The organism is Paraburkholderia sp. LEh10 (assembly GCF_017814945.1).
In the GTDB taxonomy this organism is placed as follows: Bacteria; Pseudomonadota; Gammaproteobacteria; order Burkholderiales; family Burkholderiaceae; genus Paraburkholderia.
Genome location: NZ_JAGIPX010000025.1, coordinates 1 through 57671, shown reverse-complemented (window position 1 = coordinate 57671; position 57671 = coordinate 1). Strand labels below are relative to the sequence as shown.

Annotated in this window: 52 protein-coding genes and 4 pseudogenes (1 of these 56 running past the window's edge); 25 read left to right on the top strand and 31 right to left on the bottom strand. The window is 61.1% G+C overall.

What is annotated here, in order from left to right; all coding sequences use genetic code 11:
- The 4 genes in view from J8I87_RS21345 to J8I87_RS21330 are tightly spaced (at most 18 nt apart) and all read right to left on the bottom strand, a layout consistent with a single transcriptional unit that may run on beyond the window.
- Positions 1–244: the 5' portion of a DUF2955 domain-containing protein gene (locus J8I87_RS21345; RefSeq protein ID WP_209933837.1), read on the bottom strand. Its footprint begins 770 nt before the window's first position; 244 of the gene's 1014 nt are visible here — the first part of the coding sequence; it begins with the start codon at positions 242–244; the stop codon falls past the left edge of the window.
- Positions 245–252: 8 nt separating this feature from the next.
- Positions 253–1383, bottom strand: a complete 1131-nt coding sequence (locus J8I87_RS21340; RefSeq protein ID WP_209933835.1) for an HlyD family secretion protein — start codon at positions 1381–1383, stop codon at positions 253–255.
- A complete protein-coding gene (locus tag J8I87_RS21335) occupies positions 1380–2930 on the bottom strand; it encodes a TolC family protein (RefSeq protein ID WP_313065362.1) in 1551 nt (516 codons plus the stop codon). The genes J8I87_RS21340 and J8I87_RS21335 overlap by 4 nt, the downstream gene beginning before the upstream one ends.
- An 18-nt stretch (positions 2931–2948) precedes the next feature.
- Positions 2949–4052 carry an AI-2E family transporter gene (locus J8I87_RS21330; protein ID WP_209933834.1) on the bottom strand — a complete coding sequence of 368 codons (1104 nt, stop codon included), beginning with the start codon at positions 4050–4052 and terminating at the stop codon, positions 2949–2951.
- A 383-nt stretch (positions 4053–4435) separates the two neighbouring features.
- On the opposite strand from J8I87_RS21330, the pseudogene J8I87_RS46350 reads away from it, so the two are divergent.
- Both J8I87_RS46350 and J8I87_RS21325 read left to right on the top strand, forming a co-directional pair.
- Positions 4436–4628 (top strand): annotated as a pseudogene (locus J8I87_RS46350) (hypothetical protein); the annotation flags it as partial.
- A 139-nt stretch (positions 4629–4767) separates the two neighbouring features.
- Entirely contained in the window at positions 4768–5199 is a 432-nt protein-coding gene (locus tag J8I87_RS21325; protein WP_209933833.1) for a hypothetical protein, read from the top strand.
- Here the strand turns inward: J8I87_RS21325 and J8I87_RS21320 are convergent.
- Positions 5171–5602: a LysR substrate-binding domain-containing protein gene (locus J8I87_RS21320; RefSeq protein ID WP_245254059.1), complete on the bottom strand. Its 432-nt coding sequence runs from the start codon at positions 5600–5602 to the stop codon at positions 5171–5173. The two genes, J8I87_RS21325 and J8I87_RS21320, sit on opposite strands and share 29 nt — an antisense overlap.
- Positions 5592–9056, bottom strand: coding sequence for an adenylate/guanylate cyclase domain-containing protein (locus tag J8I87_RS21315; RefSeq protein ID WP_209933831.1), 3465 nt, complete (start codon positions 9054–9056; stop codon positions 5592–5594). The genes J8I87_RS21320 and J8I87_RS21315 overlap by 11 nt, the downstream gene beginning before the upstream one ends.
- Positions 9057–9265: 209 nt before the next feature.
- Between J8I87_RS21315 and J8I87_RS21310 the strand changes: the two genes are divergently transcribed.
- Positions 9266–11503 (top strand): SulP family inorganic anion transporter, encoded by a 2238-nt coding sequence (locus J8I87_RS21310; protein WP_209933830.1) that lies wholly within the window; start codon positions 9266–9268, stop codon positions 11501–11503.
- A gap of 35 nt (positions 11504–11538) precedes the next feature.
- Here J8I87_RS21310 and J8I87_RS21305 read toward each other — a convergent pair whose 3' ends face one another.
- Positions 11539–12303: a ParA family protein gene (locus J8I87_RS21305; RefSeq protein ID WP_209933828.1), complete on the bottom strand. Its 765-nt coding sequence runs from the start codon at positions 12301–12303 to the stop codon at positions 11539–11541.
- 423 nt (positions 12304–12726) lie between these two features.
- Between J8I87_RS21305 and J8I87_RS21300 the strand changes: the two genes are divergently transcribed.
- From J8I87_RS21300 to J8I87_RS21290, 3 genes are read left to right on the top strand one after another with little or no spacing between them, the layout of a single operon-like run.
- Complete coding sequence (locus J8I87_RS21300; RefSeq protein ID WP_209933827.1) at positions 12727–12942, top strand: hypothetical protein; 216 nt, start codon at positions 12727–12729, stop codon at positions 12940–12942.
- A gap of 52 nt (positions 12943–12994) precedes the next feature.
- Complete coding sequence (glnA, locus tag J8I87_RS21295) at positions 12995–14500, top strand: type I glutamate--ammonia ligase (RefSeq protein ID WP_209933826.1); 1506 nt, start codon at positions 12995–12997, stop codon at positions 14498–14500.
- A 60-nt stretch (positions 14501–14560) separates the two neighbouring features.
- Complete coding sequence (locus J8I87_RS21290; RefSeq protein ID WP_209933825.1) at positions 14561–15376, top strand: alpha/beta hydrolase; 816 nt, start codon at positions 14561–14563, stop codon at positions 15374–15376.
- A 30-nt stretch (positions 15377–15406) separates the two neighbouring features.
- Here the strand turns inward: J8I87_RS21290 and J8I87_RS21285 are convergent, their stop codons facing one another.
- Positions 15407–15709 (bottom strand): hypothetical protein, encoded by a 303-nt coding sequence (locus tag J8I87_RS21285; protein ID WP_209933824.1) that lies wholly within the window; start codon positions 15707–15709, stop codon positions 15407–15409.
- 843 nt (positions 15710–16552) lie between these two features.
- On the opposite strand from J8I87_RS21285, the gene J8I87_RS21280 reads away from it, so the two are divergent.
- Positions 16553–18223, top strand: a complete 1671-nt coding sequence (locus J8I87_RS21280; protein WP_209933822.1) for a metallophosphoesterase family protein — start codon at positions 16553–16555, stop codon at positions 18221–18223.
- Between the two features lie 109 nt (positions 18224–18332).
- On the opposite strand, the gene J8I87_RS21275 is transcribed toward J8I87_RS21280, so the two are convergent.
- The 4 genes from J8I87_RS21275 to J8I87_RS21260 all read right to left on the bottom strand — a co-directional run bounded on the left by J8I87_RS21275 (position 18333) and on the right by J8I87_RS21260 (position 21606).
- Complete coding sequence (locus J8I87_RS21275; protein ID WP_245254058.1) at positions 18333–18647, bottom strand: L-rhamnose mutarotase; 315 nt, start codon at positions 18645–18647, stop codon at positions 18333–18335.
- Between the two features lie 81 nt (positions 18648–18728).
- The gene (locus tag J8I87_RS21270) at positions 18729–19499 is read right to left on the bottom strand and encodes an ATP-binding cassette domain-containing protein (protein WP_209933820.1); all 771 of its coding nucleotides are present in this window, start codon (positions 19497–19499) and stop codon (positions 18729–18731) included.
- Between the two features lie 2 nt (positions 19500–19501).
- Entirely contained in the window at positions 19502–20521 is a 1020-nt protein-coding gene (locus J8I87_RS21265) for an ABC transporter permease subunit (protein WP_209933819.1), read from the bottom strand.
- Between the two features lie 62 nt (positions 20522–20583).
- Entirely contained in the window at positions 20584–21606 is a 1023-nt protein-coding gene (locus J8I87_RS21260; RefSeq protein WP_209933817.1) for an ABC transporter substrate-binding protein, read from the bottom strand.
- Positions 21607–21912: 306 nt separating this feature from the next.
- On the opposite strand from J8I87_RS21260, the gene J8I87_RS21255 reads away from it, so the two are divergent.
- The 7 genes from J8I87_RS21255 (at position 21913) to J8I87_RS21225 (ending at position 30597) form a co-directional block, all read left to right on the top strand.
- Positions 21913–22767, top strand: coding sequence for a phytanoyl-CoA dioxygenase family protein (locus J8I87_RS21255; protein ID WP_209933816.1), 855 nt, complete (start codon positions 21913–21915; stop codon positions 22765–22767).
- 42 nt (positions 22768–22809) lie between these two features.
- Entirely contained in the window at positions 22810–23985 is a 1176-nt protein-coding gene (locus J8I87_RS21250; protein ID WP_209933815.1) for a LacI family DNA-binding transcriptional regulator, read from the top strand.
- Positions 23986–24386: 401 nt separating this feature from the next.
- Complete coding sequence (locus J8I87_RS21245) at positions 24387–25400, top strand: aldo/keto reductase (RefSeq protein ID WP_209933814.1); 1014 nt, start codon at positions 24387–24389, stop codon at positions 25398–25400.
- Positions 25401–25448: 48 nt separating this feature from the next.
- Entirely contained in the window at positions 25449–26978 is a 1530-nt protein-coding gene (locus J8I87_RS21240; RefSeq protein WP_209933813.1) for a UxaA family hydrolase, read from the top strand.
- Between the two features lie 19 nt (positions 26979–26997).
- Entirely contained in the window at positions 26998–28200 is a 1203-nt protein-coding gene (locus tag J8I87_RS21235) for a fumarylacetoacetate hydrolase family protein (RefSeq protein WP_209933812.1), read from the top strand.
- A gap of 825 nt (positions 28201–29025) precedes the next feature.
- A complete protein-coding gene (locus tag J8I87_RS21230) occupies positions 29026–29364 on the top strand; it encodes a septal ring lytic transglycosylase RlpA family protein (RefSeq protein ID WP_209933811.1) in 339 nt (112 codons plus the stop codon).
- A gap of 537 nt (positions 29365–29901) precedes the next feature.
- Positions 29902–30597: a phosphatase PAP2 family protein gene (locus J8I87_RS21225; protein WP_209933809.1), complete on the top strand. Its 696-nt coding sequence runs from the start codon at positions 29902–29904 to the stop codon at positions 30595–30597.
- A gap of 349 nt (positions 30598–30946) precedes the next feature.
- Here the strand turns inward: J8I87_RS21225 and J8I87_RS21220 are convergent, their stop codons facing one another.
- From J8I87_RS21220 to J8I87_RS21195, 6 genes are all read right to left on the bottom strand, one after another.
- Entirely contained in the window at positions 30947–31888 is a 942-nt protein-coding gene (locus J8I87_RS21220; protein WP_209933808.1) for a copper resistance D family protein, read from the bottom strand.
- The gene (copC, locus tag J8I87_RS21215; protein ID WP_209933807.1) at positions 31888–32262 is read right to left on the bottom strand and encodes a copper homeostasis periplasmic binding protein CopC; all 375 of its coding nucleotides are present in this window, start codon (positions 32260–32262) and stop codon (positions 31888–31890) included. The genes J8I87_RS21220 and copC overlap by 1 nt, the downstream gene beginning before the upstream one ends.
- A gap of 67 nt (positions 32263–32329) precedes the next feature.
- A complete protein-coding gene (locus tag J8I87_RS21210; protein WP_209933806.1) occupies positions 32330–32677 on the bottom strand; it encodes a copper-binding protein in 348 nt (115 codons plus the stop codon).
- A gap of 64 nt (positions 32678–32741) precedes the next feature.
- On the bottom strand, positions 32742–34037 hold the full coding sequence (locus tag J8I87_RS21205; protein ID WP_209933804.1) for a copper oxidase: 1296 nt from the start codon (positions 34035–34037) through the stop codon (positions 32742–32744).
- Between the two features lie 2 nt (positions 34038–34039).
- Positions 34040–35545 carry a TolC family protein gene (locus tag J8I87_RS21200; RefSeq protein ID WP_209933803.1) on the bottom strand — a complete coding sequence of 502 codons (1506 nt, stop codon included), beginning with the start codon at positions 35543–35545 and terminating at the stop codon, positions 34040–34042.
- Between the two features lie 377 nt (positions 35546–35922).
- Positions 35923–36315, bottom strand: a complete 393-nt coding sequence (locus J8I87_RS21195) for a hypothetical protein (protein WP_209933802.1) — start codon at positions 36313–36315, stop codon at positions 35923–35925.
- A gap of 256 nt (positions 36316–36571) precedes the next feature.
- Between J8I87_RS21195 and J8I87_RS21190 the strand changes: the two genes are divergently transcribed.
- On the top strand, positions 36572–36760 hold the full coding sequence (locus J8I87_RS21190; protein ID WP_313065353.1) for a heavy-metal-associated domain-containing protein: 189 nt from the start codon (positions 36572–36574) through the stop codon (positions 36758–36760).
- Positions 36761–37022: 262 nt separating this feature from the next.
- Entirely contained in the window at positions 37023–37373 is a 351-nt protein-coding gene (locus J8I87_RS21185; protein WP_245254065.1) for a DUF305 domain-containing protein, read from the top strand.
- Between the two features lie 142 nt (positions 37374–37515).
- Here the strand turns inward: J8I87_RS21185 and J8I87_RS21180 are convergent, their stop codons facing one another.
- From J8I87_RS21180 to J8I87_RS46345, 4 genes are all read right to left on the bottom strand, one after another.
- Positions 37516–38355, bottom strand: coding sequence for a phosphatase PAP2 family protein (locus tag J8I87_RS21180; protein WP_245254056.1), 840 nt, complete (start codon positions 38353–38355; stop codon positions 37516–37518).
- An 89-nt stretch (positions 38356–38444) separates the two neighbouring features.
- Positions 38445–40700, bottom strand: coding sequence for a copper-translocating P-type ATPase (locus J8I87_RS21175; RefSeq protein ID WP_209933800.1), 2256 nt, complete (start codon positions 40698–40700; stop codon positions 38445–38447).
- 20 nt (positions 40701–40720) lie between these two features.
- The gene (locus J8I87_RS21170; RefSeq protein ID WP_209933799.1) at positions 40721–41377 is read right to left on the bottom strand and encodes a methyltransferase family protein; all 657 of its coding nucleotides are present in this window, start codon (positions 41375–41377) and stop codon (positions 40721–40723) included.
- Positions 41361–41834: a DUF2933 domain-containing protein gene (locus J8I87_RS46345; RefSeq protein WP_409518783.1), complete on the bottom strand. Its 474-nt coding sequence runs from the start codon at positions 41832–41834 to the stop codon at positions 41361–41363. Before J8I87_RS46345 ends, J8I87_RS21170 begins: the two co-directional genes overlap by 17 nt.
- Positions 41835–42341: 507 nt before the next feature.
- Here J8I87_RS46345 and J8I87_RS46340 point away from each other — a divergent pair.
- Positions 42342–42490, top strand: a pseudogene (locus J8I87_RS46340) (EamA family transporter); the annotation flags it as partial.
- 81 nt (positions 42491–42571) lie between these two features.
- Here the strand turns inward: J8I87_RS46340 and J8I87_RS21155 are convergent.
- The 8 genes and pseudogenes from J8I87_RS21155 to hyfB form a co-directional block, all read right to left on the bottom strand.
- Positions 42572–43039: pseudogene (locus tag J8I87_RS21155) on the bottom strand (IS21 family transposase); the annotation flags it as partial.
- Positions 43040–43450: 411 nt separating this feature from the next.
- Positions 43451–44008 (bottom strand): hypothetical protein, encoded by a 558-nt coding sequence (locus J8I87_RS21150; protein ID WP_209933796.1) that lies wholly within the window; start codon positions 44006–44008, stop codon positions 43451–43453.
- Between the two features lie 452 nt (positions 44009–44460).
- A complete protein-coding gene (locus J8I87_RS21145) occupies positions 44461–45003 on the bottom strand; it encodes an NADH-quinone oxidoreductase subunit B family protein (RefSeq protein WP_209933795.1) in 543 nt (180 codons plus the stop codon).
- Positions 45003–46565 (bottom strand): NADH-quinone oxidoreductase subunit C, encoded by a 1563-nt coding sequence (locus tag J8I87_RS21140; RefSeq protein WP_209933794.1) that lies wholly within the window; start codon positions 46563–46565, stop codon positions 45003–45005. The genes J8I87_RS21145 and J8I87_RS21140 overlap by 1 nt, the downstream gene beginning before the upstream one ends.
- 3 nt (positions 46566–46568) lie before the next feature.
- A complete protein-coding gene (locus J8I87_RS21135) occupies positions 46569–48029 on the bottom strand; it encodes a hydrogenase 4 subunit F (RefSeq protein ID WP_209933793.1) in 1461 nt (486 codons plus the stop codon).
- Positions 48022–48690, bottom strand: coding sequence for a formate hydrogenlyase (locus tag J8I87_RS21130; RefSeq protein ID WP_209933791.1), 669 nt, complete (start codon positions 48688–48690; stop codon positions 48022–48024). Before J8I87_RS21130 ends, J8I87_RS21135 begins: the two co-directional genes overlap by 8 nt.
- Positions 48691–49641 carry a respiratory chain complex I subunit 1 family protein gene (locus J8I87_RS21125; RefSeq protein WP_209933790.1) on the bottom strand — a complete coding sequence of 317 codons (951 nt, stop codon included), beginning with the start codon at positions 49639–49641 and terminating at the stop codon, positions 48691–48693.
- Positions 49638–51647 carry a hydrogenase 4 subunit B gene (hyfB, locus tag J8I87_RS21120; protein ID WP_209933789.1) on the bottom strand — a complete coding sequence of 670 codons (2010 nt, stop codon included), beginning with the start codon at positions 51645–51647 and terminating at the stop codon, positions 49638–49640. Before hyfB ends, J8I87_RS21125 begins: the two co-directional genes overlap by 4 nt.
- Before the next feature lie 451 nt (positions 51648–52098).
- Between hyfB and J8I87_RS21115 the strand changes: the two genes are divergently transcribed.
- From J8I87_RS21115 to J8I87_RS21085, 7 genes are all read left to right on the top strand, one after another.
- Positions 52099–52869 (top strand): YoaK family protein, encoded by a 771-nt coding sequence (locus J8I87_RS21115; protein WP_209933902.1) that lies wholly within the window; start codon positions 52099–52101, stop codon positions 52867–52869.
- A 175-nt stretch (positions 52870–53044) separates the two neighbouring features.
- Positions 53045–53491 (top strand): hypothetical protein, encoded by a 447-nt coding sequence (locus J8I87_RS21110; RefSeq protein ID WP_209933788.1) that lies wholly within the window; start codon positions 53045–53047, stop codon positions 53489–53491.
- Between the two features lie 55 nt (positions 53492–53546).
- On the top strand, positions 53547–53840 hold the full coding sequence (locus J8I87_RS21105) for an HPr family phosphocarrier protein (RefSeq protein WP_313065347.1): 294 nt from the start codon (positions 53547–53549) through the stop codon (positions 53838–53840).
- Complete coding sequence (locus tag J8I87_RS21100; RefSeq protein ID WP_409518784.1) at positions 53837–54655, top strand: spermidine synthase; 819 nt, start codon at positions 53837–53839, stop codon at positions 54653–54655. The genes J8I87_RS21105 and J8I87_RS21100 overlap by 4 nt, the downstream gene beginning before the upstream one ends.
- A gap of 56 nt (positions 54656–54711) precedes the next feature.
- A complete protein-coding gene (locus J8I87_RS21095; RefSeq protein WP_209933785.1) occupies positions 54712–54939 on the top strand; it encodes a hypothetical protein in 228 nt (75 codons plus the stop codon).
- Positions 54940–55091: 152 nt separating this feature from the next.
- The gene (locus J8I87_RS21090; protein ID WP_209933784.1) at positions 55092–55280 is read left to right on the top strand and encodes a ribbon-helix-helix protein, CopG family; all 189 of its coding nucleotides are present in this window, start codon (positions 55092–55094) and stop codon (positions 55278–55280) included.
- Between the two features lie 1134 nt (positions 55281–56414).
- Positions 56415–56735 carry a hypothetical protein gene (locus tag J8I87_RS21085; protein WP_209933781.1) on the top strand — a complete coding sequence of 107 codons (321 nt, stop codon included), beginning with the start codon at positions 56415–56417 and terminating at the stop codon, positions 56733–56735.
- On the opposite strand, the gene J8I87_RS21080 is transcribed toward J8I87_RS21085, so the two are convergent.
- Positions 56686–57015: a hypothetical protein gene (locus J8I87_RS21080; protein ID WP_245254063.1), complete on the bottom strand. Its 330-nt coding sequence runs from the start codon at positions 57013–57015 to the stop codon at positions 56686–56688. The genes J8I87_RS21085 and J8I87_RS21080 overlap by 50 nt on opposite strands.
- A gap of 348 nt (positions 57016–57363) precedes the next feature.
- On the opposite strand from J8I87_RS21080, the pseudogene J8I87_RS21075 reads away from it, so the two are divergent.
- Positions 57364–57671: pseudogene (locus J8I87_RS21075) on the top strand (hypothetical protein); the annotation flags it as partial.

Genomic DNA, 57671 nt, shown 5'->3' with positions numbered 1-57671 from the left:
CGTAGTGACGAAGCAGCGGAACAAGCAGCAGGCCGCTGCCCGTCGTCAGCGCGACGACCAGCGCGAAAGCGATGCCGGCCTTGAGCGACAGCGGCCGGTTTTGCGTCGCCAGAAGAAAGACGGCGAACACGGGCGCGACGACGGGAATCGGCAGGTCCAGCGCGAAACTGATTGCGACGCACAGCGCCGTGCCCGTGGCAACGCGCAGCGCACGCCGACCCGGAAGCTGAAGCCTGGTTTCCATAGATGTCGTCAGTAAAGGTACGAGACCCAACTCATCGCGCGCAGAAAGACGCGACCCAGCGGATTGAGCGCATTGCGCTGCTCCGGAAACGCCATCACCTCGGCCTGCCCGCCGACACGGATGTTGTGCAGACGCGCCCGCTCACCCTGATCGAACTCGACGATCACCGGAAATCGTTGCGCGGGACGCAGCCAGTCACGGCTGTTCTGCACGGTGGGCAGACTGCCGGGCGGCGTGCTCTGGCCCACGCTCACGCCGTAGCCGATACTGCGAATCCGCCCTTTGAAGACTTCGCCCGGCAAAGCGTCGAGCGCGATGCCCACAGGCGTGCCCGGCTGCAGATGACCCAGATTGTTCTCCGTCATATCGGCGCTGACCCACACGTCGCGGATCGCGATCAGCGTCATCACCGGGTTGCCCGTCGCGGCGAACTGGCCGACTTCGGCGCGCAGATCCGTGATGACACCGCCCGAGCGTGCCCTGATCCGCGTATTGGCCAGATCGAGTTCGGCCTTTTCCAAGGCGGCGGCCGCGCTGCGCAACTGCGCGTTCTCCGACTCGTGGCCGCCCTGCTGCTCGCGTGCGCGCTCCACTTCGGCTCGCGCTGCGGCAACCTGGCTCTGGGCCTGCTCGTGTGTGGCACGCGCCACTTCGAGGCGTCGAAGGGAAACCGTGCCTTCGTCTTCGCGGTAAAGCCGTTCGAGGCGATCGCTGTCCTGGCGCGCCTTGACCTCGTTCGCGATGGCCGCCCGCAATGACGCGAGCGCCGAATCGATGCCGGCCGTGCTCGCGCCGACCTGACGGCGCGTGGACTCCAGGTCGGCCCGCGCGCGATCGGCGGCGATCCGGTACTGCTCGCTATCGACTTCGAAGAGCACGTCGCCTGCGTTGACTTCCTGGTTGTTGTGGACGAGAACGCGCGTGACCCGGCCCGATACCTCAGCGGCGACGGGCACGACATAGGCCTGCACGCGCGCCTGCTGCGTATAAGGGGTGAAGCGGTCGGCGAGCAGATACCAGATCAGGCTGACGACGATCACGCCGACGACCCACTTCACCGCCTTGCCCGACGGATCGGTGGCGGCCGGTTCCGGCGACGCGGCCGGCGCGGCCCTGGAAGGTTCGGGCGTGTCGCTCATCGGGGCGGACTGACGGACGGGGTGGCGGCGGCCGTCGGCGAACTGGCCTCGTTCAGCAGGTCGCCCCAGTCGGTGCGTTGCTGCATCTGCGCGCGGGTCGCGGCATCGAGGAGCGGCTGCTCCGTGTACCAGCCTCCCCCGAGTGCCTTGTACAAAGCGATCAGACTGCCTACGGCATTGCTGCGGTTGACGATGTAGGCGTCCTGCTGTGCGAACAGCGCGCGTTGCGCATCGAGTACGCGCTGGAAGTCGGAATAACCTTCGCGGTAGATCGTGTTGGCGAGCTTGAGGGAGCGCTGCGCGGCCCCTTGGGCGTCATGCAGGATCGTGTCGCGCTGCAACGCGGCGATCAGCGCGGTGGCGGCATCATCGGCCTCGCGCGCCGCTTCGCGCACGGTGTTCTGATAGGCGAGCGTCAACTGTTGCAGCCGGGCGTCCTGCACACGCACGTTGTTGGTGATCCTGCCATGATCGAACACGTTCCACGTGATGCTCGGGCCCGCCACCACGGCCAGCGTGTTCGGCGAGCCGGTGAGCGAACTCGCGCTCCAGACCAGCGAGCCCAGCAGCGACACGGACGGATAGAGATCGGCCTTCGCCACGCCGATGAGCGCCGACTGCGCGGCCATCTGATACTCGGCGGCGCGAACATCGGGGCGACGCAATAGCAGATCGGCGGGGACATCCTGCAGCACGGCATGATCCACCAGCGGCACCACGCCTTCCTTGCCCGCTTGCACGCCGAGTTCGGGCAGCGGGCCAGGCGGGCGCCCCATCAGCACGGACAGCGCATGACGCGAAAGCACGATCTGGCTTTCGAGGTCGGGGATGCTGCTCAGTGTGCCCAGATATTGCGTCTTCGCCTGCTGAAGATCCAGTTCATCCGTCTCGCCGCTCTTGAAGAGCTTTTGCGCAATGTCGTAGCTGCGCTTTTGCAACTGCGCGTTCTCGCGCGCGATGCGCAGCCGCGCCTCAGCCGTGCGCAGCGTGAAATACGTATCGGCGACCTGCGCGTGCAACAGCACCAGTGCCGCATCGCGGTTGGCTTGCGCGGCGAAAAACGAGGCGTCGGCGGACTCGATCGCGCGGCTGAAGCGCCCCCAAAAGTCGAGCTCCCAGCCGATACTGAAGCCCGCGCCGTACTGCCAGTAAGCCCCGGAACGCGTGTTGAAGCCATCCGAGCGCTTGCGCGCCGAGTAGAGCACGTCGGCATTGGCTTGTTGAACCTGAGGGTAGCGTCCCGCGAGCGCGATGCCGAGCTGGGCGCGTGCCTCGAGGACGCGCAGGCCCGCTATCTGCAGGTCGCCGTTGTTCGCATCGGCTTCGGCAATCAGGCGCTCGAGATTCTGGTCGCCGAAAATTTGCCACCATTGGCGCACGTCAGGCTCTGTTGCCTGCTGCGTGACCTGCTCGATCGACGCGCTGCTCCAGTGTTCGCTCCAGCTTTCGCGCTGCGGATGAAAGTCCGGTCCCACACGGATGCACCCGCTCAGGCAACCCGCCCCAAGCAGTATCGCCATCCCGTATGGGCGCGTGAAAGGCGACACGGCGTCGTCCCGTCGGCGTCAAGGCAGCGTCTGTTGCTGGACCGTCTCGGGGCGCGGCTGATCTTTCACCCATCGCCAGAAAAGCTGATAACCGACCGCGAGCATCACAGGACCGATGAACAGCCCGATCACGCCGCCCGTCACCATGCCGCCCAGCGCGCCGATCAGCACCACGGGCATCGGCACGGCGACGCCTCTGCCCAGCAGCAATGGCTTCAGTACGTTATCGGCGAGACCCGCGACGAACACATAGATCGAGAAGATGACTGTCGCCGTGGTCACGCCCTGGGTGACGATCACGAAGACGATCACGGGAACGGTAATGAGCGTCGCGGGCAATTGCATGATGCCGATCAGCAGCACGGCGAGCGCAAGCAGGCCCGCGCCCGGAATGCCCATGACGATGAACGCGATGCCGATCAGCAACATCTGGATAAACGCGATACCGACCACGCCTTGCGCCACGGCGCGAATGGTGGCCGTGCACAGATCGGTGATCTGGGCGCCGTTCTCAGGTCCGGAGATGCGCGAGGCGATCAGCACCGCGCTGTGGTGGCCTTTCTCGCCATGCGCCATCAGGATGCCAGCCACGATCAGCGCGACGAAGAATACGAGCAATCCCGCACCGAGGCCCGTCACCGTTCCGAGCAGCGCGAGACTGGCCTCCTTGAGTTGGGGTGCGTACTTCTGCGCAAGGCCCGTGAGGTCCGTCGAGGCCTGCAGCCAGATGTCGTACACACGCCGACCAACCAGCGGCCAGCTGGACACCGATTCCGCGGGCGGCGGAATGCGGAAGCTGCCGCTTTTGAAAATGGCCATCGCATGCTCGATCGATTCGGCGATCGCGACACCCAGCAGATAGGTCGGCACGAGGATGACGGCAAACGCGACGAGGACGATCAGCGTGGCGATCAGGCCATCCTTGTTGGCGAATGGACGCCGCAGCATCACTTGAAGCGGATACAGCGTGATCGCAAGGATCAATGCCCAGACCATCAGGTTGAGGAACGGGACGAAGATCCGGAAACAGAAAATGGCGAGCACGGCGACAAGTCCGGCACGGATCAGTACGTCGAGCAGTTCTCTGGACAACACCCGTTGCGTAATCGGTGTGAGCAGCATAACTATTCTCCCGGCAAATCACTTCGAGGATCTGCCGGCGGCAGACCCAGCGCTTGCCGATAACAGTGGTAGCCAGAACAGAACCCTGCCACTGCGCCCGTTCGAATTCTGGATGCATTCGACCTGTCGGCCGGCCCGGCGACTCGTTCGTGCCGAATGCGACTCATTGTCAGGGTGATGTGGGCAGCCCCCGTCCATGGAATTGCGATCCATCGGACGAAACCAGCCCGCACTTGAAGCCGACGTAGACCCAATTTTGGATCTGGCCTGAAATTAATCAATTGGACTTTGGTCCCATATGCGCTCGCGCCATTCTGCCGAACGGGTCAAATGGAATCTTCCCCGCCCCAATCTTGATAGCGATTGAAGAACGCACTGTGTGCCGCCCGATCGTCCGCCAGCAGGTCATGAGCCGGTGCACTCGTATTGAGCGGCTAGTGGTTCGACATCGCGACTGGCGACCTGTACGCGTGTGAGGGCTCAGGCCGCTCATTCGGAGTCGTCGATCGCGCGATGGCGGAGCGGATCATCGCGCGCCTCGCCGCACGGGCGCGGCAATTGATCCAAGCCGTATAACGGCGCTTTGGGTTCCATGCGCGACGCGTAATATCACTGAGATATCCCGCTGCTATTTCAGTGCCTTTCACATCGAGAAAGTATTTTTGAACGCCACTATGCTATAACCGCAATGTGAACCAATGATCTCGAATACGATATGGCGTTTTATTATGTCGAACCCGAAGTCGCTGGCGGCCTCGGCAAGAATACCGTTCTGGATTCAAGCGTTCATCCGCCAGCCGTCCTCGAACTGCATTACCGAATTATCAATTGGCTTGGTGATGTGCTATTGGAGGGCTTTCCGGCGCTCGTCATCACTCGCGAAGCGGCCCATGCATTGAATGCGTTGCCCGCCAGCGGCATGTCATGTCGCGACGTCGAAATAACGGTTAGCGAGTCGTTTGGAGAAATCTATCCGGAGCGTGTATTGCCGGAATTTCTCTGGCTATGCATATCCGGTATCGCGGGTAAAGACGACTTGGGCATTGCCGATGATTCGCGACTCGTCGTATCGGAGCGGGCTTTGAATGCACTGAAAACATTCGGCTTGAATAACGCGCTCATTGAAAATTACGGCCCTTCAGCGTAACCGGACGGAAGCCGCCTGCAGATATTCGCTGGAAGGCCTGCATGAGCGGCTGTGTATCGCCCGTTCGCCGCAGCAATAACACTTGCGATTCGAGTGCCGGCTCGGTCAGTTCCCTGAACACGACCCGCTCGCTGTGAATTTCGCGCAGCGTCTGCGGCACGCGCGCGACGCCCATGCCGGACTCCACCATCGATACGACCGTTTGCCACATACGCGCCTCATGCCCGGACAGCGGACTGAGGCCCGCGCTCACGCATTGCGCGATGATCAGATCGTGATAGTGCGGCGACACCGCGCGCGGAAACAGAATGAACGGGTCCTGCGCGAGCGCGCGCCGATGCGCTCGCGCAAACCGCTCTTGCCAATCGCTGACACCTGCGCCCGGCAACTGTTCACAGCGCATCGCCGCACTGCGCGAGCAACGCATCGACGGCTTTCAGCGCACCGCCGAACCCCGCGTTCGCGAGCGCAGCGCGCACGCGCCGCAACTCAGCTGCGGCGGCTTCATCCGACGAATCGCGCAGCAACGCGGCCATCGCGCGCCCGCGCGCCGCGAACAGTTGCACCCAAGGCAACGGCTCGGCCCGCGTGAAGTCTTCGAGCGCCGCGACGTAACGTATCGCGCGATCGGGATCGCGGGCCGACAGCATCGCGTCGATGGCGTCGCGGTAGAACCACAGGTGGTTGTGCGCGACAGCGCCGCGCGTCAACAGATCGGCGCCCTCGGCAAGCAGCGCCGCCCGCTCGGCGTCGTCATCGACTGCGCGGCTGAGCGCGCTCAGCGTCTTCGGCGCGCTGAACTGCATGCCGACCTCACGGCACATCGCCAGCGACTCGCGCAACACGCGCACCGCTTCTTCCCGCTGCCCGCTTTCGAGCAGCAAACGCCCCTGCACTTCGACGTTCTGCGCCTCGAAGCGGCGCGCGCCCAGCAGGCGGATCAGCCGCATTTCCTGATCGAGGTGCAGTTGCATCGCGCGCGCATCGCCCGCTTCGTAGCTCGCGAAGACGCCGAGCGTCTCGCATAGCATCTGCGCACGCGGCTGCCCGACGAGCGCCGCCTCCCGCGAAGCGGCACCCGTGTCGTCGCGGGCCTCGCGCACCTCGTTCAGATAGATGCGGCTGAAGCCCTTCATCGAACGATTGGCCACTTCGATCTGGCCAAAACCATGCTCGCGGCTCAATTCGACGCAGCGGCTGAAGTGCTCGAAGGCCGTTCGCATGCGTCCTTGCGCGTAAGCCGCATCGGCGATGCCGCCGAGCGCGCGCGCCTCCGCTTCCGGCAAGCCCAGACGTCTTGCATACGCGAGCCCGCGCTCGTGCTCGCTGCGGCAAGCGTCGATGCGGCCAAGCGGAAAGAGAATGTTGCCGCGCAAATGATGAAGCCGCGCGAGGTCGTTCAACCGGTCCTCGCGCTCCGCCGTCTGCTGCGCGGCATCGAGCAGCGCGAGCGCCTCGCTCAACCCTTCGTTCACGCGCAGGCCTTCAGCGAGGCCGAGTTGCGCGACGCACCGGCCCGCGTCGTCGGGCGCGGCATCGGCGGCGAGCCGGTAGGTGGCGATCGACGCCTCGATGTCGCCGAGATCGCGCTGCAACTCGCCCTTGAAGCACATCAGCGCGTGGCGCTCGGGCGCCGTGCGCGCAATCGCGAGGCCCCGCTCGGTGAAGCGCAGCGCCGACTCCGTGAAATGCGACGCATGTTGCGCGACGGCTGCATCGAGGCACGCCTGCGGCGCGCGCTCGTCCTCGGCGCGATCGAGATGCTGCGCGCGCAGCACGGGATCGGTGCCCGCGAACCATTCGGCGGCGCGGCGGTGCAACTCGCGCCGCCGCGCCCGCAGCAGCGTCGAGTACGCGCTTTCCTGAATCAGCGCATGGGCGAACAGATAATCCTCGCCCTCCGGCAAGACGAGCGCATTGGCGACCAGCGTCCCGCAGTCGTAGCCGGGCTCGTCGATCAGCCGCCTGAGCAGCGCGATGCCAAAGCGCTGGCCGATCACGGACGCCGCCTGGAAAGCGAGCCGGTCGCACGGCGCGAGCCGGTCCATGCGCGCGAGCACGAGGCTCTGGATCGACGCCGGCACGGCCTCGCTGCTGCCTTCCTCGGCGTTGTGGAGCAGTTGTTCGAGAAAGAGCGGATTGCCGTCGGCGCGCTCGATGCAGGCGAGCGCGACACGCTGCGTCGCATCGATGAAATTGCCCGCCAGCGTCAACGCTTCGTCACGCCGCAGCGGACCGAGATCGATCGTCGCGAGCGGCGTGTCGCGCAGGCGCGCGCGCCATGCGGCATCGAGCGGATCACCGTCGACGCGCGAAGTCATTACGAGCAGCCCGGCGCCGCCCGCGATGCCTGACGCGAACGCCGCCAGATAGCCGAGCACCTGCAGGTCGGCCCAATGCAGGTCTTCGACGACGATCATGATCGCGCCGCGCCGGCAGGCGTCGGCCGTCAACGCGGCGACGACGGCCTGCGTGCCGCGCTTGCGCGCCGTGTGATCCATTGCGTCGTACAAGGTCCGCCATTCGCCCGTCTGCGGCAGATCGAGCAGGTCGTGCAGGAACACGCGCTGCTCGTCCTTGACGACGCCTGCCGCGACGAGACGGGCAATCGCCGCCTGCCGCTCGCCGCTGTCCGCCGCAGCCGCCAGACCGAGCAGGCTGTCGAGCACCGTGCGCACCGGGTCCTGCCCTTTGCCGACGCCGAAGTCGAGCACGAGTCCGCGATGGACGGCAAAGCCCTGCGTCTGCGCGTAGCGGCGCATCTCCTCGACAAGACGCGTCTTGCCGATGCCCGCGTCGCCGCGCACGTAGACGACGTGCCCGGCGCGCTGTTCGACGCATGCACGGGCGATCCCATGAAACTGTTCGAGTTCGCCCTTGCGTCCGACGAAACGGCTGCGGCTCGCGCGGCCCGGTTCGCGCGCGAGGCTGCGCAGACGCCACACACGTGCGGGCGCATCGATGCCCTTGAAGCGCATGTCGCCCATCGGCTCGCATTCGGCGCCGTCGCCGAGCGCGCGCCGCACGCCATCGGACAGCAGCGTCTGGCCGGCCGCGGCGGCCGCCACCAGCCGCGCGGCGAGATTCACGGAGTCGCCGTGCACGGTGTAGTCCTGCGCGTCGGCGCGGCCGACGGCGCCCGCCACCACCTCGCCGCTCGCAATGCCGATATGCGCCTGCAATGGCCGCGCGCTTTTCGCGCCGAGCTGGGCGAGTGCGTCGTGGATGTCGAGCGCGGCGCGCGCCGCGCGCAGCGGATCGGTTTCGTGCGCGCGCGGCGCGCCGAACAGCGCCATCACGGCGTCGCCGATGTGCTTGTCGATCGTGCCGCCGTACGCGAGCACGATGCCGTCGACGAGCGCCGTAAAGCGGCCGATCAGCTCGCGCAGCTCTTCGGGATCGAGCGTTTGCGACAGTGCGGTGAAGCCGCACAGGTCGGCGAACAGGACGGTGACTTGACGGCGTTCGTCGGCGGGCACGGCGGCGAACGCGGCTGCGGGCGGGCGTGGCGCGCTAGCGGCGGGCGGTTGCGCGCCGCGCGAAGCCGCTGCCGCCGTGTCCGGCTCGACGGGCGCAAGCGGTTCGACGGGCGCAATAGGTGGCTCAATCGGCTTAATGGGCGTAATGGGCTTGACGCGCGAAACGGGCGCATCGGACCCATCGGGCGCATCGGCCGCAAGCGCCGCGATCGCGGCAAGCAGCCGCTTGCGATGCCCGAGCGAGCGCACGCCGAGCTCCTTCAGATCGCCGTCGCTCAGCTCGGGCAGCACCGCGGCGTCGATGTCGTTGTCGGCGAACGCTTGCGCGTATTGCTCGAGCCCCAGTCCGCCCAGCCATTGTTCGATATCGATCGTCATCGCTGAAGGCCGTTCTCCGAAGCACTGCCCGTTGCACAGCAACCCAGGCGGCGCTGCGCCCAGTCTAGTGCAAGTGCTGCGCGTCCGTCACGCGGGCGCCGCCTCCCCGTCCGACAGGTTTGACAGGGCCGAGAACAGCGGCGGATACTGATCCGCGCGGTCTAATCGCCCGGCGTACGGCGGTTTTCCGCGTGTACCGGGAGAGCGCCGTGAAGCCAGGTGCCACAGGTTCTGCCTCCGAATCCGCCACCCGCCTGCGCGCATCGGGCCTGCTCGGGGGGCTGCTCGGCGATCTGACGGCAGGCGCCGTCTCGACGCTCGTCATGCTCTGCTACGCGATGAGCCTCGGCACGATGATCTTCAGCGCCGACCTCGCCCGCTACGCCGAGCTCGGCGTCCCCACTGCCCTTGTCAGCTGCATCGTCACGGCGCTGGTCATCGCGCTGACCAGCTCGATGCGCGTGAACATCGGCGGGCCCGACAGCAACGCGACGGCGTTCCTAGCGGGTGTCGCGGCGGGCGTCGCGAGCAGCGTGCGCGCGGACGGCGGATCGCCGCAAACCCTGTTGCTGACCGTGCTGATCGCCATTGCGCTGTGCTCGGTGCTGACGGGCATCGTGCTGTATGCGATCGGCTCGTCAAGGCGCAGCCGCTCGTTGCAGTTCCTGCCGTATCCCGTCGTCGGCGGGTTTCTGGCGGGCACGGGCTATCTGCTGCTGGCGGGCGCGTTTCGCGTGATGACGGGCGAGTCGCCGCGCTGGCAAAGCCTCGCGCTGCTCGCGCATCTGCACTGGCTCGCATGGACGCCCGCGCTCTTCGTCGGCCTGCTGACGACGCTCCTCACGCGTGGCCGCCAGCACATCGCCGCGCTGCCGCTCGTGCTGGTGTGCGGCGTCGTGCTGTTCTACCTGCTGCTGCATCTGGCCGGGCTGTCGATCGACGACGCCCGCAACATGGGCCTGCTGCTGCCGCGCGTCAAGCTGCACCTGATTCCCGACCTGCGGGTGCCCGCGCCGCTCGCGCACAGCGCCGTCGACTGGCCCGCGATCACCGCGCATCTGCCGGAAACGCTGGTCGTCACGTCCGCGTCGGCGATCACGATCCTGATGAACGCGACGGCCATCGGCGCGGTGACGGGTGAAGACGTCGACCTGAATCGCGAGATGCGGGCCGCGGGTCTCGCCAATATCGCGAGCGGGCTGCTGGGCGGGATGGTCGGCTATCAGTCGTACAACCGCTCGATGCTCAACGCGCGCGCCGGCGCGACGAGCCGCATGGCTGCCGTGTTTGCGGCGCTCGCGTGCCTCGTCGCGCTGACGGCGTTTCCCGATCTGGTGGCGCTCTTTCCCGTGCCCGTGCTGGTCGGGCTGCAACTGTTCCTGGGGCTGCGCCTGCTGCTTCAATGGCTGGTCGGCGCGTATGCAAGGCTGAACTGGTATGAATACGCGCTCGTGCCCGGCATTCTGGCCGTCGTCGTGTTTTACGGCGTGGTCGCGGGGGTGCTCGCGGGTATCGTCGCGGCGTGCGTGATGTTCGCGCTGCTGTATGGCCGTGTCAGTTGCGTGCGCATGGAGTTCGATGCGACGACGCGCACCTCGACCGTCGAGCGCAGCATCGAGGACACCGCGCGGCTGCGAGAACGCGGCGCGCAGGTCTGCGGAATGTGCCTGCAGGGCTTCCTGTTCTTCGGCACCGCGAACTCGCTGTTGCAGCGCGTGCGGGAGCGGCTGAACATGCATGACAAACCGCCCGCGCGCTACATCGTGCTCGACTTCGCGGCGACCAACGGGATGGACGCATCGGTGTCGATTGCCTTCGTCAAGCTCAGGCAGCTATGCGCTTCGTCGGGTGCGGACCTCGTGCTGACGGCGCTGCCCGCGCGCTCGCGCAGCCTGCTCGTGAAAACGGGCACGCTCAATCTGCGGATTCACGAATTCGCGACGCTCGATGCGGGTCTCGAATGGATCGAGGACACGCTGCTCGAAGCGAATACAAGCTCGCGCGATGTGAACGAACAGGACTTCCATGCGACGCTCGCGCCGCATTTCACGGCATCCGCGCTGCAGAAGCTGTCGGCCTGCCTCGACGTGCGCGACCTCGACGCGGGCGCGCCGCTATTCTTGCGCGGCGAGCCCGGCGACGCGCTCTATATCGTCGAACGCGGGCGCGTGGCCGTTTCGCTGCCGCTGCCCGATGGCCGGCTGGTGCGGCTGCGCTCGTTCGGCCCGGGCACGGTGGTCGGCGAAATGGCCGTCTATACGCAGACGCCGCGCAGCGCCGACGTGATCGCCGAGGCGCCCACGCGCGTGCGCCGCCTCGCGCTGCCGACGCTGCTCGCGCTCGAACGGGAAGACCCCGTCACCGCGCAGCAGTTTCACCGCTTTCTGATCAAGGCGATCGCCGCGCGCCTCGCCACGGCTGACGAAGCGCTGCGCGCGGCATATTGATCGCAGTAACCGCGCGGCCCGGCTTGCGCGCAATGCTAGCCCGCCAGTTCCCGATGCAACGCCAGATACTCCTGCGACAGCTTGTGGCGAGGATCGAGATGAATGACGGGCGTTGCGTGCTGATGCGATTCGCGGATCTTGACGGATGATGACAGCCTCGAACCGAGCACGGGCAGCCCTTCGTTCACCAGTTCGTCGACGAGTTGCTGCGGCAGGCTCGCGCGCGGCTGAAACTGGTTGATCACGATGCCTTCGACATGCAGCGCATCGTTGTGATCCTGCTGGATCTCCTTCACGTTATCGAGCAGCGTATAGAGCGCGCGGCGCGAGAAGTCGTCGCAGTCGAACGGAATCAGACAGCGCTCGACGGCGATCAGCGCCGAACGTGTGTAGAAATTCAGCGCGGGCGGCGTGTCGATATAGATCGCGTCGTACATGTCGAGCTCGTTGAGCGCGTCGCGCAGCTTGTAGATCTTGTAGCGCGATTCGAGCTTGCCGTGCAGCGCATCGAGATCGGCATGGGCGGGCATGATGTCGAGATTCTCGAACGGCGTCGGATGAATGAACGACGTCACGTCCACCGGCTTGAAGCTGAACGTCAACGCCGTTTCGAAGAAACTCGCGACGGTCGGGCTGACTTCGTTCGCCCGCGCGCCCAGCAGGTACTGGCTCGAATTTCCTTGCGCATCGAGATCGATGACGAGCGTACGCAAGCCTTCGCTGGCGCTGATGGCGGCCAGATTGCACACGATGGTCGATTTGCCGACACCACCTTTCTGATTGAATACGACGCGCCGCATGTGTCCCCCTCTTCTGGTCCCATGTAACCTGGTTACCGTCAATCCGACTGAAAAACCAGCAGCATACATCAGCCAGATTACCGGGCGACGCGCGGCCATGCATCATGTGTTGCGCGACCGTCGGCGTGCCCCGTTTCAGTGCGCTTTCTTTTCGGCCTCTGCGTGCGTTCGTACGACGCGATTTCATCGCCTAGAATCGATTCAGGCGCATGGCGACCTGCCGCCACGGACGATTCTTTCCCGCCTCCCGCCGCGCACGACGCCGGGCGATGGCATGGCAGGCATCCGCGATGCTGGCTCTGCCTGCGACCTGAGCCGGAGCGGGCGCGATCCCCGGCAGGCAGGCGGCCATGGTTCTGCGGCGGCTGGCCGCTATCCGGCTGCGCCATCTATTGCGCGCGAATTTCTACTCTGGAGGTCACGATGAAAGCAAGCGAAAAAGGCGACCTGCACGCCTTCGTACAAACAGCGGAACAGGCAGGCGACTATGTCTGGGTCATCGCACTCGTCGATTTCGACGCGCGCGAATTGAAACGCGCGATCGTATCCGACGAGACATACACGACCCGCGCCGCCGCGAAGGATGCAGGCGACGCCCGCCTGAAAGCGCTCGAACAGGACCGTCACGCACCCGCGTAGCCGTCCCCGCCCAATGGCGAAGACCGGCCAGGCGCCGCGCAAGGAGCATCCCATGGCCAGCAAGAAGGACAAGTCTGGATCGCCTGTTGGCGTGTCGGTCGAAGCGGGCAGCTATCGGGTCACACGGCCCGATGGCGCTGCCGCCGTCATCGATCTGATCAGACAGCATGAGATTCAGATCATCGATCTGAAGTTCACCGATCTGCCGGGACTCTGGCAGCACTTCTCGATTACCCTGCCCGAAGTCCACGACGATCTGTTCGAAGCCGGCATCGGCTTCGACGGCTCGTCGATTCGCGGCTTCCAGGAGATTCACGAATCCGACATGCTGCTGCGGCCCGATCCGTCGACGGCATTCGTCGATCCCGTTTGCGACAATCCGACGCTGTCGATGATCTGCGACGTCGTGGACCCGGTGCTCAGACAGCCGTATTCGCGTGACCCGCGCTACGTCGCGAAGAAGGCGGAGAACTATCTGCGTCAGACGGGCATCGCGACGACCTGCTTTTTCGGCCCGGAGCTGGAGTTCTTCATCTTCGATTCGATCCGCTTCGGGCAGGACCAGCACAGCGGCTATTACTACGTCGAATCGGCGGAAGGCGACTGGAACACGGGCCGCGACGAAGGCGCATACGGCGGCGGCAACCTCGGCTACAAGCCGCGCTACAAGGAAGGCTACTTTCCCGCGCCGCCGCATGACACGCTGCAGGACATCCGCAGCGACATCGTGCTGACGCTGCAGCAGGTGGGCGTGCAGATCGAAGTGCATCACCACGAAGTCGCGACGGCGGGACAGAACGAGATCGACATGCGTTTTGCGACGCTCACGCGCATGGCCGACAACGTGATGATCTACAAGTACGTCTGCAAGAACATTGCGCGGCGCTACGGCAAGGTGGCGACGTTCATGCCGAAGCCGCTGTTCGCCGACAACGCCAGCGGCATGCATTGCCACCAGAGCCTGTGGCGCGACGACACAAACCTCTTCTACGACGCGCATGGCTGGGCGCTGACGTCAGAGCTATGCCGCTGGTATATCGGCGGACTGCTGCAGCACGCACCCGCGCTGATGGCCTTCTGCGCGCCGACGACGAACTCGTACAAGCGCCTCGTGCCCGGCTATGAAGCGCCCGTCAATCTCGCGATGTCGCAGCGCAACCGCTCGGCGGCCGCGCGCATTCCGATGTACTCGGATTCGCCGAATGCACGGCGCGTGGAGTTCCGCTGCCCCGACCCATCGGCGAACGCCTACCTCGCGTTTGCCGCGATGCTGATGGCGGGGCTCGACGGCATCGAGAACAAGATGGACCCAGGCGAGCCGCTCGACCGCAATATCTACGACCTGCCGCCCGAGGAAGCGCGCAAGGTCCGGCAGGTGCCGGGTTCGCTCGACGCATCGCTCGCCGCGCTCGAGACCGATCACGCGTTTCTGCGCAAGGGCGATGTCTTCACCGACGATGTGATCGAAACGTGGCTCACGTACAAGCGCGCGCATGATCTCGACAGCATCCGGCTGCGGCCGCATCCGTGGGAGTTTTATCTGTATTTCGACGTGTAGCGCGCAATGGGAGCGGCCAGCGACGCACATTCGACGCACATTCGACGCATTAGGCATCGCATGTCCCTGCTCGCCTTCTGCATTCGCATTACGCTCGCCGCCTACGTGATCGCACTCGTCGCGCTTTATTTCATGCAGGACCGCATGCTGCTGCCTTCGGCGCTTCACATGCGCGCGCCGCCGACGGGACACCACGCGGGCTTCGACGTTGCGCCGTGGCAAGCCAACGGCCACTACGCGGGCTATGTCGTCACACCCGCCGCCCGGATGCCGCGCGGCACCTTCATCGTTTTTCACGGCAACGCGGAAACCGCCGAGAACAAGCTGCCCGTCGCCGAGGTGTTCATGCGCGCGGGTTATCGCGTCGTGATGGCCGAGTATCCGGGTCAAGGAAACCGTCCTGGCGAGCGCACGATGAAGGCCGCGTTGTCGGCATCGCGAGAAGCGCTCGATGCCGCCTGCGCGCAATGGGGCGCGCCCGTCTGGCTGGTGGGAGAATCGCTGGGCGCGGGCATGGCTGCGCAGATCGTTCGAGGCAATGAATCGAAGGTGGCGGGCGCGGTGCTCATCACGCCATGGGATTCGCTCGCCAGCGTCGCCGCGGGAAAGCTGCCGCTATTTCCCGTGCGCTGGATGCTGCACGACCCGTTCGATTCCATCGCCGCGCTCGCGCGCTATCGCGGGCCCCTTGTCGTGATCGGCGCGCAGCAGGACGCGCTGATCCCCGTCGCACACGCGCAACGCCTCGCGAGCGCTCGTGCGGGCACGCATCTGATGCTGCTGCCGGACGCGAACCACGACACCTGGTTCGATGCGATGACAACCGGGCGCTGGCAACAGGTGCTTGACTGGTTAGTTGCGAACCAGCCGGGCTGAACGTCGCGCACGTTGCGCGCAACGACGTCATCAATCGCTACGTCTTGCCAGCAGCTCATTGCGGATCAACGCGTGCAGGTCTTCAGCGCTTGGCTGCGTACCCCAACGGCTCGCGCCCGCCACCGACGCAATCGCAAACCACGAGTGCGGCGGGAACCACTCCTGCACCAGCACGCCATCGTGTCGCAGACACAGTTGTCCCGTCAGTTCGCTGTATTCGGCGGACATCGTCTTGCCGTTCGCCTGCACGGTCACGCACGTGCCCTTCGACGAAGGCTGCGCCTCGACGCTGACGCCGTCCTCCTCATGCAGAGGTTCGTATGATGCAGCCATAATCAACAGCGTCCTGCAAGCGTGCTTCTATGGAAACGTCCGTACATCGTCCATGCGAATGTTGCTTTCATCTGGCACCCCCAGCTTCGGATATGGGAAGGGACTATATGCAAATCGCAGTCGTGAAGTGTGTGCGTATGTAAGCAAACGTGAACTACGTCGCGCCGTGCCCGATGCGACGGGGCAAAGTGTAACGTCGGTGCTTATTTCACTTGCAGCGTATGCGCCGTTACAACAGTTCTGAACAGGCACGCCGCAACGTTCCCGTGATGAAAACGGTGCGCGCACGATCGTCTATTCAGATATCGGGGTAATGCATTCCTGCGCGGACCATGCTCTTTTTCATCGAACGATGACGCTCTCGCGAGCCCGCCTTGCTCTGCCCATGCGCCGCGATGCGTTGTCACAGCGAGGTAACACAGTTGGGAATATCGTGTTGCCCGGAATGAGCTTTCCTCCGCGTTCCTTACCAGCGCCGACGCGCCCGCCGCGCTGCGTTTTTCTGCGTCGTGCTCCATCCAACGCGAGATCGAAACATGTCGAAGAAGAACACCCACGCGTTATCCGCGAATCGTCGCACCGGCTATTGTTGACTTGGTTTTTTATCCAAATTGCCAGTGGTGATGTTGCTGTGTGGTCCTTCGAACGCTATGGGAAAGTGGGGGCAACCGGTGGGCAAAGTTCGGGAAACCGAGCGCCCTATTCGGTTATCCGACCTTGTCCACCGGTTGCCCGCACGCGGTTGCCGCAAGGCAACTTTTCCACAGCAATCCCGTCCCCAGAGTTCGGGCGCATACAGCCATCTCGCCAATCCATGCATTGCCACCGGGAAACAATACGTCCATGGTCACGAAAACCTCGCAAGACTCCGCGTCGTTGGCATCACGCCGTGGCTTTCTCAAACTGGCTGGCGCTTCGGGCATCACCACAGCGGCGAACGCAATAAGTCTGTCGGCCAGGGCCGCATCATCAGTGCGCGACGGCACGCCCGAACAGATCCACCTCACGTGGGGTACGGATCCAGCAAGCGAAATCATCGTAAGTTGGGCGTCGCTCACGCAGGCCATCAAACCACGGGTTCGTCTTCGGACACACGAAGGTCTTGAGCATCTGGTACACGCGGTGCAGCGCACTTATACCGACGGCCTGAGCGGCGAGATCGTCTGCACCTACCACGCTCGTTTAAGTGACTTACGTCCCGACACGACATATCAGTACGAAGTCACGGCCGACAATGATAGCAATGCCAGCCAGCCGTTCAGCGCGATGTTTCGCACTGCTGCGCGCGGCCGTCACAAATTCCGCTTCACGAGCTATGGCGATCTCGCGACGCCCAACGTAGGTTGGGTTTTGTCTTCGCTGCAAAGCCGTTACGCCGTTCAAGCCGTCGAACGCTTCGAGCCACTCTTTCATCTACTCAACGGCGACCTATGCTATGCGAACTTGAACCCTACGCAACAGCCGGAGGTTTGGCGGGACTTTGGCAATAATGTGCAGGCATCCGCAACGAATCGTCCGTGGATGCCCTGCCCTGGCAATCACGAGATCGAATTCAACAACGGCAAGCAAGGCTTTGACTCCTACCTTACGCGCTACATGCTGCCCGACAACGGCACACGTTTTGCAGGGCATTGGTATAGTTTCCGCGTGAGCTCTGTGTTGTTCATCTCGCTCGATGCGGACGACGTTATTTACCAGGATTCGGCCGCCTTCGTTGCTGGACCATCGGCGCTGACGCCGGCCGCGAGCACCGGCAATTCCCCGATCGAACCGGGAACCTCATTCTATGTGCGCGGCTACAGCCAAGGAGAGCAGACGCGCTGGCTCGAACGCACGCTGCGCGAAGCCTCGCGTGACGGAGGCGTCGAATGGATTGTGGTGCAGATGCACCAGGACGCGCTCAGTTCGTCGAAGACGGGCAACGGCTCTGACAAGGGCATCCGCGAGGCGTGGCTGCCGCTGTTTGACCAATACGGCGTCGATCTCGTGCTGTGCGGCCACGATCACGACTATGAGCGCAGCCATCCTGTGCGTGGCTGCAATCATTACGCCGGCCGGGATGCGGCTACCGGCGACCGCGTCGATACCCTTCAACCACGGCCTGTGGTGACGTCGCATCGCGCCAATGATCCCGTCGACACGTCACGCGGCACCGTGCACCTGATTCTCGGCGGCGGCGGCACTAGCGCACCACTCGATGTCTACGGCATTGATACGGGTACGGGCCTGCCGCAGGCAATGGTCTTCACTAAGCCCAACCGCCCCGTCGCAAGCGCGACAGGAGGCACATTCGTCCGGCCCGCGCCTGACGCAGTCGAAGACGCGATCTGGTCCGCCCGGCGGGATACCGAGACGGGCTATGGCATCGCAGTGTTCGATGTTGATCCGGGCGAACGCGGCGGCCGTACATCTATCACGATGAACTATTATCATGCGCCCGGTGCGGATCAGAAAGCGACTGCGGATTACGAACTGTTTGAGACTATTGTATTTGAGAAGCCCTGCCGTGATTGATTGTTCGATCGGTCACGGTTTGAACGCGATCGAGCGCAACCTGTCATCTTCGCACTGGCTGCGCTCGGCAGAATCACTCACTTTTTCCTTTCGTCAGGTCCGGAGCAACCTAGTCAATGTGAAACACGTTATCCATCATTGCCCAATGCTCGCCCTGTTTTCGCGACTCAAGGGGCACTTGACATGGGTCGGTCAATTTCCACCACCTTTGCGTTTCGGGATCGGCCGCGATCGCAGCCATATCCGCCTCGAAGTCTGCCCCGACGTATTCCCAGTATCCGAAAAGAAGATTTTCCGGCTCCTTGAGAAATATCGAGTAATTGGTGACATTTGAACGCTGGAGCCGCTCGACAATCGCTGGCCACGGAGCCGCGTGCAGCGCCTTGTACTCGTCGATCTTCTCGGGCTTGATGTGGATGACCATTCCCATTCGTTGCATTAAGTGTTCTCCGTGTTTCGCTTGCGCACCCGAGAGGCGATCTGTCGGATGTGCAATTTTTCATGCTTAGGCTGCAGCCTTCGTAGCGGCGTATTCGTCGCCAACCATCATCTTGACTACTGATTCGCCGTCGGTTTCGCTCACCCGCTTTTCGCCCACGGCCTCGCCGCGTCGAAGAACAAAGATGCGATCCGACACACTGAAAATGTCGAGCAGATTGTGCGAGATCAGAATGACCGAGACGCCTTTTTTCTTCAGCCCAAGGATCAGTTCCATCACCTTTCGCTGCTCTGGCACGCCCAAAGCGGCCGTGGGCTCGTCCATGATCAGGACCCGCGCATTCCAGTAAATTGCACGTCCGATTGCGATAGCCTGACGCTGCCCGCCAGAGAGCATCTTGACCGGACCGTGGATTTTCTTCTCGGGAATGATGATGTCGAGTTGGTCCAACACCTCGCGCGCGACGCCAGCCATGCGCGGGCGGTCGATGGTACTGATGCCGAAGCGACGGTTCACCGGCTCACGTCCCAGAAAGATGTTGCTGCCCACGTCGAGGTTGTCAGCAAGCGCAAGATCCTGGTAGATCGTTTCAATGCCTCTCGCACGAGCGTCGTGAGGGTCACGCATGTCGAGAGGTTGACCATCGAAAAGCACCTCGCCTTCGCTCGGTTGATAAACGCCCGAGATGATCTTGATCAGCGTCGACTTGCCGGCGCCGTTGTCACCACACAATGCGACGACCTCGCCGGGGTACACCTTCATCGACACTTTCTTGAGCGCCTCGACGCCTCCGAAGCGAATTGATACGTTACGCACTTCAAGTAGCGGCTGGTTCATGATTAGACTCCGAGACGTTCCTTGTACTGGTCGATCAGCACCGACACGATGATGACAACGCCAACCGCAATGAACTGCCAGAACGCATCGACGTTAATGAATACGAGACCAAACTCGATCACAGCGATGATCAGAGCGCCGATCAACGTGCCGATCAGGTTGCCGGTACCGCCAAACAGGCTTGCGCCTCCGATGACGACTGCGGCGATGGAGTTGAGCAGCATCGGTTCGCCAGCCGTGGCCGATCCGGCAGAGAATCGAGCCGTATAGACGATGCCGCCGACTGCAGCGAACGCTGCCGCGAGCATGTAGATCACGATCTTGTGGCGACGTACGTTAATGCCTGCTCTGGCGGCAGACTGCTCATTACCACCTACCGCATAGGTATATTGGCCAAAGCGGGTGCGCGACAGGATGAAGTGCATGGCGGCCAGCAGTACCACCGTGACAATGACGGGATTCCACCCGGAGCCGAGCCATTGCAGTCCCGGGTTATCCACCGAGACAGTCATGCCGCTGCCTGCAGCGAGGAAGCCGGCACCACGGGCAATACCGTACATCCCGAGCGTCCCGATAAATGCGGGAACACGATATCGCGCAACGAGCGTACCGTTGATAGCGCCTGGAATGACTGATACAGCAATAGTCAGCGGCACGGAGAGGCCAAGCGCCCACGGCGATGAACCTCCGAGCAAAGTGAACTGGGCTGCGCACACCGCCGCAAGGCCCATGACAAACCCCACGGACAGATCAATGCCGGCAGTGATGATCACGAACGTCTGACCAATCGCGAGAAGCATCGGTGCACTTGCCGCAAGTGCTATCGACTGCAGGTTATAGGCATTGAAAACGAAGGAGCGCTGCTGAATTACCTGCGACCAGATTTCAAAGAAGAGGCACAACACCGCCAGAAATAGCCAGGGCCAAAAACGGCCGATCAGGGCCTTGTAGTCGATCGTCCTGGGAGCCCGCGATATGCCAGTCGCTCGTGGCTGACCGGAAAGTGAGGTGGCTTTTTGCATTGCAATGTCTCCAGATAGCTCCGCAAATCACAACGGCGGTTTCGAGCCGCCGCCGGCACAAATCAGTTGGAGTAGATGTATTGCTTGACGTCAGCGTTGTCGATGTTGGACTTGTCCATCACGACGAAACCTGTGCTTTTCTCCGTCGGAACCGGCTTGCCGCGGATTGCGTCGACTGCATATTTGACGCCGTAGTAACCCATGTCGGCTGGGCGTTGGGCAATCGCATAGTCGACCAGGCCACTCTTGATATCCTTATCGATACCCGGGACGGCATCGAAAACGATCAGCTTGACCTTGCCGCTTTTTCCGGCCATGTGGATCGCCTGCGCCACGCCTTTGCCGGAGAAGGTATTGGTGCCGAATACGCCGGATAGACCCGGCTCACGCGCCATCGCACCCGATACATCCGAAACAGCCTTGTTCGCGTCGTCTTCGCTATACAGCGTCGGCAGCACCTTGATGTTCGGATGCTTCTTCATTTCTTCCTGGAAGCCCTGCACCCGCGCATCGGTACTCGAGACGCCCGGTTTGAGGCTTTCGCAGAAGACGATGCCCTTTTCGCCGATCGCCTTGGCGAGCGTTCGTGCGGCAATACGTCCGCCTTCCTTGTTGTCAGACGCTACGAACGAAAGCGGGAAGTCCGCGTTTCCGCTGCCCGTCTGATACCGCCCGGTGCCGATATACGTATCCACAGTGATGACCTTGATTCCCGCATTCTTTGCTTCCGTCAGCGGCTCAATCAGTTGCTGCGCGTCGACGGGAGAAACCAGGATCGCATCGGGACGCTTGGCAATGAATGCCTTGAGGATCGGCACCTGCTCCGTCGTGTTCCAGCTTTTCGGAAGCTGGAAAAGCAGCTGGGCCTTGTCCTCCGCCGCCGCCTTCTGGGCACCGTGGTACATCGTGAAATAGAACGGATCGACCACCCCGGGCAACAGGGCCACGACCGGATGATCCTTGTCCGCGTGCGCTGCAGGTGCGGCCAGCGCCGAGAGCATAAGCGCGCCCACGACTGCACTGATCACACGACGGCGTGTGCGCACGGGGCGCGTTGTGCACAGCGGCTTCTTCAAGCTGTTCATGTCTGTCTCCTGTCTCTTTCCGGGTTTGAAAACTCAAGTGCCTGCGGGCTCGCGGCGAAACGTTTAGCGAAACGTTTCGTTGAATCTAAGACCTCTTTTCCGCAAAGTCAATTAACCTCGGGTAAACATGGGCAAATGAGATTCGAAATGCCCTAGATGGCCGTTTAATCTGCGGCTACTTGGTGGAAACCCGGATGTATCTATCGATCCATGCTTGCTATAAATCCCCTCAGCGAAACGTTTCGCTAATCGTTTCGCCCGCTAACGAAATTGACGGAGACAGAACTCATGTACACGAGACAGGCGATGCATGAACTGGGTATCAGCGACAAGTTGGCCAGCGCGCAACTGAAGGAACTCGACGAAAAAGGATTTTTCGTCGTCGAAGATGTGCTGAGCCCGGACGAGTGCCGCTCGATGGCCCGCGAATTTGAGCGGCTCCATGAAGCCGAGCGCCTCACGGGTGGACATGAAGTTCACGTCGAGCCCGGTGCGCGGCGCGTGTCGAACATCTTCAACAAGACGTCAGTGTTCGACAGGTGCCTCGAACTGCAGCCGGTGCTGGCCACAGCCCACAAGCTGCTGGGGGAGATCAAGGTGCATGGCGCCAATCTCCGCGATCCGGTGAAGGGGTTCGGTCACCAGCAATTGCACGTCGACGTGCCGAAGTGCTTCGAAGATGACTGGTGGGTGGTGAATGCGGTCATCCTGTTTGACGACATGACGCTGGACAATGGCCCGACGCGGGTGGTGCCCGGTTCGCACAAATGGGCACCGATTAACGTGCCTGTTGTAAACCAGGGCGACTGGGAACCCGGCCCCATTTCCGAAGAAGACCGCAAACGGATTCCCGCTGATCTGGACGCACCGTACCCGGGCGAGGTCTATCTGACTGGTCGGGCTGGCACCGTCTTCATCATGAACGCGTCGGGCTGGCACAGCGGCACACTCAAAAAGAACGACGCATACCGTCGGGTACTGCATCTCACGTATACTCGGCGTGACCTCCCGCAGCAGCTCGTCCAGATCGACCATCTCACCCCGGAAATGTACGAGCGGATGTCACCTGCACAGCGCTTTCTGCTCGAAATCGAGCCGCCCCGCACGCCGGACGGCATCTTGCGGCAGCCGAAGCGCGAGCATGCGGGATGGTGGAACTGAACGGGTAGGAAGCTCGGGGCACAACTGCGTGGCAGGAAAATCATGGCAACAATGAAGGATGTCGCACGTCTTGCGGACGTAAGTCTGGCTACCGTCTCGGCGGTCCTGTCGGGATCGACCTACGTGAGTCCAGACCTCACGGAGCGCGTGCGCGTCGCTGTCAAGGCGTTGGGTTACGCTCCGAACACAGTCGCGAGCAGCCTGAAAAAAGGCACCACCAAGCTATTGGGCCTGGTCGTCCCGGACATCACAAATCCATTCTTCACCGAGTTCGTGCATTCCATTCAGAAGCGCGCTCACGCCCAAGGCTACTCCCTTCTGTTATTTGACAGCGATCGGGATCTTGAACAGGAGCGTGCCTATCTGCGCATGCTCCGCGCCCATCTGGCCGTCGGCACGATCCTCTGTGCGTCGGCACCCGAAGAAGCCTACGACAAGGTTCGTTCGGAGATCGGAATCATGCCCGTTGTAACGGTTGACCACGTGGTCTGCCCCAACGAATGGGATTCAGTTGCTCTCGATAACGTTGCCGCAGCACGCCTTGCAGTACAGCACATTCTGGAATTTGGCCATCGGCGCGTCGCAATCATCTCCGGTCCGCAGAACCTGCTGCCCGGTCGAGATCGCTTGCGCGGCTTCACCCAGGCGATCGCAGCCGCGAATCTGCCGGTCAATCCCGACTACGTGCGACAGGGCGCATTCGGTGAGCAAGACGCCCATACCGCAGCGCTTGAGCTAATGAGTCTCCCTGAGCCGCCGTCAGCTATCTTCGTAGCCAATAACCAGATGCTGATTGGCACGATGCGGGCATTGGCGGAAAAGCGTTTCACGTGTCCTACGGACGTATCAGTCACCGCGATCGACGATTTCCCATGGGCGAACGCTTTCTCTCCCGCGCTGACCACAGTACGGCAGCCCGTTGACGCGATGGCCGAAGCGGCGCTCAACATGCTGCTCGAGCGCATCAGGGGAGACGAGCGAAGCCCTCGGCATATGGTCTTTCCGCCGGAACTGGTCGTGCGTCAATCGTGCAGCAGTCCGGCGGCGGTCGGCAAGACGGAAAGCCAGCGGATTGCAAGCGCGACGGCACGCGACAGTTCCGGCAAAAAGTCGCGCGTGAAGAAAACGGATATAGCGGGAACGGAAGAAAACATCGATCTTCCGACGGCTGCCCGCATCACATTGCGGCCTGGCACTCTAGGCAAAACTGACGGCTGACATTGATCATCGCATTACACATGCGATGATCAACATTATTAGGATTCCAGATTGACAACGTCGTCATTAATTCTCGTCGTCAATGCGGGTCAGGCACGACCTGGCGTTCGATGCGCTGGTGTACGTGCGTCATCTACCACATCTCGCCAGGTAAGAACGTTGTGTGCAAGTTCTCCGGCATGGCGACAGAGGCGCCTCCGGGTTATGCCGCCTTGTCCTCCTTTGGAAAACCGGGCGGCGATCTTTGTAGAAACAGCCCACTCATTTTACCGGCTGCGAGATCACGCCTGCGCGGGTGAGACTGGAATCAGCGGGCAGCGTGTTATCCGCAGCCCGCCGGTTAATGATCAAGAGCACTTGCATTGCGCTCGGCGCGGCGAATCGATTGCGAAGGAGACAAAATGGAAATCCAGAAACGACTGTTCCGGCCAGCAAATGGTGGTACTTTTCCCAGCCCGATCGGCTTCGGAGGCGCGCCTTTGGGCAACCTCTTTTCAGTCGTGCCCGACCAGCTTGCTGAGGATACGATACGGGCCGCGTGGGAAAATGGAGTCAGATATTTCGACACGGCACCTTTCTATGGCACCGGCCTGTCGGAGCGGCGCCTGGGGCAGATACTCCGCGACATGCCGCGTGATGACTTCATTCTGTCGACGAAAGTCGGCAGGCGGCTCATCCGTGATGAGTCAGTGCCGTCGATGCAGCATGGCTACGTCAATGGCCTGCCTTTTCGCGTCGAATACGACTACTCGTTCGACGGTGCGTACCGATCCATTGAGGATAGCTTGAAGCGCTTGGGCGTTGACCGGATCGACGTGATTTTCATCCACGATATAGCCGAAGACACGCACGGCCCCGATTGGGAGAGGCAGTACCGCACCGCTATCAACGGGGCAGCCCGGGCGCTATCCGACATGCGCGCACAAGGCATGATTCAGTCGTGGGGCCTGGGCGTCAACCGGGTTGAACCGTGTGTCAGTGCTCTGGCTGACTCGGACCCCGACATCTTCCTGCTCGCGGGGCGTTACACCTTGCTGGATACAACGGCCCTGAAGAGCCTGATTCCTGCGTGTATCCAGTGCGACGCGAAGCTGGTGATCGGCGGCCCCTATAACTCCGGCCTTCTTGCTGGAGGCACGACGTTCGAATACAACACCGCACCGGGAGAAATGGTCGAGAAGGCATCCCGGATGGCAGCGCGCTGCGCTGAGTTTGGCGTGAGCCTCAAGGCCGCAGCATTGCAATTCTGCAGCGCCCCTGAGCCTGTTTGCGCGGTAATCGCAGGGGCACGAAATTCTGACGAGGTTCATGAGAATGTGAAACAGATGTCCGTGCGCATCCCACCAGGCCTTTGGCAGGCGTTGAAACACGATGGCCTGATTCCGGAGCACGCGCCCGAACCCACGCCGCGATAGACGCCTCGGCGCGCCCCTCACTACACGAATCAGACGATCGGAGACAGTATGGAAACTTCAACAGCGGACGCAGATGTCACCGTGCGACTGCATCCTGATGACGATGTGATCATCGCGCGACAGCAGCTTGTGGGTGGCACAAAGGTGGACGGTGGCCGCGTAACCGTCCGGGGGCTGGTCGCCCCTGGCCACAAGGTCGCCTCACGTGCCATCCAGCAAGGCGAGCCGGTTCGACGGTACGGGCAGATCATCGGCTTTGCCTCGTGCGACATCGCTTGCGGTGACCACGTCCACACGCATAACCTGTCGATGGGCAGCTTCGACCGTGACTATGCGTTTGGAAAAGACGCGAAGCCAGCGCCCGTCGCGAGCCGCGCAAGCTTCATGGGCATCGTCCGTCCTGATGGACGCGTCGCGACGCGCAACTACATCGGCATTCTCACGTCCGTGAACTGCTCTGCGACGGTTGCACGTGCCATTGCGGATCACTTCAAACCCGCATTGCTACGCGACTATCCGAACGTGGATGGAGTCGTTGCACTCACGCATGGCCAGGGTTGCGCGATCGACTCACAAGGCGAAGGCCTGGCACTGATCCGTCGAACACTCGGTGGATACGCACGACATCCTAATTTTGCGGCTGTGCTCATCGTCGGACTCGGGTGCGAGACCAATCAGATTGGTGGCCTACTCGAAAGTCAGGGGCTGGAGGCGGGCAACGCGCTGAAGGTCATGACCATTCAGGCCACGGGAGGCACGTCACGCACAGTGGCGGCTGGCATCGAGGCGGTGCAGACGATGCTGCCGGAGGCCAATCGAGTGAAGCGGGAGGCAGTCGACGCAAGCAATCTCGTGGTCGGTTTGCAGTGCGGCGGGTCCGACGGCTATTCGGGTATCTCGGCGAATCCAGCGCTTGGTGCTGCAGTCGACCGTCTTGTTGCCCACGGCGGCATTGCCATTCTGTCCGAGACACCGGAAATATACGGCGCCGAGCACCTGCTCACCCGCCGCGCTATTTCACGCGAGGTCGGAGAAAAGCTGATCGAGCGCATTCACTGGTGGGAAGAATATTGTGCGCGCATGGGCGCAGACCTGAACAACAACCCGTCGGCGGGTAATAAGGCAGGTGGCCTGACGACGATCCTCGAGAAGTCGCTGGGCGCTGTCGCCAAGGGCGGTACGACGAACCTGGTTGACGTGTATCGCTATGCAGAGCCGGTATCCGCACACGGTCTGGTCTTCATGGACACCCCGGGCTATGACCCCGTCTCGGCAACGGGCCAGGTAGCAGGCGGAGCCAACCTGATCTGCTTTACAACGGGGCGCGGCTCCGCGTACGGCTGCGCCCCTTCGCCCTCGTTGAAACTGAGCACCAATAGCGAACTATGGCGCAGACAGCAAGAGGATATCGACCTGAACTGCGGAGAGATCCTCGACGGAACGAAGAGCGTCGACGAAATGGGCCAGCAGATTTTCGAACTCATGCTGGCAGCCGCATCGGGTACGCGATCAAAGAGCGAACTTCACGGCTACGGACAAAATGAGTTCGTACCCTGGCAGATCGGCGCGATCACCTGACCTTCACACAGAGAACATCATGAATACATCAACCCAGTCCAACTGGCTGCCGTCTGATCTGGATTCAGCGCTCCTCGTGGGCCGCTTATGGCGACATACCGAAGCGGGCGAAGGCCCATGCGTGATCGCTGTCCGTAAGGGAGAAGTCTTCGATATCACTGCGTCCGCACCGACGATGGCGGACCTGCTCGATCGCGACGACCGCGTGCAAATCGCCAGTGAGGGGCGGGGGGAAGCTCTGGGGCCTGTCAAAGAACTCCTGATGCAGACCCACGCGGCCCATGCCTCCGGCAAACAATATATCCTCGCACCATGTGACCTGCAGGCTGTCAAGGCATGTGGGGTCACCTTCGCCGTCAGTCTCATTGAACGCGTGATCGAGGAAGAGGCCGGAGGCGACCGCGACAAAGCGGCTAGTGTGCGAGAAAACATCACCGCACTGATCGGCACCGACCTGTCAAAAATCCGCCCGGGCTCTGATGCCGCGGCAAGACTGAAGGAAGAGCTGTTACGCCGTGGCGCGTGGTCGCAATACATGGAAGTCGGCCTTGGTCCGGACGCCGAGGTCTTCACCAAGTCGCAACCTATGTCGGCCGTCGGCTTCGGCGCCCCCATCGGACTATTGCCTTCGTCGGCCTGGAACAACCCGGAGCCTGAAATCGTTTTGGCCGTCGACAGTAACGGCGAGCCGGTCGGCGCCACGCTTGGTAACGACGTAAACCTGCGCGATATCGAAGGACGCTCCGCGTTACTGCTTGGTAAGTGCAAGGACAACAACGCCTCCTGCGCGATCGGCCCATTCATCCGCCTCTTCGATGGCGACTTCACTCTCGACACCGTTCGACAGACGAGCGTGTCTCTGCGCGTGGAAGGCGCTGATGATGGTTTCGTGCTGGAAGGTGTGAGTCACATGAGTCAGATCAGCCGCGACCCGGCAGATCTCGTCGCGCAAACCCATGGCGATCACCACCAGTATCCAGATGGATTCATGCTCTTTCTCGGCACGATGTTTTCGCCAATCATGGATCGTGATGCCCCGGGATCGGGCTTTACCCACCACCTCGGTGACCTCGTGACAATCTCGGCTCCGCCCCTTGGTGCGCTAGTCAACACCGTCGGTTTATGCACGGAAATCGCTCCGTGGACCTTCGGTGTTCGTGCGCTGTATCGCAATCTCAGCAGCCGAGGACTAACAGGTCGAGACATCTTACGTCTGTCCTGACCAGGGTATCCACACTGGATGCGCCCGCGCGGCTTCGTCACCACCAGCATTACAGCGGAAAGAAGCGGATCGAAATCGCGCACGAACACATCATCCTTCTCATTCAACCCGACGACCAGAGCACAGTCAGGCCGGCTGTGGAAATAAACGTCCCAAACACTGGCGTCGGTCGGAAAGGTCTGTGTGAACGGACATTCGCGACTGTTTAGTGAGTGCTTCTTTTGTGGCCGAGAGTACCAATTGGATAAAGGTTCTATAAAGCCGACGTTGAGGTCCGCCACGTCGGCTTTCCCGAGATTAGTTTGAACGCGAACTGACGGCCGGTATCATCCGTTCGCGAACACTGCAGCGTCGAGATCAAAACGTCTCTTCGGGCCAACAAGCGATCATCCGATTCGAGCGCAAAAACATCGCAGCCCAAGCATCGACATGAGGCAACGTATAATCCAACAACGGGGCAACGGACTCCCGCGCCGGAACGGAATCATGGCGCTGACTTCCTTCTGGCTTTCCACAATGCGGGAATAGAGTGGTCAACTCAACGGCGTTGCGCCATAAACTCGGGGCAAAATGCGTGTAACCCGTCGCGCGTCGCTTGTCACCTAAAGTATGGTTAAGATGCGACATAACCCTGCCACGCCGCCAACGCAAACTTTTGGAGACCGTTAGAATCACGTCTCAATTACTGGCGGATGCTCTATGGTGTTATCACTTCGCTATTTGGGAGTCTTGGGAATCTGCGCTTTGTTCACTGCTTGCGGACAGATTCCGTCCGAGCATGCTATGTGCAGAGCTGATTCCTGTCGCCTTCGGAACGAGCACGAGATGTTGCAATCCGGTGAGGCGTCATGGTATTCGGTAACGTTCCAGGGGCATCTGACCGCAAACGGAGAACGCTACGATGGTGTCACCTTGACTGCCGCCCATCGAACATTACCGCTCGGCAGCTATGTGCGCGTCAGATCGTTGGCTACCGGAAAGTCGGTTGTCGTTCGCATCAACGATCGTGGACCATACATCAAAGGCCGGATTATCGATCTCTCTTACGCTGCGGCGAAAGCCCTGGGTTTGCCAGACGCGCGGTCGATGCGCGTGCAGATTGAACGTGTGGAGAAGACACAGACGGGATCGGACGAGAGCGGAACGTTGACGACAGAGCCGTGAAGTTCTGGACGGTGCTTCTGAGCAATGCTGAGAGCACGTACTCTATCCAGTCCCGGTAGCTCATTTCGCGCTCATGGCAAACGCAGACTGTCGCAACCAAGCGAACTTCCACACGCCAATTCGCAAACTGATCAAAGGGCTGGGCCTGACCAGTTACGTTCGGACACACTTCGTTGCGAATCAGAATACGTGCGCCATCTAAAATCCGCGCACGGAGAAAAAACATGGTCAAACTTTTGAGTGTTGTTTCGCTCGCGGTTAGCTTGTCAGGCTGCATTGTCGTTCCACCATACAGCTACGCGCCTGCGCCGGCCTATGGATATGGGCCGGCGTACTACGCGCCACCTTCCGTCGATGTCGGCATCGGCTTCGGCGGTTACGGGCACGGCTGGCGGAGATAGCCCGTTGCGGCACTACCGGCTCCGTTGACGAACGCGTCGCTCGAACCGAATACAGGCACGATAGTCTTTAAGACGGTTCGTATTCATCGCCCTGACCGGGCCACCTACTCGAGAACCGAAAGAGATTGGTGCGGCAATGAACAGTTTCGATACAGCAGTCCAGATCTTCCTGACGCACAACGCTTTCCACTCGCCGGCAGTGAATCACGCGATAAGGGTGATAGCGGGCCAGGTCATATTCAAAGGCCTCGTCCTTATACCCGTGTTGTGTTGGATGTGGTTCAAACCGGGGCCGCGTGGTGAATGGAAGCGTGAGATGATCATCGCGACGGTCATAAGTGGTCTTCTATCGCTTGCGAGCGGCAGGCTTCTCGCATATTGCTTGCCGTTCCGGCAGCGGCCGCTCTACAGCCCGGAAATGCACCTGGACTTTCCCTCTGTCGGCCTGCATGATGCCGTCGTGCGCACGTGGAGTTCCTTTCCTAGCGATCACGCGATGCTATGGATGTCGATAGCGACGGGCATCTTTCTTGTCTCACGACGCGTCGGCACGCTCGCGCTGTTGTACACAGCTATCTTCATATGCCTGCCGCGGGTGTACCTTGGGTTGCATTATCCGACTGATGTTCTCGCGGGAGCGGCCATCGGCGTAGCCATCACGTGTATCGCAACGCGGGATTTTGTCAGATCACGTCTTGCAGGACCGATCCTGCGATGGATGAACGGTTATCCAGGGCCTGCTTATATGCTGGCGTTTCTTTTGTCTTTTGAACTGATTACCCAGTTCAATGAACTATTCCTGTTCTTCAGGGCGGGTTGGAAGGCGTTATAAACACGCGGGGGTTTCCCCTTCTGTCGCAAGCATGCCCGGCCTGTCTGACAAGCCGATGAAATCGACGCAGTCGCCTGGCAACGCCTCGTATCTATTTCACCTGCGAGCATATGTGGGCTTTCGCACACATGCCGCGCCAATCGTAGGCACCGTGAAAACTATATCCCCTGGATGAGCCTGTTATGAACTTCCAAGTACTGGAATTGCATGGACAAGCATAAGCATGGAGAAGACGACAAAGTGAAGACCGGCCAGTGTTTCTTCGCGCGAAAAACGGGTCGAGTTCCTCGGGCAGTCGGGGCTGGGCGCGCGCGACGTTCGGACGTTGTCTTTACTCTCCGATCGCAGTTCATGTGGTCCCTGGCAGGGGACTGGATGCAAGAACTGCTGCGGCGACCAGCACACCGGCCAGTACGACAGACTCGGCATGCAAAACAGCGGCAAACCGTTTCAACGGATGGACAGTGGCTTCCCGTTGGGCACCCCTTAGCGAGGCGAGAAGTCGCGGCATCTCGAAGAACCGGTTGTGTCCACCGAGCGCTGCGGCGATGAGCACCAGCACAAACTTGAGCAGCAGCACTTGCCCATATGACGACGTCACCAGGCTCTCCGGTGAATTCACTCCGCGCCAGCCGCTGTATGCGCCGGTGATAAAGAGAATAACCAGCGCGAGCGTGGCGGTATAAGACAGCGACTGAACGAATACCACACTGTTCGCACGCTCTGTGACGGGCGCATTGAACATGCGCGGCACAACGATATACGTTGTCACGAGAACGAGTCCGGCCCATACGCTGATAGCGAGCATGTGCAACCAGTCGACCCAAACCGGAAAGCTCAGCACGCCCGCATCGACAGGATGGCCCGCGTGACTGCGTGACATTGCGACGCTCGCGAGCCCGAGCCAGATTGCCGGCTTGAAGCGTATCGGATGTCCAGACTGCGCGAGCGACAGAATGAGCACTACCAGCGACGCTGCTGCGCCTGCCAGCCATGCGTGACCAAAGCTGGTTTCCATCAGCATCGAGCGAACGGCGGGTCCTGCGTCCACGAGCGAGGATTCGCTCATCAGCGCGCAGTGAATCCAGAACGCGACGGCACTGGAGACGATCGCAGTGAACGAACCCATGCGCAAGGTAAGAAGCAAATGCCAGCTGACCCTGGTCTGCCATCGCGATGTACTGCGAGACAACCATGTGTCACTTAGCAATGCGCCCACAAGCACGGTGAAACTGATGTTCTGGAGCGCCACAAATGCCAGCCGCAAAACGCCGAGGAAACCGTCGTTCATCACTTCACCGCAAAAGTGTAGGTGCCTTTCGTCTTGTGAGCGTCATGTGTCATGACGGCCCATTGCACTGTGTAGGAGCCAGATGCAAGCTTCGGAACCGCGACCATCAGCACGCGCGGGTTCGAAGAGTCGACCTTGGCTTTTTCGTTGGTCGCGGGCGCACCGGATGCATCTACGACCTTGATCATGCTGAACGAAGACTCCAGGTCCTCGTTAAAAGTGAGGCGGAGCGACTCTGGCGATACATCGACTGTGCTGCCAGCCGATGGCGTTGCGCTTTCCAGTTTACCGTGGGCGAATGCGAGCATAGGCGAAAGCACAAGCGTGGCGGCTGCCGCTGCACGAGCAATAGAGTTACGCATCAATACGTTCATGATTGTTACCTCCCTTGTTTGAATCGGGGCGCTCTCGTTGCAACATGTCTGGCGCCCCAGCGGATACTCATTGCTTTTGCAGCTTCGTCACCGTGAGGGAGCCGTCAATCTCCTCTGCGACGAAATCAATCATGTCGCCGGCCTTTACCTGGGACAGCATGGCCGGGTCCTTGACCTTGAACACCATCGTCATCGCTTCCATATCGAGGTTTTCGAGCGGACCGTGCTTGATGGTCAGCTTTCCAGCGGTGGCATCCACTTTCTTGACCTCGCCGTGCGACATGCTGCTCTTCGCGCTCGTGCCCTGTTGTGCACCGCTTGCCATATTCATGTTGCCCATGTCACCGGCCGCATAGGTGCTTGCAGAAAAGGCCACCGCACACCCCATCACAATCGAAACAATCGCGTTCTTCATCACGCTCTCTCCCACAGTTGAAATAACAAATCCCGGCTGGAATCATGTCCAGCCTTCTACGAACTCAGCTACCCGGCAGTTCACCCGTGTACTCGTACGCAACGGTTCCCTTCGGGTGTTTGAACCAGCCCGGGTCGCGGTAATCGTTGCGGCCGAGTCCCTCCCGCACTTTCACGACGGTGAACATGCCGCCCATTTCCAGCGCGCCAAATGGCCCGGTACCCGTCATCATCGGCAGCGTGTTGTCCGGTAGCGGCATCTCCATCTCCCCCATCGAGCCGCCGGAACTGCCCATCGCCATGTAGTCCGGCACAAGTTTGTTGATACGTTTCGCCAAGTCCTTCTGCGGTACGCCAATCAGGTTCGGAACCTGATGCCCCATCGCATTCATCGTGTGATGCGACTTGTGACAGTGAAACGCCCAGTCACCGGGCCGGTTTGCCGTGAACTCGATGGCGCGCATCTGACCGACTGCGACGTCGGCGGTCACTTCCGGCCAGCGAGCGGAAGGAGGAATCCATCCGCCGTCGGTTCCTGCGACCTCGAAGCTGTATCCGTGAAGATGAATGGGGTGATTGGTCATCGTCAGATTGCCGAAGCGAATGCGCACCCGGTCTCCTGCGCGTACGGGCAACGGGTCGACGCCAGGAAAGACCCGTGCATTCCACGTCCACATGTTGAAGTCCGTCATTTCGTTGACGCGCGGCGTGAAGCTGCCCGGGTCGATGTCGTAGGCGGACATCAGGAACACGAAGTCGCGGTCCACCTGCATGACGCTGCGGTCTTTCGGGTGCACGATGAACGTGCCCATCATCCCCATGGCCATCTGCACCATCTCGTCGGCATGCGGGTGATACATAAACGTGCCGTGTTTCTCGAGCTGGAACTCATAGACGAACGTCTTGCCGGGCGGGATGTGCGGCTGCGTAAGACCGCCCACGCCGTCCATCCCGGATGGCACCAGCATCCCGTGCCAGTGAACCGTGGTGTGTTCCGGCAGTTTGTTGGTCACGAAGATACGGACCTTGTCACCTTCGACAGCCTCGATGGTCGGGCCAGGTGCCTGGCCGTTATAGCCCCAAAGGTTTGCCTTCATGCCTGGCGCCATTTCGCGAACGACCGGCTCGGCGATGAGGTGAAACTCCTTCCAGCCGTTCTTCATCCGCCAGGGCAGCGTCCATCCGTTCAGCGTGGCCACCGGCGTATAGGGGCGACCATTGGGCGGCACAAGCGGCGGCTGGGTCGCCGTTTTTTCCATGATTGCCGCTTCTGGAAGTGCAGCCGCACCCGCCTTGCTGACCAACGCCGCGCCGAGGAGCGCCGCCCCTGAGCCGCCGAGAAAATTTCGACGTGAAATCATGTTCACTTACCTTCTGAATTCGTCGGCGACGCGGGCTGCGTCCCGGGAGCGGGCAACGGCGAGTCCTGCATCGGAGCCGGTGCTGGTTGTGCGGCAGGAGTCGGCGCTTCAGCGCTGCGCGGTACGTCGGGCGTTTGCGCCATGGCAAGCGGCGGAAGCCGGCCACCCAGCGACTGTTGAAGGTCCGTCTCCGCAAGCCAGTACTCTTTCAGTGCGTCGATGTATCCGTTGACGGCCGCAACCTGGTCGCGCGAATCGGCGAGCAGTTCGAATACGCTTGTCAGCATGCCGTTGTAGCGCAGCAGCATTTCATCCGAGATGGTCTTGCGCACAGGCACGACTTCATCGCGGTAGTGCCTGGCAACGTCGTAGCTCGTCACGTAGGCGGAGTACGACTCGCGAACCTCGGAACGTGCATCAATCGCCGTCTGCGCGAGCCGGTTCGCCGACTGCATGTAGATGGCTTCGGCCCGTGCGACTTTCGCGCTGCCCCAATCGAAGATGGGAATGTCGACGCTGATTTCGTACCCGTGCTCGTGCCCCTTGTCGGTCTCGAAGTTGTCGAGATAGCCGACATCCAGCGCATTGATGAACCGGGTCGCCTTGCTCAGACCCAGCGAAGTTGCAACGCCTTGTGTTCTCAGTTTCGCCGCCTGAATATCCAGGCGGTTTTGCATCGCAAAGCTCTCGACGTCATTCAGTTGAGGCCTGTCCTTCGGCACGTCAGGCAGACGGTCCGGCAGCTTGTACTGGGTTCCTGCGCCCCACAAGCCCATCGTGCGTGTAAGCTTCTCTCGGGCTACGACCGACTGCTGCCGGGCCTTGGCCAGTTGTGCGACCGACTCGGCGTAGAAAGCCTGCTCGCGCGCATAGTCGAGCTTGCTGAAATTGCCGGCCTGACGCATGCGCAACGCGAGTTCTGCCCCAGCTTCCGCCGAGTCCTTGACCTGGGCGGCGTAAAGAGCGGACTGCTCCGTAGCTACGGCGTTGACGTATGCTTTTCTGGCATCAGCAGCGACGATGAGCATCGCGTTGGCCGTCTCAAGCTTCGTCTGCTCAAACCGGCGGCTCTCAATGCGGGTCGCCACCGGCAGAGTGAGCACACCCAGCACGCCCATCGAGAAGGTCCGGCTGATGCTGATGCCATCGCTCCAGTGCGTCCGGCTGAAGCTAAAACCCGGATTGGGCAGACGGCCCGCCTGCACGAGGTCAGCCTCGGAGATGCCGAGTTCGGCGTACGACGCCTGTAGTCCCCGGTTGTTCAGCAGCGCGACCTGAACCGCATCGTCCATACCAAGCGGCTTCGACAGCAGTTCCTGAGTGCGCTTGAAAACGGCGTCGCGGTCTTCGTCCGTTTTGACGTAGACCGCATCCTTGCCAAGCCGCTCAGACGCGGTCGTCAATACGGTGTTGAATCCCCCGTCCCTGGAGAACGTCGTGCAGCCGGCAAGGAGTGTTGTCGCGATAGCGATGCATGCCACGCGGTTAGGAGCGAGGTATCGAATCATTTCGACTCCCCTCCGTGCTCGTGCCCGCTCTTCCCCTCTTGTTGGGAACCGGCTTGCTGACTGTGTTTCGTTCCGGTCTTGCCTTGGCCCGGCGCGACAGCGCGATTTAGCTGTTGCCAGCCGGGTGTTTCCCCGTCCTGCCAGGACTTGTAACCGTCAAACGCAGACTGCACAGTGACAGCCGGAACCGATGCCCCGGCATCTGTCGGGTCGGGCACAGCAGTCGTGGCGTGCGCGAGCAACGGCAACACTGCACCCGCGCCGATAAGCGCCGCAGATATTGTTCGCATGAATTTTTCTCGTCGTGAACCATCCGGAGGCCATGACGGGCTCCAGAAAGACTTTCCGGTCGCAGCCAGCGGCCGCGATTGCGTGGATTAGACGAGAATGGACCGGGGAGGACGTTCGATGCCGCCGGTCAGGAACAAGGCGACGCCGGCGTCTGCAGGCAGGGGGACAGAGAAATGGGTCAGGTCAGCCGCAGCGGAACCCGCAGACACGGCGGGTAGCGCTGCACCGACACAGCAGGATGCGCAGGTGAGGCACGCGTGAGCGTGGTGGCCGCCGTTATGGTCATGGCCATCGTGGTCATCAACGTCCGCGACGACCTCGTCTTCGTCCATCGACCCAGATTGGCCGAGCTGGTGAGTGACAGATTCGTCACCGGCCGCTTCCGAAGGAGCACAAACCATCGAGACGGCCGCAAACGACTGAACCGGAAGGCTCAGTGCAAGCAACACGACGAGAAAGAGTTTGCGCCAATAGGACATGGGTGCAAAGTCTAGCACGGTGTCAAGGCCACTGTAAGCGCGCGAACGTGTCAGTGTGTAACGGTAAAGAGGTGGAGTTGCGGTAGTTTCACTCGCGCGCGTGAGGTTGGCGGGCCAGATGAATCGATCTTTGCGAAGGCATCCACGGCGTTGCGATGTTGGACCGGCAATTTCGCCCCCGTTGACCTTCCCACCATGGGAAGGTGCATTCTGTAGAGGTTGCCAGTTACAAGGAGCCGGAAAAACGGAATTCAACGTGCCCGACATGTCATGCGGCGGATGTGCCAGCGCCGTAAGCAGGGCGATAACAAACCTGGACCCGGCTGCCAAAGTCGAAATTGATGTCGCGGCAAAAACGGGGAAGGTCGGGTCAGCGCTGAAGCAGGGGCAGATTGCCTCTGCAATTGAGGCGGCCGGTATCCATCCGACGGCAACCACGTCTTAAGCGCGGGGAGATGGTGGCATGCGGACTGTATTAGCAGCGCTGGTTTTCGTGTTGACGGTTCAGGCACCCGCGTGGGCGGAAAACGTCATCGTTCTGAATTCAGCCTGACAACAGTCCCTGATTTATAGGACCGCAAGTCAGAGAGGTCGTGATTTGCATTCACAGTGCACTGGGTCAAGCCCTGTCGCAACAACATTGAAACAAGGAGGTGAACATGCAAACGAGAATCCCAAATTGTTCGTTGGCCGTCTGCGCTGCATTGATGTTCGGTCTCACGACTGGCCTCGCAAGTGCCCAGCAAGGCGCGTCCATGCCGGGCATGGATATGAGCAGCGCTTCTGACGCCGGAGCATCTGGCTCAACGTCGGCATTTAAGGCCGCAGACCAGAAAATGATGCAGCAGATGCAGGCGCCGTCCTATACCGGTGATGCCGACAAGGACTTCGTCACGCACATGATTCCCCATCATCAGGGCGCTATCGACATGGCCGAGGTTGAACTCAAGTACGGTAAGGACCCTGAGATGAAAAAGCTGGCACGAAGTATCGTGAAAGCGCAGAAAGAAGAAATTGCCTTGATGCGGCAATGGCAGGCCAAACACGGCAGCAAGTAGGCAACCTGCCCGGAGGCAGACTGGGGCCCGCTTATCAGCATGTAGTCCGGTTCAAGGGGGACGCTGCTCATCCGCATGACACCCTTCCGGTGCTGCGGCACGCTTCGAAGTGAGCGGAGCATTCGAATGGCGATACCCTTTGCTACATGGCATAGTGGATAAAGTCAAAGCTGTGACGCAAGTAAATGTGCACCACGGCGTTCGCTAGAAAAGTGGAAAGCGCGACGACCCACAGTGCGGTGGAGCCCTGCCTGTCGCGGTCACGGAGATGATGGGTGACTGACAGAAACGCAATCCAGGCGGTACCGACACTGAGGCCCGCCAGGACGTCAGAAAACCAATGGACACCAAGGTATATGCGGGAAAAAGAAATCAACGCTATTACCAAGCCGCTTGTCATCGCAATCCTGAGTTGCACCTGCCTCTGTCTGCCTCGGCACACGAGGTAAGTGAGGAAGCCATAAACGACGATACTCAATGTGGCGTGGCTGCTGGGGAAGTAAAAACTCTCAATGCCATCGTAGATGGATACTGGCCGTAACCGCTGAACGGCGAATTTGAGGGTTTTGACGAATATCTCCGCCGTCACCACAGCCGCAATCCAATAGCCTGCGGTGCGCCATTCGCGCCGAAACAGCAGCACAACAAGCACGGCCAGAGACACGGGTAGCGTAACGGCCGCATCGCCAAGCTCCGAAGCGGCCACCATAATGTGGTCTACAAAAGGAAAGCGAAGTCTCTGCAGTCCGTCGTGAAGCACCCGGTCGACGGTGACCAAGGGGTCCTTGCTGATGATGTCTTCGAGGATTCCGAGAAACAGCCAGAGACCGCCAAGGACCAGAACAATGGCCAACAACAACTTCGGAAAGCCGGTGCGGCGAAGGACAAATCGCCAACCCGGTCGGTCGCTGTCGTCAGCTTCGGGCTCCATGTGGGAAGACCGTCGCAGCAATTTGCCGAACAGAATGCTCAGCAGCTCCATCGGAAACCCTCGAATCGGCAAAGAATTGGATAGACAGGCGCACTGCTAGCACCTGGCTCGCAACTCCGCGCCCCGTCCTGGATAGCGATTCACGTCCGAATTCCTCGCAGCCGCAGTGCGTTCCCGATGACAGACACTGAACTCAGCGCCATCGCCGCACTGGCGATAATCGGGCTCAGGAGAATACCGAGCCACGGATAGAGGACCCCTGCCGCAATGGGGATGCCGATGGCGTTATAGGCGAACGCAAAGAACAGGTTCTGGCGGATGTTCTTCATCGTCGCCATGCTTAGCGAGCGAGCCCGCGCGATGCCCCGAAGGTCACCTTTCACGAGCACGACGCGAGCGCTGTTCATTGCGACGTCAGTGCCCGTCCCCATCGCGATGCCCACATTGGCCTGAGCGAGCGCGGGGGCATCGTTCACGCCGTCGCCTGCCATGGCCACGACGCACCCCGACTTTTGCAGTTCCTGGACGTGCATGTATTTGTCTTCTGGCAGAACACCCGCCTTGACGTCATCGAGGGCCAGCGACGCGGCGACCGCGCGAGCCGTGACCTCATTGTCACCCGTCAGCATCACAATCCGTACACCGGTTTCCTTCAACTGCCGCACGGCCTCCGGTGTCGTGCCTTTAACAGGGTCAGCAACGCCGATATAGCCTGCCAGCGAGCCGTCAATCGCGAGATACATGACGGTTTGCCCGGCCTCGCGCAGGCGGTCCGTGTCGCGCTCCACGGAGCCACAATCAACGCCCAGGTCCGCCATCAACCGGGCGTTACCCAGGGAGGCCGCATGTCCACCGATTTTTCCTGTTACCCCTTTGCCCGGCACGGAGTCAAAGGTGTCGACGTGTGAGGTCGCGGCTCCCGCTTCTTTCGCGAATGTCGTGATTGCCTGCGCGAGCGGGTGCTCGCTTGCGCCTTCCAGGCTGGCGGCATAGCCGAGAATCTGCGACTCCTTTGCAGGTCTGACCGCGACCACATTCTGAACGCGCGGTCTTCCCTCTGTCAGCGTACCCGTCTTGTCGACGACGACGGTGTCCACCTTCTCCATCAGCTCGAGAGCTTCCGCATCCTTGATGAGCACGCCCTCTTGGGCACCCCGGCCAACACCAACGATGATAGACACGGGCGTGGCGAGCCCGAGTGCACAGGGACACGCAATGATGAGCACGCTAATGGCGACGACCAGAGCGTTTGCGAGCGCAGGAGTAGGTCCTGCAACAGCCCACACCAGAAACGCAGCGACTGCGATGCCAATGACCGCCAGCACAAACCAGCCCGACACCTGGTCGGCGAGCTTCTGGATAGGTGCACGCGAACGGCCTGCGTCCGCGACCATTTGCACGATGCGTGCGAGCAGCGTGTCGGAGCCGACCTTCTCCGCGCGCATCAGGAACGTTCCAGTCTGGTTGACCGTTGCACCCGTCACCTTGCTCCCTGCAACCTTTTCCGAAGGAATGGATTCGCCCGTGATCATCGATTCATCGACGCTCGAGCGACCTTCCGTTACTTCACCGTCTACGGGAATCTTTGAACCGGGTTTGACGCGCAAGATGTCGCCCACGACGACAGCTTCGAGAGGCACAGTATCCTCCACCCCATTGGGCGCGATGCGAACCGCCGTGTGCGGGGCGAGTTTCAGCAGGTCACGTATCGCGCTTGACGTGCGCGAGCGCGCGCGAAGTTCGAGTACCTGCCCAAGCAGAACGAGGGTCACGATGACGGCAGCGGCCTCGAAATATAAGGGCAGCTCCTGCCCGTGGCGGAATGCCTGAGGTAAGGCATCAGGGAAAAACAGTGCGAACACACTGAACACATACGCAGCCGCGACTCCCAGCGCGATGAGGCTGAACATGTTCAGTCGCCGGGTCGCGAACGATTTCCATCCGCGCTCAAGAAAAGGCCAGCCGCCCAACAATACGACGGGTGTGGCAAGCAACGCCTGTACGCATTGGGACCACGATGCCGTCATCCAGTGCGGGACACTTGAGAAAAGCCCATCGGTTGCCGAATCGATGTCGAACGGCAGAACCATCTTGCCCATTGTCATCATCAACAGCGGAATCGACAGAACAAGCCCAACCCAGAATCGCCGTGTCATCGACTCCAGTTCGATGTTTCGCTCCTGCGTCCCGGCCGGAAGCACCGGCTCAAGCGCCATACCGCAGATGGGACAGGAGCCGGGGGCAGTTGCACGTACTTGTGGATGCATTGGGCACGTGTAGATAACGCCGGTATCCGGCGCAGGGACGTCCGCCACGTCCGCGGCCCCGTGTTTGTGGTTGATGCCCCCGCTCGCCCGTTGCGAGTCCCCGTGAACATGCGTATGTGATGAGGCCATCGTGTGCGTCCCGACTCAGCTTAATGAACCTTGACCGTGCCGTCCCCGTGCAGTCGTGGAATAAAGCGCGGCGTGTGTGATGCGTACTCTCGCCAGGCGTCCCCGAAGCGCGCTTCCGAGTCGCGTTCTTCCTGTATTGCGAGCCTGAAGTACATGAACACCAGTATCGGAAACATCAGCAGCGTGACAAGCGTCGGCCATTGCAGCAAGAAGCCAAACATGATGACGACAAACGCAACGTATTGCGGATGCCGGATTTTTGCGTATGCACCCGTTGTAGCGAGCTGTCCGGCGCGCTGTGCCTCGTACAGAACGTGCCACGCGGTCGACAGCAAATAGAATCCGCCGAAAATAAAAACAATGCTCAAAATGTGCGGAAGCGCGAAATGCGGGTCGCCGTGTCGGCCCGTCATCGTCCACCAGATGTGTCCCGAGTCGTGTGAGAACAGATTGGTTTGCGGAAAGCGTGTCTGTAACCATCCCGATAAGAGATAGATGGTGAGCGGAAACCCGTACATCTCCGCGAAGAGCGCGACGACAAACGCAGAAAATCCGCCGAACGTGCGCCAGTCGCGTCCGGTTGCCGGCTTGAAGAAGCTGAAGGCGAAGATGATGAAGACCAGCGAGTTGATGACGACCAGACTCCAGAGTCCGTAACCGTTACCGATGCTGCTCATGGTCGCCTCCGTGTTCCGATGAACGTTCTTCATTCGCTGGGCTGCGATTGCCATGCCCGTGCCCATGCCCACGTCCGTGATGCATGAAAAGATGCATCAGCGGGCACGAAAGCAGCAAAAGATACGGCAGCACGCCAAGGAAATGCGCTCTGTGCTCGGAAAAGAGCAGGAACAACGCGATAGCCGCGAACACCAGCAGCGCTATCGCCGACCGCGACTTCCAGAAGGGGCGCGAGCCGTGCGTGATTTCGTCCATGGCCAACTCCGGTTGAAGGTTGAACCTGCGTGCCTGCATCTGCTTCGTCTGCTGATCGCATTCGCCTCTTTCAATGTATCGCCGTGCAGGTCGCATTCGTTGATTTAGCTCAAGCGGATTTTCTGGCTGAGACGACCTCTCAGAAGGCACCGACACGGCGCATCGCCAGGCGACGCCCTTGAAGGGCTTGACGTAGGTCAAGCCACGGCGTGGCCGCCAACTTGGGATGTCTTGCAGCCTCGCCCTCGTGATCCGATCGCGACAGACGCGTACTCACGGTAGTCGGCTGGCGCCGCACCATGCTGAAGCGATCTCCGGACAAAATAAGGAGGCCGCCGGGCCACGAAATAGCCGGATGTCGCCGGGTTCACCTCGGCGGCATTCCTCGCCTTCGATAACGTGTTGCAAGGATTCTGTTCCTGTCGAACTCGTTGAAATGAGTGACCGGAAAGCGAGAGCCGAAAGACCATGCGGGGCGGTCAGGCGAAATACGGGAGGAACGCCGTCCTCGAAAACCGAGAGGATCAGTTGGCCGGATTTCGTGAGAATGGGCCTGGTATCGGCGTCGTAGTCGTGATGATCGTGATCGTCATGGCTGTGACCGTGTTGATGTCCGTGGCCGTGACCATGCCCATGACTGTGACGTTGGTGATCGCCATTCAGCAGCCACGCGCTGGCGATATTGACCCGCTGTCTGCTGGAACGCTTATGAACGCTCGTATGAACGCCGCCTTTACCGCGCTGCTTGCCGCCGCGCTGTTTGCGCAACCACGCCACTCGCCAAGATCGTCCTTGGGACGCTGTCGCCCCTTCACCGTGGCGGGACTTTTTTTACCTCGGCAGCGGCATCGGTCTCGCACTGACACTGCTGATTCAACATGTCCGCCGTAGCGCGCGGGAGAGAAAGGACGAAGGCCGGATCATCCCAGATGGCCGAAGTGGTCGACCTTGTTTGATCCTGCCGTCACTCGCAGTTCGGCCATGTCGGTAAAGTCGGACAGGCCGCGTGCGCAGGGCTCATGCAGCTGCGGGAAGAAGACTTCCTTCGGTGGGCCGGACCTCGCCCTCCCTCCAGTGCCGCACGCGTCGCTCGAGTGTGCGGCGTGTGCTGTCGGGATACTCCCCGGGATGATCGCCCTGCAGCTTGCGCAGGATCGTGACCGCCTGAAGTTGCGGCGCGTTCTCGAGCATCGGAACGACTTCATTATCCCAGACGTCGGCGAAGGGATCGGGACGGGAGCGCCAGTAACGACGCGGTTTCTGTGATGGCAGTACGGTATCCCGTTCTATGCGCCGGGCGCTGCGGACACTGATGCCGCCTTGGCGGCGGCGATCTCCTGCGAGTGATGTTTGCGTTTGGACATGTAGAGGCGAACCTGTTGGTCGGTAATGCGGGTTCCAGACATGTAGCTGATCGCTTTCTTATTCGATCAGCCATCGTAGAGCCCAGCCGACTCGGCGCCGTCGGCGGGGAGAACTCTACGGCGGCTACGCCGCCTCCGACTTTTCCCCGCCGGCCAAAACCTGCCCCGCTACATCGGCCAAAATGATTGGCGGCCTCCAACGGCCACAGCCCGGGTTCCGCAAGCCAACCCTGTTGATCCGGTGGGCGGCCGGAATGCCCGATGCACACGAGCATTGCATGTGAATCCCAGCTGACGGTCACGACGATCCGCGGCGCCCGCTCGCCCGCTCGCGGATCTCGCTCTGGCAGTACGTATCGGATCAGGCGGGGCATCGTTCGGCAAGCGTCTTCTGCGCGAACGCCGTCCAAAAAGCGCCTCCCGGAGCTGATTGTTCGAATCTGGCTGGATTCTTTATTCCGGCGACGAGTCGACGCTGTTTTCCGGTCCTGACTGCTCTTCTTCCGGAAACGGCCCGACGCTCTCCGCGGGCGGCGGCGGGATGCTCTTGACCGCGACGGGAGGCTCAACGTTCTGCACGGCGGCCGGCCGGGTGCTCCGGACCGCGATGGGCGCCTCAACGACTGGCGCAGGCATAGTGTGCCGGTCGGTGGTGAGGCCCGTGCCGACGTTCGAAGTCGTGGTGTTTGCACTCTTGAGGACGCCGCGCGTATCGAACAGGAACACGGCTGCCGACGAACGCGTGTCGGCACCACCCACCAGCGACCCGATAAACGGAATATAACTCTCGGGGTGCGGCCTCGACGTCACGTACGTGTAGACGAGCAGCATCGATCCGTCGTCCAGCGCGGTCTGCACTGATGCCGGCCCAAGCGCGGCTGTCACTTCCTGAAGCGTCGTCACGCCACGCCTGAAGGTCGCCATCTGTTCAGGCCTCACTTCGACTCCGGCGGACATGCAGCCGGCAAGCAGCACCCCGCTCAGCAGCCCCGGTATCAGTCCACGTTTCATGTTGCCCCCACCCCGTATCCCTAATTCTAGGACGTCGTTGTGCGGCCGCTGAAAGGGCATAGTCTGGTGGAAACCCTCATCAGGGATCCGGCCGAAGTGCAGAGCGCCTTTCGCCTGACTATTCCAGAGTATCTGCAGCAGGCTCGCATGCTGGTGCCGATGCCGAGGTGGCGTACACCTTGTGCCGGAGCGCACGATCCGCCTTTTTTCCCTTCGTTGGGACGGCTGCGCCTGACGTCTTCATCGCGGGTGCGGCCGGGGCGCTGGCTGCAGTACCGTCCTGCACCCAGGAGTTCATCGACAGCGCAACGATAGATGCGCCGACAGCGAGCGTGTGTGGTGAGATTGTTTTCAGGAAAGTCTCCTCCGGCAAGCGTGACAAGTTGCGGCCATGTCTCGCGCACCGGTGCCTTGCATGCTGCTTAATGGTCCAATTCTTGTCCCCCAAACAGTCATGGCGCTAACGCTCCGCGTTTCGCACGCAGTGCCGTGAGGATGCCTCGTAACAGGTCGATCGGAGGTGGCGGACAGCCAGGAACGGTGACGTCTACCTGAAGCATCTTCGACAGTGGACCGCAGGCGGCGTAGCTATCCCTGAAGACACCGCCCGTGCAGGCACAGTCGCCCGCAGCGACCACGAGCTTTGGATGGGGTGTGGCCTCCCAGGCCCGCCGCACGGCTTCCCTCATGTTCAGTGCGAGCGGACCGGTCACCAGCAACATGTCGGCATGACGGGGGCTCGCAACGAACCTGACACCGAGACCTTCGATGTTGTAGTACGGGTTGTTCAGTGCGTGGATTTCAAGTTCGCACCCGTTGCAGGAGCCGGCATCGATCTGCCTGATGCACAAGGCACGGCCGAGCACCTCGAGAATCTCCTGCTGGACCTGCTCATGCTGGACCTGCTCATGCTCGGTCCGCCATTCGTCGCTGACGGCCGGGGGCGGCTCTGTCGGAATATCGGTCAACGCAATGCGTTTGAGAAGTTGCCACATTACAGGTCGTGTCCGGCGTAGTTCAGATTGAACGACTTGTTGATCAGCGGAAAATCAGGAACGATATTGCCGATGATCGCATGCTCCAGCGCAGGCCAGATTTGCCACGAGGGATCGTGGCAGTGGCACCGTGTGATGGTCCCGTTCTCGCCAGTCTCAAGCGCAACGAATACATCTCCACGCCAGCCTTCGATCCAACCGACGCCGCACGATGGCGGAAGACTGGTTTCAACTGGCGTGACAATCTCGCCGCCGGGCAGACCGCCAATGAACTCGCGAATCAGTCTGAGTGATTCGTAGACTTCGTTGAAACGTACAGCAACGCGTGCCGCCACATCACCCCGGTCATCGCAGATTATTTGCGGCCGGACCTCGTGATACGGCGCGTACGGGTGATTGACGCGTACGTCGATGGCCAGGCCGCTCGCCCGCGCCGCCATGCCGCACACACTGAAGTGCGTCGCGACGCTCTCCGTCAGCTTGCCTGCACCCGTAAAGCGGTCCTGCAGTCCGGACTGTTCCTCATAGATACGCTGCATCGTCCGGACCTCTGCTTCGATCCGGTCGCACTGACTCTCGACATTCCCGATGAATTCCGCAGTCAGATCGCGCGCGACGCCTCCGGGCACCATCTGATCCATCGACAGCCTGTGTCCGAACACCTTGCCGTTCAGACGCAGCCAGTCTTCCTTCAAGCGGGAAAACTGCGCGAGACCATACGCAAATCCGGCATCGTTGCCGAGCGCACCCAGATCACCCAGGTGATTAGCAACGCGCTCACGCTCGAGCAATACTGCCCGCAGCCACTGTGCGCGAGGCGGAACAAAGACGTTCAACGCGCGTTCGACCGCCATGCAGTACGCCCATGAGAACGCCACCGTCGTGTCACCTGCAATTCGTCCCGCCAAACGATGACCCTGCAGCAACGGCGTCTGCTCGAACAGACGCTCGATACCGCGATGCGTATAACCAAGCCGCTCCTCCAGCCGGAGTACCTTCTCGCCGACAACCGAGAACCGGAAATGCCCCGGCTCAATGATGCCCGCATGGATCGGTCCCACCGCGATTTCATGAACACCGTCGCCGGCGACCTGCACGAACGGGTAGTCCTCTTCGTGCGATTCGAAGCGCTCGTTTCCAGACGACAGTTTCTGCAGCGGAAAATAGTCGGCCGGCCAGTTGCCGTGATTCAGCCATGGTCGCGCGTCTTCGGCGCCCGTCGCGCGAACTCCGAGCAGATCGTAGACAGCCCGCTGCATGCGCGATGCACATGGAAAAATCGCCGACAGGTCCGGATAGCACGCTTCGTCTTCCTTTGTGCCGGTAACGGGCAGTTGCACCCATAGCAGGCCATCCTCCAGTGCATAGGCCGCTGATGCAACGAATCTGCCCGATCCCCCTTCCGAGCACCACAGCGAGATCAGTCGACCGCCCTTCTCGCGTATCGTGCCGGCGATGTGGACCCAGGCCGCCGCATCGACTCGCGCGAGAAACGTGGTGGCCTTGCCCGTGAACAATGACAGCTGCACCACATCGGCGAGTCCAAGTTCGTTGATCTTCATGGGTTACCCGACGATCATTGCCGCTGCCTGCCGGTACCACGTGGCAAGGTACGGCGGAATGTAAAGCCCCAGCATCAGACCGAGGCCCAGATGGACGAAGACAGGAAGCAGCGCTGGCGAATGTTCGAGCGCTGTCGCCGTCGTCTCGCCGAAAACCATGTGCTGCACGCGCGCGAAAATGATCCCGAAAGCCACGGCAAGCGCCAGCAGCAGGAACGGCGTTGCCCACGGCAATTCGCTGATTGCAGTCGTCAAGATCAGGAACTCGCTCGCGAAGACGCCGAACGGCGGCATACCGAGGATTGCGAGTGTCCCAAGCATCATGCCCCATCCAACGGTCGGGCTCACGCGCAACAGCCCGCGAATGTCGTCGATCATCTGCGTGCGGGCTTTCTGCGCAGCATGCCCGACGGCGAAGAAGATGGCCGACTTCACGAGCGAATGAACGGTCATGTGCAGCAGACCTGCGAACGTTGCAATGGGTCCGCCGAGTCCAAACGCGAATGTCATCAAACCCATGTGCTCGATCGACGAATACGAGAACAGACGCTTGACGTCCTTCTGGCGCAACAGGGAAAAGGTTGCGACCAGCACCGACACCAGTCCGAACCCGACCAGCAGCCGCCCCGGCAGACCGTTCTGCAGTGCCCCATCGGCCAGCACCTTGCAGCGGAGCACCGCATACAGCGCCACGTTCAGCAGCAGACCCGAGAGCACGGCGGAAATGGGCGTAGGTCCTTCGGCGTGTGCGTCCGGCAACCAGTTGTGCATCGGCACAAGGCCGACCTTCGTGCCGTAGCCGATCAGCAGGAACACAAACGCGAGCGACATGATGGTGGGATCGAGCTGGCCCTTGACGGCACTCAGGCTGCTCCAGAGCAGCGCATCGCCGCCGCTGAGCTGCCGGCTCGCCGCGAGATAAAGGAGGATCGTGCCAAAGAGCGCCTGTGCAATGCCAACGCCGCACAGAATGAAGTATTTCCAGGCCGCTTCGAGACTGGCCGCCGTGCGATAGACGCTCACCAGCAGCACCGTCGCGAGCGTCGCGGCTTCCATCGCGACCCACAGGATGCCGACGTTGTTGGCGAGCAGCGCCACCAGCATCGCGAACACGAACAGCTGGTACATGCTGTGGTAAAGCCGCATGCGCGCCGCCGTCATCTTGCCGCGACCCTGTTCGATTCGCATGTACGGCTTCGAAAACACCGAGGTCGTCCAGCCGACGAACGCCGTGAGTGCAACGAGAAAGACATTGAGCGGATCGACGAAAAAGAGCTTGCCGAGCGCAAAAGCCGGCCCATGCGCCACCGCCTGCGCGGCGACACACGTCGCCGCGGCGAAAGTCAGAAAGCTGAACCCGACATTGAGGTTCGGCGCCAGGCGGTGCTGCCCGACCAGCGCCAGGCACCCGCCACCGATGAGCGGAATCCCAAACACCACCAGCAGAGCCCAGGTCTCAGTCATCTTTGAGTTTTTCCAGGTGGTGGATGTCCAGGCTGTCGAACTGCTCGCGAATCTGAAACATAAAGACGCCGAGGATCAGGATGCCGACCAGCACGTCGAGTCCGATACCCAGTTCGACGATCATCGGCATACCGTTCGTCGCGGCCGCAGCCGCGAAGAAAAGCCCGTTTTCCATCGACAGGAAACCGATGACCTGCGGTACCGCCTTTGAACGCGTGATCATCATCATGAACGACAGCAGGACACAGGCGAGCGCGATGCCGAGGGTGCCACGCGCAACCGAAGACGCAAGCTGGCTGATTGGCGCCGCCAGATTGAACGCCACGATGACGAGTACGATCCCGATCAGCAGGGTCGTCGGTATGTTGAGCAGCGTCTCGACGTCTGTTTTCACATTGAGGCGCTGCACCAGCCTGTAGAGAATCCACGGGATCAGGCCGACCTTGAGCACCAGGGTCAGTATCCCCGACACGTAAAGATGGACGTCCTGCGTGACGAACCCCAGCACGAGGTTGGCCGCGACGAGCGCGATACCTTGCACTGTGTAGAGGTGAATCAGTGACAAGATCCGGCGCTGGCTGAGCATTGCAAACGACACCATCAGCAGGACGGCGGCCAGAAGGTTGATGATCTGCGTGGCGAGACCGTGAAGACCGTGCATTCACGCCCCCAGCAGAAAATGGACAAGCATGCCGATGACGGCGAGCAGGAAGGCTGTGGCGAGAAACTCCGGCACCCGGAAAATGCGCATCTTCGCGTTGGTTGTCTCCACCACGGCGAGCAGCGCCCCGCCCACGACGAGCTTGACGAGCAGCACCGGTATTGCGAGCAGCAGCGCGACGGGATTGCCCGCTTGCGCAATGCCCCACGGCACGAACAGCGCCAGCCCGATGCACGAATAGGCGAACAGCTTGAGGCTCGCCGCCCATTCCAGCAGCGCAAGATGCCGGCCGGAGTACTCCAGGATCAGCGCCTCGTGGATCATCGTCAGTTCGAGATGCGTGGTCGGGTTATCGACGGGCAGACGTGCGTTCTCCGCGAGCGACACCATGGTGAACGCGATGCCCGCGAATGCGAGGCTCGGATAGATCGCGAGCTCCCGGTGGCTCAGCGTCTCGACGATTCGCGTCAGCAGCGTGGACTGCGTGATAAGCGACGCGGAAAACAGCACCATCAGCAGGGCCGGTTCGGCAAGAAAGCCGACCAGCATCTCCCGCCGTGCGCCAAGCGTACCGAACGCGGTGCCGACATCCATCGCAGCCAGCGAGATTGCAACGCGCGCCAACGCGAAAAGCCCCACGAGTGCAATGGCATCGGCGGCAGGCGACAGCGGCAGATCGGTCGACAAGGTCGGCACGATGGCGCTCGCGAGCGTCATGCAGGCCCAGATCACATACGGGGCGCCGCGAAACACGGGACTCGCGTGATGCGCGACGACCGACTCCTTGTTGAATAGCTTGTGAAGCGTCCGGTACGGTTGCCAGATGGAAGGCGCGCGACGGTTCTGAAGCCAGGCGCGACACATGTTGATCCAGCCGGTCAGCAGCGGAGCGGCTGCGAGAGCCAGCAGGATTTCGAGCGTCTGGGAAACGAATCCGGAGAATGTGATCATCGCCTCACCAGCATCAGGAGAACAATGAGCACGAGGAAGCTGTACATCAGATAGATGGCGATGCGCCCCGTCTGGAGCATCCCGGCCAGCGCCGCAACATGCCTGACACCGCGTTCGATCGGCTCGTAAATCATTCTCCATGCGCGGTCCGTCACCGCGACGCGATATGCCGGACGCGCATCGAATGGCGAAGGAAGCTGCCGTTCAATCCGGAACAACGGCGCAAAGATTTCGCGAATCGGCTGCCCGAACCCTTCGGCCGTGTCCTGCATGCGCGCGGTCACGAACGGATGGCCGCACGCCCATGGAATCGCACGGCGCAACCGGCCGTGATACAGGCGGCGTACGAGAATCCATGCAAGCGCACAGCAACCCAGCAAAAACAGCAGAAAGACAACCGGCATGTAGCTCGCGCGCCCGATATTTGTGGGCGCTAGCAGCAACCAGCCATTCCGGGCGACCGCCCGCCCAATGCCCGCACCGACCAGTGCCTGCGTCACACGGTCGAGCACGGCCACGAACTGCACCGGCAGCAAGCCGAGCAGCACGCAGATTGCTGTCAGCCACACAAACCCGACGCGTTCCCAGAGACTTGCGTCGCGAGCGTTGCTGAGCTTCGCCTCGCGTGGTTGCCCGAGAAAGATGATGCCGAAGAACTTGACCATCGTGTAGCCAGCGAGCGCGGCGACCAGCGCGATCAGCGCCGCGACCAGCGGAACGATCATGTTCAGGAACGGGTCCGGCAGCCCCGGTGTGAACAGGAAGCTCTGCAGCAGGAGCCATTCGGACACGAACCCGCTCAATGGAGGCAGGCCCGCACTCGATAGCGCGCCCAGCAACGCAGCCCATGCGGCCCACGGCATAAAGCGGATGAGTCCGCCGAGGCGACCGAGGTTACGTTCGCCCGTTGCATGCAGCACGGAACCCGTCGTGATGAATAACAGGCTCTTGAATGCCGCATGGCTTGCGATCTGGTAGAGCAACGCGGTCAGCGACAACGCGGCGAGCGCTGGCATGTCAAACGCCCGGAACAGGATAGCCAGGCCCATGCTGACGAACATCAGACCGATGTTGTCGATCGACGAGTAGGCAAGCAGCCGCTTCATGTCGCTCTGGATCGCGCTGAAGACGACGCCGAACAACGCGGTGAAAAGGCCGAGCGCCAGCATTACGACGCCCCACCACGCGATCTGCACGTGCAACAGGTCAAATACCGTGCGCAGCACGCCGTAGAGCCCCGCCTTCAACACAAAGCCGCTCATCAGCGCCGACACCGGCGATGGAGCGGCCGGGTGCGCCTCGGGTAGCCACACATGCAACGGGAAGATACCCGCCTTCGCGCCAAAGCCGAACAGCGCCAGCACGAATGCAACGGATGCCCAGAACACATCCAGGTGCTGCTGCCGCATGCCCGCAAACGTGTAGTCCCCCGTGTTCGCCTGCAGCAGGCCGAAACACAGCAGCAGGCCGAGTGCGCCGACGTGCGAAATCAGGAAGTACAGGTAACCTGCGCTGCGGATTTCGGGAATCCGATGGTTGCTCATGACGAGGAACGTTGCCGCGAGCGTCATGGTTTCCCATGCAACCATGAAGCAGTAAGCATCGTTTGCCACGAGTACGAGTGCAAGGCCTGCCAGGCACACGTGATATTCGAAGCACAGTAAACCGGGCGGTGTGCCTTCGCCTTTGCGGAAATAGCCGGCGGAAAATGCGCTGACGCCAACGCTCACCATGCCAAGCACGGCAAGAAAGTAGGCCGACAGGCCATCGAGCCTCACATGAAACGGCAGCCCGGGCAACCCCAGTGGCAAGACCGCCTCCTGAGGAGCGGAGAACACGCCGGCAATACCCAGTACGCACAGCAGGCCCCCGAACAGCGCTCCCGCCGGGAAGAGCCCATGCGCGACCACGCGTGTGCGACGCAGACTGGCAAGCCCTAGTACCCCAATGGCGAGCCACCCGGCAATCACGAGCAGCACCACCTCGAGAAAGGGGAAGGAAGTCATCGTGAGCGGCACTTTTTGATGTGCCTATCGCTAGTCGGCCATGACGACGGCTTGGGATCTGCTAGCGATCTCAGCCGCAAGCCCCCCGGCGCGCAAGGACTCGAAGCGCTTTCCAGGCCTGCCCTTCGATTGAAGGAACTGCGCGTGTGCCGCAAATCCGCACTGCATTGGATGTCTCCACTGGATCTCGGGCCTGAAATACGTAGCCCGCGTCAGGAACATTCGGTTATCAGTTCATGATAATGGCGTTATCATCCTAGCAGCTTTGTCCGCAGGATTCCATACGCTGGCGATGACCCTGCACCCGGTCCATACGGGTGCCGCCCGTTTTCGCCCTCTGCTCAGCTGCACCCCGGTCTTTCTGAGCCGAGGCCAGCTCAAAATCCGATGCCGGGAAATTGTGTTCCCGATGGCCACGCGCATCCGGCGCGGTGACAGGAGTCGATTTCGCATGCCCGCACAATTTTTTCGAACCTTGACCGGACGGGACCGAAGCATGGAGGCGAACAGGCGCCTCGGGTTTTCACTCGCATTCGTGGCCGGCGCAGCCAACGCCGGCGGTTATCTGGCGGTCAGGCAGTACACCTCGCACATGAGTGGTGTGATCTCTTCTATCGCCGATGAGGCGGTACTCGGCGACGCCGCACTCGTGCTCGCAGGCATCGGATCACTCATTTCATTTCTGCTGGGGGCGGCATGTTCGGCCGTGCTGGTGAACTGGGGGCGGCGGCAGCGCCTGCATAGCCAATATGCTTCCCCACTTTTGCTCGAAGCCGCTTTGCTTCTGTGCTTCGGGTTGGTCGGCAGTCATCTGGCGCTGCGGGACACTTTTTTCGTTCCGGCCACCGTCATGCTGCTGTGCTTCATCATGGGTCTTCAGAACGCGATGATCACCAAGCTCTCCGGCGCGGAAATCCGCACCACGCATATGACAGGCATCGTCACGGACATCGGCATCGAACTCGGCAAACTCGTCTACTGGAATGCATCGAAGGACGATCCGGCGACTCAGCCCGTGCTCGCCAACCGGATGCGGTTGAAAGTGCACGCAGGCATGCTTGCGGGCTTCTTCGCGGGCGGGTTGACTGGAGCGCTGGGCTTCAAGCATGCCGGCTACACCGCGACCATCCCGTTGGCAGGTGTCCTCACAGCGCTCGCGATCATGCCGCTGCTGGACGACCTGCGCGAGCGGACATGGGCATCGGCTCGCAAGCCTGAATAAGCGGCGCGATCGTCTGGCCGGACACTGCAAACGCACACATGCCATGATAATGTTATTATCATCGCACCCGACTCACAACTGACGGAAGCTGCTGACGTGCACCTTCCTGCGGCGGCCCATCAGCCCGCACCGCAGGCAGGCGGAGTGCGCATGACGGCCCGGCAAGGAATTCAAGGTGATTGACCCGACCGCCTCCCTGTTGTCTTACGACCATTCATGTCGTCTTCTGCGGGATGTCATGGGCGATCGCGGCGTGATCGTGGTCGGTGTCGGTACGGCTGGGGAACGCGGATTTCAGATGCTGTACCGGTTTTCGGAGATGTGTGACCGGCTCGAAGCCCAAGGTATCAGTGTCATCTTCGTTTATCCGAAGGCGTCGGCACGTCACGTTTTCGACGCCATGTCGATACGCGGCGTCCGATATCGGGGAAAGACGTGTCTGTTCCTCGACGGCGACGGGCGGTTCTTTCGCAGGCCGCTAGAGCCCCGAGCATTGCGCGCCGTCTACCTTGACGCCAGCATGCGCGTCGAGGGAACCGCCAACGTAACGTTGGACAGTGGCGCATGGGACGAACAGTTGCGCGATTTCCTCGCGGACATCGTCGGACGGCATCTGCATTGAATCCATGCGGAACAGTCTGCGCCGGAGCGACAGACAGGCAAAAAGGAGAAACAAGGTGGTCGACGTGGTGACCCGGGTTAAAAACCGCCAAGGACTCGATGCACAGGAGTCAGCGAGGATTTCGCACGCAGCCTCCACGTTTTCCAGCGACATCGTCTGTGTGGCAAATGGCCGCGCAGTCAATGGCAAGGATGTCATGTCGGTCATGGCGCTTCGTGCCAGACAGGACACGCCCGTCAGACTCCTGGCGACGGGACGGGATGAGTGCGTCGCGGTGCAGGTACTTTCTGATGTGCTATGCACATCCGAGAGCGGATCGACATGGAACGCGCCGTCATACATCCAATGATGGAAGCACCCGGCCTCAACAGCAATCGTGGAAACTGGCGCAGACAGGCACACCGCCGCCCTGCGCGACCGCTGCTTGTGCACAGCGAAGGCCTCATCGCGCTGCAGTTCGACACAACGGGCGTGCAAAGTTGTATGTTTGCGCATGACCCGTACGCACTGGCTTTGGGTTATACGCGCACGATGATGGGCTTTGTACTATTCCAGCCCGAACCGCGCCGCATTTCGATCATCGGCCTGGGTGGCGGTTCGCTTCCGAAGTATTGCTATCGCTATCTGCCGGATACCGCCATCACGGCCGTCGAAATCAATCCGGAAGTGGTCGCGCTGCGCTCGCGATTCCAGATACCGCCAGACGATGAGCGGTTCGAGGTGATCTGTGCAGATGGTGCGCACTATGTGAATTCCTCCGAGCACCGTCCCGACGTCCTTCTCGTTGATGGATTCAATGCAGACGGCATGGCTCCGGAACTGAGCAGTAGAGCGTTCTACACGGCGTGTCGTCGCCAGTTGGCTGATAGCGGCCTGCTTGTCGCCAATCTGATGATCAGCGATCCGGGGTTCCGCCGCAGCCTGCGCTCCATCAGGGATGCGTTCAACGACGCAGTCGTTCTGGCGCCAGCGGAAGACAGTCCCGACAACGTCATCGCCTTCGCCTGGAAAGGACGTAACGCTGGTCTGTCAATGGACGAATTGTTTGCGCGGGCACGCGCGCTTGAAATCGTCCACCCTTTAAGTTTGCAGCAAACGGCAATCCGGATTCAGTACGGCAAAAGTCTTGACTGGGACGATCTGGCAACCGACGCGAGAACCTGAACAAAGGACTCACCCCGCGTCTGCGAACGCGAGCCGCATCATTACAAGGAGGAGATATGACCGAACCTACTGAAGTCCAACCTGCCACATTGAGCCATGCTGCGATCTGGGCGCTTGAGCGCCTGTCCCAGCCGCGCTACGGCCGCGATACACCGGCGTTGAGCTGGTCTGTGACGCACGAACTGATTCGTGCGGGCTTCGTTTCCGTCTCAGAGAACGGTCGGGGAGCCACGTCGCTTACCCAGGCGGGACGCGATTTCCTCCTTGACCGGACGCAAACCTGACGCTGCTGGCACGCCTGGGAGGCAGCCAAGACCGCCATCTGGCGCACCAATCGGCCTATCGATAAGGCAGGAGAACATCGATTACTGTGGCAGAAGCGAACAATCCATTATAATTTGATTAACATGTTCCAATCTTCTCTGCTGCCGCTGCCATGGAAACGAAAAGTGCCCGCCTCACAGTCCTGATAGACCCTGTAAAAAAGGAAGCGTTTGAGAAACTCTGCGCCGCGCAGGATCTGACGCCGTCCCAAGTGGTACGACAGCTTATCAGGGACTACCTCGAACAGCATGGCGTGACCTGGAAGACGAGGAGCACGGTAGGCTCACGTACGCGGCGTTGACGTCCTCCCTTTCCTCAGCCTTCGGCTGCCGCGCCCGTTGAAAACGCGCACGATGGTCGCTGTTGCAGCGCTTTCGTTCGTCGCCATCTTCTTTCTCGCGATACCGTTTCCCGCGATCATCATTGCGGCCGCAGCGATCGGTCTGATCGGCAGCGCCACAGGAAAATTCACGGGCTGCGGCCGGCCACGGAAAGGCGGGACATGACGACGGCTCGTTACCCTTGGTCGATCACTATCACTGGCTCGCGCCGGGCGAAATGCTCGCGGGTCTTGGCATGGCAGAGACAACGCCTGGACCGCTTATCGATTCGCGCGTCAATGAGGTGGCGAAGTCCCTCATCTCCCCATTAGGGCGAAGGGGCGCTAATCAGGCTGTCCAAATGTCGAATCATCCTCGCGGCACATCGATCATTTTGAATGTCATATAGGGCATCTAGTTGCGGCGCACTGCTGTGTCGATTACTTCCAACATCGGACGGCTGCACCGTGAACAAAAACCAACTTAGACGCAACTCAGAACAGCATTCGGCTTCCTTCAAATCCACAAAATTCCCTTTTTTGTGCGCGGCGACAAATCCGCACTGGCGAACGGGCCGAAGCGCGTCTCCCATCTCACGGAGGTCATGCAAGCAAAAGCGTAAAGACGATTCAGCCAGCTCACGGCCCAGCACCGCAATGCAGGCAGTGCGTGATGCTTCGTCCTCGCGCTCGCTGAGAGCGAAGGCAAGCGCCACTCTCCAAGCGATGCACTAAAATAAAGGCCATCCGATGTACACAGATAGTGCTGCGCGAGAGGGAGCGGTGGTATCAGCGCGGCCCCGGGAAGTGGCAGCGGCGAAGTGGCAGGCTCTCGTTGCGGCGTGCTCTGGGCCATCGCCGAAATACGTGTTCGAGGTTTGCGTGTGACAGGCAGACAGCGACAACGCGATTAGCAACAGACATTTGGAAAGCTTCACTTCATGTGTGCTTCCTTTTCGCGCGTCGGGACTGTCATTGACGTCCTGCCCTTCGGCTTCCGGTCTAACCTGTTCGACGGCCGAAGTTGAATATCTGCAGCCTGCAGCCTATAAATCTTCTTGTACGCGTCATTTCACGCGGCCAAGGCAGGCTTTCGAAAGTGGATAGAGGTTCAGCGTGGCAGACATCAGACTTGATCGTTTCATCGACGTTCGGGGTGCCCGCGTGGACCCGAAACTATATGTCGTATTGACAACATCCGACATATTCGCAACCGGTAGCTGGGCACAAACGGTTGCTACCCTCCAGGGCTTTCCAGGTTCTGGCAACTGGACATTGAACTACTCCGACGACCCCGGCGTCCTCGTGCAAGACGCAGCAGGCACCAACATCTGCACGCTGCTATTCCTGACACCCAGATCCACCGACAAGCATGGAGACGTGCTCATCACGGCCGGCAACCTGCCCTACTCCGCGGCGAGGTGGCACATCCAGTAAATGGCTCACGGCCGCGAACCGTCTTCTCCCGAACGGACGGCGCGTAATCAGCGGATAGCCAGCCGGCTACCCCTCGATTCATGCTCGCCCCGCCGGGTTGTGCGGCAGCGGCAGCGCCAGCGCTCGCAGCACAGAGTGTTGTAGCAGCCGGTGTTGCCTCAAAAACGAAAGCAGCATCTCGGCGCATCGCGGACACGGCCTCGATAACAGACGGCTCCGTGTAATCCCGCCCGACGAACGCTTTCAGGGTGAACCGGTTGGAAACCACGTAATAGCCCATTGCGACCAGGGTAACGTAGAAATCCAGCGCTTCTACATCGGCCCGCATTGCCCGGCAGCTGCCCCACGCGCCAACGTTGCGCTCAACAAGCTTATCAGCGGCGAAATGGCCTCTCGAAGTTTCGGAGAGCGCTCCAGATATTGCCCTTCGTGCAGAAAGCTTCGGTGAGCTGCAGTATGCGCGGCTCCCGCCGTCGATTTCCATGGGCGCTAGCCGTGCCCCGCGATGGCATTCTGCTGGGACGCTGAAAAACGGACACGCAATCACAGGTCTGGCACCCGCCTTGCTGACACAAGCTTGTTGTAAGAGAGCGCGTCGTACACGGGTCGCGCAGCAAGGGAGCACTTCATGAAACGGCATGATGCAGCGTCGTACGCACGTAGCGCCGTTGCGGTGGTGGCGCTGTCCACAGCCTTGTCGGGTTGCTACTACTACGTGCCCTACGGCTACGTCCCCTACGATGCGGTGCCGACGGAGGCGACGCAGCCCTATCCGTTCAAGATGCCTGAGGAAGCCACATCCGGCACGGTGTCAGACTCGACGGCGTCGAACACCTATGTCGCTACCGCCGCGCCCGTCTGTCAGCGTCGGATAAATACTCCCCACTTTCGTCGAAGTAATTTTCCCCAGTTGTCGCTGGTGTTGCGTAGCGCGGC

Coding starts and splice junctions, on each gene's coding strand:
- J8I87_RS21195 (WP_209933802.1), bottom strand. CDS start 36,315: ATGTCCTATTGGCGCAAACTCTTTCTCGTCGTGTTGCTTGCACTGAGC.
- J8I87_RS21145 (WP_209933795.1), bottom strand. CDS start 45,003: ATGTGGCAACTTCTCAAACGCATTGCGTTGACCGATATTCCGACAGAG.
- J8I87_RS21225 (WP_209933809.1), top strand. CDS start 29,902: ATGAACAGTTTCGATACAGCAGTCCAGATCTTCCTGACGCACAACGCT.
- J8I87_RS21130 (WP_209933791.1), bottom strand. CDS start 48,690: ATGCACGGTCTTCACGGTCTCGCCACGCAGATCATCAACCTTCTGGCC.
- J8I87_RS21180 (WP_245254056.1), bottom strand. CDS start 38,355: ATGGAGCTGCTGAGCATTCTGTTCGGCAAATTGCTGCGACGGTCTTCC.
- J8I87_RS21265 (WP_209933819.1), bottom strand. CDS start 20,521: ATGCAAAAAGCCACCTCACTTTCCGGTCAGCCACGAGCGACTGGCATA.
- J8I87_RS21245 (WP_209933814.1), top strand. CDS start 24,387: ATGGAAATCCAGAAACGACTGTTCCGGCCAGCAAATGGTGGTACTTTT.
- J8I87_RS21125 (WP_209933790.1), bottom strand. CDS start 49,641: ATGATCACATTCTCCGGATTCGTTTCCCAGACGCTCGAAATCCTGCTG.
- J8I87_RS21290 (WP_209933825.1), top strand. CDS start 14,561: ATGTCCCTGCTCGCCTTCTGCATTCGCATTACGCTCGCCGCCTACGTG.
- glnA (WP_209933826.1), top strand. CDS start 12,995: ATGGCCAGCAAGAAGGACAAGTCTGGATCGCCTGTTGGCGTGTCGGTC.
- copC (WP_209933807.1), bottom strand. CDS start 32,262: ATGAACGTATTGATGCGTAACTCTATTGCTCGTGCAGCGGCAGCCGCC.
- J8I87_RS21250 (WP_209933815.1), top strand. CDS start 22,810: ATGGCAACAATGAAGGATGTCGCACGTCTTGCGGACGTAAGTCTGGCT.
- J8I87_RS21325 (WP_209933833.1), top strand. CDS start 4,768: ATGGCGTTTTATTATGTCGAACCCGAAGTCGCTGGCGGCCTCGGCAAG.
- J8I87_RS21260 (WP_209933817.1), bottom strand. CDS start 21,606: ATGAACAGCTTGAAGAAGCCGCTGTGCACAACGCGCCCCGTGCGCACA.
- J8I87_RS21205 (WP_209933804.1), bottom strand. CDS start 34,037: ATGATTTCACGTCGAAATTTTCTCGGCGGCTCAGGGGCGGCGCTCCTC.
- J8I87_RS21300 (WP_209933827.1), top strand. CDS start 12,727: ATGAAAGCAAGCGAAAAAGGCGACCTGCACGCCTTCGTACAAACAGCG.
- J8I87_RS21210 (WP_209933806.1), bottom strand. CDS start 32,677: ATGAAGAACGCGATTGTTTCGATTGTGATGGGGTGTGCGGTGGCCTTT.
- J8I87_RS21340 (WP_209933835.1), bottom strand. CDS start 1,383: ATGAGCGACACGCCCGAACCTTCCAGGGCCGCGCCGGCCGCGTCGCCG.
- J8I87_RS21100 (WP_409518784.1), top strand. CDS start 53,837: ATGATGGAAGCACCCGGCCTCAACAGCAATCGTGGAAACTGGCGCAGA.
- J8I87_RS21115 (WP_209933902.1), top strand. CDS start 52,099: ATGCCCGCACAATTTTTTCGAACCTTGACCGGACGGGACCGAAGCATG.
- J8I87_RS21280 (WP_209933822.1), top strand. CDS start 16,553: ATGGTCACGAAAACCTCGCAAGACTCCGCGTCGTTGGCATCACGCCGT.
- J8I87_RS21135 (WP_209933793.1), bottom strand. CDS start 48,029: ATGACTGAGACCTGGGCTCTGCTGGTGGTGTTTGGGATTCCGCTCATC.
- J8I87_RS21230 (WP_209933811.1), top strand. CDS start 29,026: ATGTTGCAATCCGGTGAGGCGTCATGGTATTCGGTAACGTTCCAGGGG.
- J8I87_RS21275 (WP_245254058.1), bottom strand. CDS start 18,647: ATGGTCATCCACATCAAGCCCGAGAAGATCGACGAGTACAAGGCGCTG.
- J8I87_RS21255 (WP_209933816.1), top strand. CDS start 21,913: ATGCATGAACTGGGTATCAGCGACAAGTTGGCCAGCGCGCAACTGAAG.
- J8I87_RS21240 (WP_209933813.1), top strand. CDS start 25,449: ATGGAAACTTCAACAGCGGACGCAGATGTCACCGTGCGACTGCATCCT.
- J8I87_RS21315 (WP_209933831.1), bottom strand. CDS start 9,056: ATGACGATCGATATCGAACAATGGCTGGGCGGACTGGGGCTCGAGCAA.
- J8I87_RS21330 (WP_209933834.1), bottom strand. CDS start 4,052: ATGCTGCTCACACCGATTACGCAACGGGTGTTGTCCAGAGAACTGCTC.
- J8I87_RS21270 (WP_209933820.1), bottom strand. CDS start 19,499: ATGAACCAGCCGCTACTTGAAGTGCGTAACGTATCAATTCGCTTCGGA.
- J8I87_RS21150 (WP_209933796.1), bottom strand. CDS start 44,008: ATGAAACGTGGACTGATACCGGGGCTGCTGAGCGGGGTGCTGCTTGCC.
- J8I87_RS21220 (WP_209933808.1), bottom strand. CDS start 31,888: ATGAACGACGGTTTCCTCGGCGTTTTGCGGCTGGCATTTGTGGCGCTC.
- J8I87_RS21080 (WP_245254063.1), bottom strand. CDS start 57,015: ATGGGCTATTACGTGGTTTCCAACCGGTTCACCCTGAAAGCGTTCGTC.
- J8I87_RS21095 (WP_209933785.1), top strand. CDS start 54,712: ATGACCGAACCTACTGAAGTCCAACCTGCCACATTGAGCCATGCTGCG.
- J8I87_RS21185 (WP_245254065.1), top strand. CDS start 37,023: ATGTTCGGTCTCACGACTGGCCTCGCAAGTGCCCAGCAAGGCGCGTCC.
- J8I87_RS21170 (WP_209933799.1), bottom strand. CDS start 41,377: ATGAGCAGCATCGGTAACGGTTACGGACTCTGGAGTCTGGTCGTCATC.
- J8I87_RS21175 (WP_209933800.1), bottom strand. CDS start 40,700: ATGGCCTCATCACATACGCATGTTCACGGGGACTCGCAACGGGCGAGC.
- J8I87_RS21235 (WP_209933812.1), top strand. CDS start 26,998: ATGAATACATCAACCCAGTCCAACTGGCTGCCGTCTGATCTGGATTCA.
- J8I87_RS21305 (WP_209933828.1), bottom strand. CDS start 12,303: ATGCGGCGCGTCGTATTCAATCAGAAAGGTGGTGTCGGCAAATCGACC.
- hyfB (WP_209933789.1), bottom strand. CDS start 51,647: ATGACTTCCTTCCCCTTTCTCGAGGTGGTGCTGCTCGTGATTGCCGGG.
- J8I87_RS21200 (WP_209933803.1), bottom strand. CDS start 35,545: ATGATTCGATACCTCGCTCCTAACCGCGTGGCATGCATCGCTATCGCG.
- J8I87_RS21140 (WP_209933794.1), bottom strand. CDS start 46,565: ATGAAGATCAACGAACTTGGACTCGCCGATGTGGTGCAGCTGTCATTG.
- J8I87_RS21285 (WP_209933824.1), bottom strand. CDS start 15,709: ATGGCTGCATCATACGAACCTCTGCATGAGGAGGACGGCGTCAGCGTC.
- J8I87_RS21320 (WP_245254059.1), bottom strand. CDS start 5,602: ATGCGCTGTGAACAGTTGCCGGGCGCAGGTGTCAGCGATTGGCAAGAG.
- J8I87_RS21090 (WP_209933784.1), top strand. CDS start 55,092: ATGGAAACGAAAAGTGCCCGCCTCACAGTCCTGATAGACCCTGTAAAA.